Here is a 57,671-nt window from a genome sequence, read left to right as displayed (position 1 = left end):
CCCGTTGCGCAGCACCAGCGCGCAGCCGTGCGCGTCGCCGTCGGCGCGGAAGATCTCCAGCGCCGCCGCGAAGTGTTCCTCGGCGTCCGCGAGGCGGCGCTGCGAGAGCGACAGGGATCCCAGCGAGTACCGCATCGCGGCCTGGCCGCGCCGGTTGCCCGCCCGGGTGGTGGCCTCGAGCGCGACCTGCGCGGTCTCCCGCCAGTCGTCGAAGTGGCCCTTCACCTCGAACAACGTCACCGACGTCAGCGCGAGGTCCCAGCACAGCTCGTCCTCGCCCACCATGGCGGCGAGGTGCACGGCCGCCACCAGCGACCGGCGTTCGGCGTCCAGCCACTCCATCGGGTTGGCGAGCACGTCGGTGGTCTCGTGGTCCGCCTCGTCGCGCGGGTGCCAGCGCGGCCCGGCACCGTGCAGGACCGTGTAGTCACCGCCGTACTGCTTGCGGTGCGCGGTCTCCGCCTTCGCGAGCCACGCGCCGACCACCCGGACGATCGCCGCGTGCCGGTCGTCGTCGGAGTTCTCCTCGAGCAGCCGCTCGTGGGCGTACACCCGGATGAGGTCGTGGAAGCGGTAGCGCGGGTGCTCGCCGGGGTAGGCGACGGTGTCGAGCAGCTGGGCCTCGACGAGCTGCTGCAGGACCTCCTCGGCGTCGAAAGGGTTGCTGTCCAGCAGCGCGGCGGCCGTCCAACCGGGGAAGCTGGGGGTGGGGATGAGGGCGAACAGCCGGAACAGCGCCTTGGCGTCCTCGCGGAGCACCCGGTACGTCAGCCCGATGCTCGAGCGCAGCTCCAGCCCGTGGTAGGTCAGCTCGTCGAGCCTGCGGGCGGTGTTGCGCAGCCGCGCGACGAGGACGTCGAGCCGCCAGTGCGGGCGGGAGGCGAGCCGGGCGCCCGCGATCCGGATCGCGAGCGGCAGCCGGCCGCAGAAGTCGACCAGCTCGACCGCCGCCTCGTGCTCGGCGGACATCCGGTCCGTGCCGATGATCTTGGCGAGCATCTTCAGCGACAGGTCGACGTCGAACGGGTGGATGCCGATCAGCGCCGCGCCGGGCAGGCCCGACAGCGGCGACCGGCTCGTCACGATCACCGCGCAGCCGGGCCCCGCGGGCAGCAGCGGGACGATCTCGTCCTCCCACCGCGCCCCGTCCAGCACGACCAGCACCCGCAGGTTCGCGACCCTGCTGCGGTACATGTCGGCCTTCTCCTCGACGTCCGCGGGCACGGTGGAGCCGTCGACCCCGAGGGCGCGCAGGAAGCGGTCGAGCACGTCCTGCACCCGGCCGGTGCCCGACGGCGCCTCCAGGTCGGCGTAGAGGTGGCCGTCCGGGTAGACGTCGCGCAGCTCGTGGGCCGCGCGGATCGCGAGCGTGGACTTGCCGACGCCGCCCTTCCCGGAGATCGCCACGATGCGCATGCCGAACCGGGTGTCCGGGTCGCCGCCGGACAGCGCCCCGCGGATCGCGGCGAGCTGTTCCTCCCGGCCGGTGAAGTCGGCGATGCTGGCGGGCAGCCTGCGCGGCATCACCACCGGCGGCTCGGGCGCCGCGATGGTGCCCGCGGGCGCCGGGTCGGCGCCGGTCGACGCCAGGTCCAGTTCCGGCGTCCGCTTCAGTATCGAGGTCTCCAGCCGCTGCAGGGACGTGCCCGGCTCGATGCCGAGCTCGTCGACCAGGGTCCTGCGCGCCCGCCTGCCCACCTCCAGCGCCTCGGCCTGCCTGCCGGAGCGGTAGAGGGCGAGCATGAGGAACTCGTAGAGCCGTTCCCGCAACGGGTGCTCCTCGACCAGCGCGGTCAGCTCGCCGATCGTCGCCTCGTGCCTGCCGAGCGCGAGGTCGAGCTGGACGCGTTCCATCACGGCGGCCAGCCGGGCGTGCTCGAGCTGGTCGGCGCCGCGGCGCACCAGCTCGCTGTGCAGGTCGGCGAGGGCGGCGCCGCGCCACAGCCCGAGCGCGGTGCGCAGGGTGGCGACCGCCTCGGAGTCGCGGCCCGCGTCGGCGTGCGCCCGCGCAGCCTTGACGAGCTCGGCGAACTGTTCGGTGTCGAGCTGGTTGGGCGGCACCTCGAGCTGGTAGCCGGGGGAGCGGGTCCTGATGTGCAGCGGGACCCCGGCCTCGACGAAGATCTTGCGCAGTGCGGAGACGCAGATCTGCACCTGTGCGCGCGCGGTCGTCGGCGGTGTGGTGTCCCATACGGCGTCGATGAGCGACTCGAGCGGCACGATGCGATTGGCGTTGAGCGCCAGCATCGCGAGCACCACCCGCTGCCGCGGCCCACCGAGGTCGTATTCCTGACCGCCGCTGGACAGCTCCAACGGGCCCAGGAGCCGTAACACGAGCGCCACCCCCTGAAAAGCAGGCTCGGTCGTGGCGCGCACATCGAGTCATCGCCCGGAAGCGCGCCCGTGTCGATCTCACCTGCGGTCACCCAAATGGCTAACGACAGTTACCACTTTGGTCGAGAGTAGCTCACAATCGCACTGAACCGGTAGATATGCGCAATTTCGGATTTGCCTCACGCAACGTGACCATGCCTCCGGGGCGGCCAGGGCACGTCCGGAGATGCGGTTGGACGCCGCCGCCCAGGACGATGGGACAACAGGTATCGACCGTCGCCCACTGGCGCGAAACGAGGGCCCCTTCGGTTTCCGCGTGCGGTGAGTGGAAGAGATTGGACGCGGGGCCATGAGCGAATCGCCCTGGAAAGTGATCGTCGATGGCGATCATCTGACGATTTCCAGCGACGCCTTCACGTTTACGACAAGCGGGACCGACCCCATGCGGCTCGAGGGGGTGCTCGCCGACCTGCAGAGCGCGCTGCGCGGCACATACGGCCAGTTCTGCGGCGTGTCCATGGCCGCCGAAATGGTGGGGGAGCGGTGGGGGTTCCACATCATCCGGGATCTGATCCTGGGACCGAAGTCCGTCGCGGAGCTGACCGAGGGACTGCCCAGGATGTCGCCTGCGCTGTTGTCAAGGCGGCTCAAGGAACTGGCGTTCGTCGGGGTGGTCCGGCAGGTTGACGTCGACGCCACCGGCACGGATGATCCAGCACAGGAACGGTACGAGCTCACCGCCTACGGCCATGCGGTGGAGGACGCGGTGCTGGAACTGGGAAGGTGGGGCGCGCTCGCCCTGGCGTTGCCGCGCCACGACGACATCGTCACCGAGTCCTCGCTCCTGGTGGCGCTGAAGGCGACCTTCCTGCCCGAGATGGCGCGGGACACGCGGGTGAGCTTCGAACTGCACGTCGCGGGCTGCGTGGTCAACGCGCGGGTCGTCGACGGCGTGCTCGCGGTCGGCGCCGGGCCGTGGCCCGGCGCGGATGCCGTGCTGGACATGGGATCCGCACTCCTGGACCTGTGGAACGGCCAGGTGACCGCGGCCGAGGTGCTGGCCACCGGGCAGGTGCTCGTCGACGGCGATCCCGCGCTGCTGGGCCGTTTCGTGGAGATGTTCCAGCTCCCGAGGCTGCCCGCGCCAGAGCGCGCCACGCCCAGGGTGCTCACCTGATGCGACCACGAACGGAAAGGGGCCCGAGCATGGGACCTGGCGGTTTGCTGAACACGCGCTACCACAAGGCCACGTTGATGGTCTTCATGGTGGTCGTGCTCGCCCACTGGGCGGAGCACCTCGCGCAGGCGTTCCAGATCTACGTGCTCGGCTGGCCGCGTCCGCAGGCAGGCGGTGTCCTCGGGCTGTTCTACCCGTGGCTGGTCAAGTCGGAGTGGCTGCACTACGGGTTCGCCGTGGTCATGCTGGTCGGCTTCGTGACACTGCGGCACGGGTTCACCGGGCGGTCCAGGACATGGTGGAACGCGGCCATGTGGATCCAGGTGTGGCACCACTTCGAGCACTTCCTCTTGCTGGTGCAGGCGTTGACGGGCGCGTACCTGCTGGGTGCGAAGGTGCCGACGAGCATCGCCCAGCTCGCGTTCCCGAGGGTGGAGCTGCACCTGTTCTACAACGCCATCGTGTTCGTCCCCATGGTGGTGGCGATGCTCTACCACCGCAGGGAGGAACAGGTCGAGGCCGGGCCGCTGCGGTGCTCGTGCGTGCCGGCGGTCGCGAGCGCCTGACGTGCTCGCCGAACTGACGCCCGCCGTCCTGCTCGCGCAGGGCGGCGGGCACGGCCATGTGCTCACCGTGGGGGTGAGCATCGGCCCGACCGTGCTGCGGATGGCGCTGCTCGCGGCGATCCCCGTCGTCGCGGGTTTCGCGCTGCTGCGGGGTTTTCTCGCCGAACCCGACCAGCGGACGAGGACCGCGGTGATCGCGGCGGCCTGCGGCGCGGTGGTGCTCGAGCTGCTGCTCTCCGGTGGACTGGACCTGTCGGAGCGGCTGGTGCCGCTGGTGCTCGCGCTGCTCGTCCTGCCCCTCTACCTCGTGCGGTCCCGCGACCCGAGGTTCACGCCCGCCGTCGACCTGGCGCGCCGGTTCGCGCCGTGGATCTTCTGGCCCGCCGCCGTCGCGGCGGTCGGCCTGTTCGCACGGGCGTGGCTCGTCCGCGCCGAACCGGCGCGCACCGAGACGGCGTTGCACACGGGCGTGGTGGTCGCACTCGTCGCACTGGCGTGGTTCACCGTCGCCCGGTCCGGCTGGCGCGAGCGGTTGGGCGGTTGCGCACTGGCGATGGTGCTCATGGCGGGCGCGGCGCAGGCGATGGTCATGTCCGCCTGATGCCGCCGAAGGTTCCGCCCTTCGCGGGGCGCCGGCACCGCACCTCGGTCGCACGCGGTTCCGGCGAAGAGACCAACCTCCGCTACCCCACCCGCACACGACGACGGTCCCGCACCCCGGAACGGGATGCGGGACCGTGTCGTCGTGCGGTCGTCCGCTACGCGGCGTCACGCAGCCGGCGGGCTTCCTCGTCCGCGGCGATGTCGGCGAGGATGTCGGCCCAGACGATTCCCCGGGCGAGGTTGGCCTGTGGGTAGGGCAGCCGCTCCTCGACCAGGCTCACCGGGGGCAGGGGGTTGCGCGCGTCGTCGCGGTCGGCCGCCGCGCGGGACGTTCCGTCGAACCGGGGCACGGTCGTTCACCATCCTTCGGTAGTGGTGGCCCGCCGGCCCGCACCGGGCCGGCGGGCCACCGGGGATCAGCGCAGCTGGATGCCGGTGCCGTCGAGCGCGGACAGGAACGTGCCCGCGCCGATGGCGGCCGCCACCCGCTCGATGTCGTCGGCCATGTACCGGTCCTGCTCCAGGGTCGGCACCAGCGACCGGATCTTGTCGTAGGTCAGCTTCGACGCCGGGCTGAGCTGCGCGTACCGCCCGGACACGTCGACCGCCTGCGCGGCGGCGAGGAACTCGACCGCCAGGATGTAGGTGTTGTTCGACAGCACGCGGCGCGCGTTGCGGCCCGCGATCAGGCCCATGCTGACCACGTCCTGGTTGTCACCGTTGGACGGCACGCTCTGGGTGCTGGCCGGGCCGATGGTCCGGTTCTCCGCCACCAGCGCGGTCGCCGGGTACTGCGCACCGGCGAACCCGCAGTTGAGGCCGGGGTTGTCGGCGACGAGGAACTCGGGCAGGCCGGACAGGTACCGGTTGAGCAGCCGGTTGGTGCGCCGCTCGGAGAACACGCCGAGCTGGGTGAGCGCGATCGTGACGAAGTCCAGGACGAACGCGACCGGCTGGCCGTGGAAGTTCGCGCCGTGGAAGACTTCCTTGCCCTCGAAGAAAAGCGGGTTGTCGTTCGAGGAGTTGAGCTCGGTCTCGATCGTCTCCGCCGCGTGGTACAGGGTGTTCCGCACCGCGCCGACGACCTGCGGGATCGCGCGCAGCGTGTACGCCTTCTGCAGGTAGACGTCGGTGCGCGAGACGTCGCCGTCGGTCTGCTGCTCCTTGGCCTGGCGGCGGAGGTCGGCGTGCTCGACCGCGAGCGCGCTGCCCCGCATCAGTTCCCGCATGTTGGCCGCGTTGTCGATCTGGCCGCGGTGCGGGCGGGCGATGTCGTGGCCCTCGGCCTGGAACGGGCTGGTGGAACCCTGCATGGTCTCGACCACCAGCGCGGTGACCTGCTCCGCCTGCCGCACCTGGTCCAGCGCGCGGCCGACGACGAGCGCGCCGAGCCCGGTCATCGCGGAGGTGCCGTTGATCAGTGCCAGGCCCTCCTTGAACTTCAGGTCGAGCGGCGTGATGCCGTGCGCGGCCAGGACCGGGCCGGTGGGCGTGGTGCCGCCGTCGCTCAGCACGTAACCCTCGCCGATGACGGTGCTCGCGATGTGCGCGAGCGGGCCGAGGTCGCCGCTCGCGCCGAGCGAACCGATCTCCGGGATGGCGGGGACGATGCCGAGGTTGAGGTACAGCGCCAGCCGCTCGAGCAGTTCGGGCCGCACCGCGGAGTAACCCTTGGCCAGCGCGTTGAGCCGGGCGGCCACGATCGCCCGCGCCTCGTCCTCGGCGAACACCGGGCCGACGCCCGCGCTGTGGCTGCGGACCAGGTTCGTCTGCAGCTCGGTCTCCTTGGACAGGTCGACCAGCATGTAGATCATCTCGCCGTAGCCGGTCGTCACGCCGTACACGGGGACGCCGTCCCGCACGGTGTTCTCGAACATGCGCCTGCTGCTCGCGGCCCGGTCCAGGGCGGAGTGCGCCAGCTTCACCGGCGCCCCTTCTTCCGCGACCCGACGGACGCCTGCGATATCGAGCTTGTAGCCGTCGAACTCCAGCGACGGCGTCGTGTTGTCAACAAGGGCCACGGTTTTTCACCCAATCCTGGTTTCGGGAACTGCTTGTACTCCGTTCGGCAAGCCGGACCGGGCCGCGAGGCCCGCGATCGTGGGGTCGGCGAGGAACTCCCGCGGCGACACGGCGACGCCCGCCTGCTCGCGCACCCGGCTGAGCAGGACGGGCACGAGGAGCGAATGGCCGCCCGCGGCGAAGAAGTTCTCGTCCGCGCTCGCGGGCGCGGTGCCGAGCACGGCGGACCAGACGCCGGCGAGCACCTCGTCCACGTCGGACGCCGCGGTGCCGGCGGGCGCCGGGCGGGCGGTGGGCACCGGCAGCCTGCGCCGGTCGACCTTGCCGCCGAGGTTGCGGGGGAGTCCCAGCATGGTGTGGAACGACAGGGAGTACTTCGACCGGCCGAACCTGGCCTGCAGCACGGCGCGCCAGTCCTTGGCGGAACCACGTGCCGCGCCGGTCTCGTCCCGCACCGGCACGACGTGCGCGACGAGGCGGGTCACCAGCCCTTCGGCGTTGCTGACCGCGACGACCGCGCACTCCGCGATGGACTCGCACCCGGCGAGCGCGGACTCGATGTCGGTGAGCTCGACCCGCACACCCTGAAACTTCACCTGCAGGTCGCGCCTGCCGAGGAACTCGAGCGCACCGTCCCACCGGCGCCTGCCGAAGTCGCCGGTCCGGTAGCACCGGACGGGCGCGATGCCGTGCTCGGCGGGCGCGCGCGGTGGTGCGAACGCCGTGCGCTCGCCCGCCGCCGCGCCGGTGTACCCGGCGGTGACGTGCGGGCTCAGCACGACGATGTGCCCGGTGACCCCGGTGGGGCACGGCCGGTCCTGGTCGTCGAGGACGAGGACCTGCCTGCCCGGGATCGGCCCGCCGATCGGCACCGTGCCCTCGGCCTCGCCGGTGACCTCGTGCCAGGTGGCGAGGATCGTCTCGGTCGGCCCGTAGAGGTTGACCAGCCGCGCCGACGGCAGCGTCGCGCGTGCCGTGTTCGCGAGCTCGCCGGGCAGCGCCTCGCCCGCCAGCAGGAGGTGGTCGAGTGCGGGCAGCGGGCCCTGTTCGCCTGCCACGTCCCGGGCGGCGACGGCCTTGAGGACCTCCCTGGCGAAGGACGGCACGGTCTGGAACACCGTGATCGCCACGTCGGCCAGCCAGTCCGCGAGCCGCTCCGGGTGCACCCGGATCCGGTCGGGCACCGGGTACAGCGTCGCGCCCGCGGTGAGCGCGGCGAAGGTCTCGACCAGGCTCGCGTCGTAGCCCGCGGCGGCCCACTGCGCGAGCCGGGAGCCCGGGCCGATGCCGAACTCGGCGGCGAACCAGCCGACGAACTGGGCGAGGCTCGCGTGGGTGGTGGGGATGCCCTTGGGACGGCCGGTCGACCCGGAGGTGTACGCGACGTAGGCGGGTGCGTCCGGCCGGGCCTGTGCGGGCGCCACCGTGCCCGGCTCGCCGAGGTTGCCTGCGTCGAGCACCAGGCCACCCAGTTCGTCGCGGAACCAGCGGGCGAGGTCGTCGTCCAGGGTGTCGCCGTGCGCCAGCAGGCACGCGGGCCGCAGGTCGGTGAGGACGGCGCGGCCGCGCTCGCCCGTGTCGCCGGTGCCGAGGCACACCAGGTGGGCGCCGGCGTCGAGGACGCCGAGCAGCGCGGCGACCTGCCGCGGTCCCTGGGGCAGCCGTACCGCGACCGCGGCGCCGTCGACGAGACCGTGGCGCAGCAGCGCGCCGGTGACCGCGGCCGCGGCGCGGACCAGTTCGCCGTAGCTCACCGTCGTGCCGTCGAGGACGACCGCCGGTGCGTCCGGGTGCCGTCGCGCGAACGCGTGCACCCGCGCGGGCGCCGTGGTGCCGGGGTCCGCGGCCGGGGTCAGGTCCGCGGCGCGGGTCGTGGCGAGCAGTCGTTCCGGCGGCGTCAACGGCAGTTCGCCGACCGGCAGCGACGGCCGGTCGAGCGCCGCGGTGAGGAGGGTGTGGAGCTGGTCGAGCAGCTGGCGGGCCGAGTCCCGGTCGAACAGGCTCGTCCGGTAGGTCAGCGAACCGGTGATGGCGCCGTCGGCGCCCTCGTCCGGGTGGACGGTCAGCGCGAGGTCGGCGAGCGCCGTCGTGTGTTCCGCGACGACGGCGCGGACCTCGGTGCCCACCAGGCGAGGCGCGGTCCGGGTCGCGTACACCAGCACCGCGTCCGCGAGCGGTGTCCGCAGCGGGTCCCGTTCCGGTCGCACCGCCCGCACGACGCGGTCGAACGGGACCGCCGCGTTGGCGCGCGCGGTGCGCGCCGCGTCGGCGACCCGGCGCAGGTGCTCACCGAACCCCGGGTCGTCCGCGAAGCCCGCGCCGAGCACGACGAGGTTCTCGAACACGCCGACACGGCCCGTCTCGTCGGGTCGCCGGATGCTCACCGGCGTGCCGACCGCCACGCGCTCCGCGGCGCTGAGCCGGTGCAGCAGGACCTGGAACGCGGCGAGCAGCACGACGTCGTCCGTGGTGTGCTCGACAGCGGCCAGCACGGACACCGCGGCGCCCACACCGTCCCACGTGAACTCGAGGACACCGCCCGGGCTCACCGGGCCGTCCCGCCGGGGGCGGTCGGTCGCCAGGTGCAGCGGCGGGGGCGGCGGGGCGAGCTCGGCGGCCCACCAGTCCAGCGCGTCGCGCGCCCCCGGGCCCTCGCCGCGATCCCGTTGCCACTGCGCGAAGTCCGCGTGCCGGGTGGCGGGCAGCGCGGGCAGTGCGGGCCGCGCGCCGGCGATGGCCGCGGCGTAGCACGTGGACAGCTCGGTGAGCAGGATGGCCGCGGACTCGTGGTCGACGACGGCGCGGTGGGCGTCCAGCACCAGCAGGTGCTCGTCGTGGCCGAGCACGACGGCGGTCAGCCGGACGAGCGGTCCCTCGTCGGGGCGCACGGTGGGCATGGGCGGCTCGGCGCCGGTCAGGACCCGCGGATCGGTGGCCGCCTCGGCGCTGACCCAGCGCTGGGGGACACCGCCGGGCGCGGGCAGCGTCGTGCGCAGCGCGTCGTGCCGCGCCACGAGCACGCGCCACGCGTCGCGCAGGGCGGTGAGGTCGAGCGGGCCGGTGACCCGGTGGGCGAGCCTGCGCACCGGCGCCTGGTCGTCCACTTGCGACAGATACCACCAACCGTCCTGTGCCGGTGAGGTGGCGCTACGGGTACCGTTCGAGTCGAGTGCCATTTCCCCGCTCGGCCTCCGTCTCGTGTGCTGACCGCGGGAACCGTGGAGCGTGAGGTGCCACGCTCGTGCCGCGATTCAGCATCACACCCGCCGGTTCACCGCCGCATCTCCGGTCATGCGCGAGGTGGTGCCGCGTGTTCCGGGCACACGAGCACGGCCGCCGTCGTCCTCGGGGGACGCCGGCGGCCGCGGTGGTCCGGGCGTTCAGACCGCCCGTGGGTATGCGTGCTCCACAGTGGACGAACCGAGGAAGAGGTCGCCGTAGAGGTCGCCCCGGTCCGGGAAGAACGTCAGCACGTTGCGCGCCCTGGTGCTCGCCACGAGCTTGGCCGCGCCCTGGAAGGCGATGCCGGACGTCCCGCCGACGTGGATGCCCCGGGCGGCCAGCTCGCGGACGCCCTCGGCCGCCTCGTCGTCGGTGGCGTAGTAGACGTCCTCCACCATGTGCATGGCCGACCGCATCACCTCGGGCACCGAGTTCTGGTTGCCGATGCCGCGCAGCACGCTCGGGCCCGGCGTGCCGCCGAACGTGGCGGAGCCGACGCGATCGGCCACGTAGCAGGGGATTCCCCTGGCACGCAACGCGCCGGCGAGACCGGAGAAGTGCCCGCCGGTGCCGACCACGAAGATCGCGGCGTCGATCCAGTCCAGGTCGAGCTTCGGCAGCACCTTCGGCACCAGCCAGCGGCGGTACACCGCCGGGTTGAGGTCGGAGTCGTTCTGGTCGGTCCAGTGCATGCCGGGGTGGGCCGACAGCAGGTCGTGCAGCAGCTCGACGCGTGCCTGTTGCGTGCCACCGGTGGGGTGCGGCCCGCTCACGAAGTGCAGCCGGGCGCCGAGCAGCTCGATCTTGCGCCGGGTGACCGCCGGGATGTTGCGGTCGGTGACCAGCTCGACGGGGTTGCCGAGGACCTTGCCCGCCAGTGCGAGGCTCACGCCGAGCGACCCCGACGTGGACTCGATCACCGTCTGGCCCCGCTCGAGCAGGCCCCGTTCGTAGGCGAGCAACAGGATCCCGAACCCGAGGATGGACTTGAAGCTCGACTCCGTCGTGGTCATCCCGTAGATCGCCCGCAGCCGCCCGCCGGCGTCGCCGACCGGTCCGCAGTCGACGACCGGGAGATCGGTGAAGCCGTCGAGCATCGTCCGCGCGGTGCGCAGCGGGTCGGCGATCCGGTCCCAGTCCTCGATCATGCCCCGGCCCGCCCCTCGGACAGCGCGAACGCGGGCCGTTCCGGCGCGGGCGGGATGTGGAACAGCTCGACGAAGGTGCTGAGCAGGCGCGGATTGCCTTTGGTCTCCACGAGTTCGAGCCACAACGCGTCGGTGGGGCTCAGCTCGCCTGCCATCATGTGCTTGAGCACCGGTGAGTTGATCACCAGGTCGGCGCCGGGGAGCGTGCCCTCGCGGACGGTGAGCGCACCGTCGTCGACCAGCGCGTGCACGACCATCGGACCGAACCACAGCTCGAAGCCCGCGTGCACACCGGCCGCGCGTTCCGGCCGGAACGTGGCGCGCAGCGCCAGGATGGCCATGTCGAGGGTGAAGATGTCGCCGGGGCGCGGGTCACCCAGCGCCCGCGCGCCCCACCGGCCGAGCTGGAGCAGGATCGGCTCGAGGTCGCGGCCGTAGCCGGTCAGCTCGACGGTGGCCCGGTCGTCCCGGCCGCCGCGGTGGACGACGCCCGCGGTCTCGAGCTCGTCGAGCCGCGCGTCCAGGTCGGCGCTGGAGATGCCCGGGGTCGTCTCCCGGAGGTCGGCGACCCGCTTCGGGCCCAGGATGAGGTCTCGGATGATGGTCACCGACCACCGCGAGCCGATGATCTCGACTGCTTTCGCGAGGCCGCAGAACATCCCGTACGACTGGATGGTCATGCTTGGCTTCCCTTCAATGGGCACACGGCGACCACCGTCAGCTCACCAGCCGTCGTGCGTTCTCGACCGAATCGACCATTCGGTCCAGGATCTTCCGCAGCACCGGCGTGGCGGTGGCGAAGTTGAGGCGCACGAACCCGTCCCCGCCGGGGTTGTAGTTGCTGCCGGGGCTCAGCTCGACCCGCCCGTGGTCGCGGAAGAACGCGGCCGGGTCCTGGACACCGCCGAGGGTGCGGCAGTCCAGCCAGGACAGGTAGGTCGCCTCCGGCAGGTGGGTGCGCACCTCGGGCAGGTGGGTGGCGACGACCTCGCCGACGAGCCGCCGGTTGGCGTCGAGGTAGTCCACTGTGGCCGCGAGCCAGCTGTCGGACTCGGTCCACGCGGTGAGGGTCGCGCGCATGCCGAGCACGTTGACACTCGGCCCCGGCGGCAGTTCCGCCAGCCGCCGCCGCATCGCCTCGACCCCGACGTGGCCGACGGCGCAGCGCAGCCCCGCGAGGCTGAACGCCTTGCTGGCCCCGTACATGGTGACCGTCCTCGCCTCGACCTCCTGGTCGAGCGAGGAGAACGGCACGTGGTGGTGGGACGGGTAGGTGAGGTCGGCGTGCAGTTCGTCGGAGATCACGACGAGGCCGTAGCGGTCCGCCGTTTCCGCGATCGCCAGCAGCTCGTCCCGGGTGAACACCCGCCCGGTGGGGTTGTGCGGGTTGACGAGCAGCAGCACCCGGCAACCCGACTCCGCGACGCGCCGCGCGCAGTCGTCGGCGTCGAACACCCAGCCCTGGTCCGTGTCGATCAGCGGCAGCGAGACCGGGCGTCTGCCCAGCCGCTCGATCAGCTGGGTGAACGGCCCGAACACCGGCGTGTGCACCGCGACGCCGTCGCCGGGCTCCGAGCAGAGCTCCAGGGTCACCCGCACCGCGTTGGTGACGTCGGTGAACTCGCGGACGTGCGCGGGTTCCGCCCACCAGCCGTAGCGTTCCCGCATGCGATGGGCGAAGGCGGTCCGGAGTGGACTGCCGTCCGGCCAGCTGGGATAGCCGAAGTCGCCGATGTCGAGGTAGCGGCGCAGTGCCGCCATGACCGGCTCCGCCACCGGGAAGTCCATGTCCGCGATGGACGCGGGCAGCACGCCCGGCCCGGGGGTGCTCCACTTCGCTCCCGGGCGGAAGCGCAGCACGCGCTCGTCGAGCTGGTCGAAGACCACGAACCTCGGCCGGTCCTGGTCGGTCATGACGTCGTGTTCCGCCTGTGCGGTCATAAGTCTTCTGCTTCTGCCACCGTGCACATGACCCCAGCACACCGGATCCGCGGGCGTTCGTCTTCTCCCGCCGTGCTGTCCAGGTGAGTGGCAACGTCGAAGATGCTCACCACCCGCCCACCCACAAAGCTGGCTTGCGTGTCACACGGCTCGAGCTGGAAGGCGGACCCATGACGCAGAGCGGCCCCGAGCGCGACGGAGGACCCGATGACCACAACACATTCCCCCTGACCGAGATCCAGTACGCCTACTGGGTTGGCCGCGGTCCGAACTTCGTGCTGGGCAACGTCGCGCCGCACGCGTACTTCGAGCTCGAAGGCAGGCGGTTGGACGAGCGCGTGCTCACCGCGGCGTGGCAGCGCGTCATCGCCCGGCACGCCATGCTCCGCGCCGTCGTCGACGGGGAGGGCAACCAGCACGTGCTGCCGGACGTGCCGCCGTTCGAGATCGAGGTCGTCGACCTCGCCACGGCGTCGCAGGAGGAGGCCGACGAGCGGCTGACCGCGATCCGGGACGAGATGTCGCACCGGGTGTACGACGCGTCCGAGTGGCCGCTGTTCGACATCCGCATCACCCGCCTCGAGCGGTGGGACCGGTTGCACATCAGCCTCGACCTGCTGATGGTGGACCTGGCCAGCGTGGCGGTGCTGTTCAGCGAGTGGCAGACGCTCTGCCAGAACCCGGCGCACGAGCTGCCGCCGATCGACGTGACCTTCCGGGACTACGTGCTCGCGCTGGAACGCAATGCCGGCGCCCCGCGCGCGCAACGCGCCCGCGAGTACTGGACGTCCCGCGCCCGGACCCTGCCGCCGCCACCGGACCTGCCGCTGGACCGCTCGCCGGTCGCCGTGCACCGGCCGCGGTTCACCCACCGGGAGTTCCACCTGGACGCGGAGGACTGGAAGCGGCTGCGCGACCGCGCGGAGGAACGCGGGCTGACCCCGACCGCCGTGCTCGCGACCGCCTTCTCCGAGGTGCTCGCCGCGTGGAGCGGCTCGCTGCGGTTCACGCTGAACCTGACGCTGTTCAACCGGCTCCCGCTGCTGCTGAACCCCGACGGCGACGGCCACCGGGGACTGCACCCGCACCTGCGCCGGGTCGTCGGCGACTTCACCTCGATCTGCCTGCTCGAGGTCGACACCGCCGAGGGCACGTTCGACGAGCGGGTCCGGCGCACCCAGGGCCAGCTCGGCCAGGACCTCCGGCACCGCCACGTCAGCGCGCTGCACGCGCTGCGGGAACGGCGCAGGCTCGGGCTCGACAGCACGTTCGGCACCATGCCGGTGGTGTTCACCAGCGGGCTGGGCACCGTCGCCGACGTCACCGGGCCGCGCGACTACTTCGGCGACATCACCTACCGGATCAGCCAGACCCCCCAGGTCTGGCTCGACCACCAGGTGCTGGACATCACCGGCTCGCTCGACCTGACCTGGGACGTCGTCGAGGAGCTGTTCCCGGAGAACCTGCTCGACGACATGTTCGCGACCTACACCGGGCTGGTCGAGCGGCTGGCGGCCGAGGACGCGGACTGGGACGCCGACCAGCGCGTCCTGCCGCCGCGCTACCAGCTCACCGGGCGCGACGAGGTCAACCGGACCGCCGGCCCGCTGCCGGACGGTCTGTTACACGAGCCGTTCCTCTTATGCGCCGGGCAACACCCCGACCGTCCCGCCGTCGTCACGACGGCCGAGACACTCACCTACGGACAGCTGCTCGGCCGTGCCAACGCGGTGGCCGACGCGATCCTGAAGGACGGCGACGACCTCCCGCGGCGCGACCGGCTGGTGGGCATCACGCTGGACAAGAGCGCGGACCAGGTCGCCGCCGCGTACGGCGTCCTGCTCGCGGGCGGCGCCTACCTGCCCGCCGGGGCCGGACTGCCCGCCCACCGCAGGCAGGCGATCCTCGCGGACGGCGAGGCGACGACGGTGATCACCACCGCCCGGCTGGCCGAGGAGTACGACTGGGCCGACGGCACCACCATCGTGCCGGTGGACCGCCTCGACGAGCGGGCCGCGCCGCCCTCCGCGAGCACCGCCGAGCCGTCCGACCTCGCCTACGTGCTGTTCACGTCCGGCTCGACCGGCAGGCCCAAGGGCGTGATGATCGAGCACCGGTCGGCGCTGAACACGGTGGACGACATCAGCACGCGGTTCGGGGTGACCGAGGGCGACCGGGTCTTCGGCCTCGCCGAGCTGAGCTTCGACCTGTCGGTGTACGACCTGTTCGGGGCGCTCGGGGTCGGCGCCACGCTCGTGCTGCCCGACCCGGACCAGGCCGGCGAGCCCGCGCACTGGGCGGAGATGATGCGCCGTCACGGCGTGACCGTGTGGAACTCGGTGCCCGCGCAGATGCAGATGCTGGCCGACCACCTGGAGACGGTCGGTGACGTCCCCGACGGGCTGCGGCTGGTCCTGCTCAGCGGCGACTGGGTGCCGGTCGACCTGCCCGGCCGGATCCACGCGCTGTGGCCGGACGCCGTCGTGATCAGCATGGGCGGCGCCACCGAGGCGGCGATCTGGTCCAACTACCACCGGGTCGACGAGGTGCCGGAGGGCACGGCGAGCATCCCCTACGGCGTGCCGCTGCGCAACCAGCGGTTCCACGTGCTCGACGCGAGCATGAAGCCGTGCCCGGACTGGGTGCCGGGGGAGCTGTACATCGAGGGCGCCGGGCTGGCCCGCGGCTACTGGCGGGATCCGGTGAAGACCGCGGCGAGCTTCGTCCGGCACCCGGTGAGCGGCGTGCGGCTGTACCGCACCGGTGACTTCGGGCGCTACCTGCCCGGGAGCGTCATCCAGTTCCTCGGCCGCCGCGACGGGCAGGTCAAGATCCGCGGGCACCGGGTCGAGCTCGGGGAGATCGAGTTCGCGCTGGCGCAGCACCCCGGTGTGGACCGCGCGGTCGCCGTCAAGTCCGACGACGACGGTGGGACCAGGCTGCTCGGCTTCGTCGTGCCCGCGCGTGCGTCCGAAGAGGACACGGGGGACGCGGATTCCCTGTACAGCACGGACGTCGCGGACCCCGAGGAGTCCGCCCGCCGGTGGCGCGCGCTCGCCGACGGGCCGCTCCCGGCGTTCGGCCCGTCCGCCGCCACGCTCGAAGCGGCCTGGCGCCAGCTGGACGACGTGTACGCCGCCGCCGCGACCTCGGCGCTGCGCCGGTTCGGCGTGCCCGGCGTGCCGACGGCGTCGGACGTCCCGGTCATCCTGCGGACCGCGGGCGTCGCGGGCCGGTACGAACGGTGGCTGCACCGGATGGTCGAGGCGCTGCGCCGCCGCGGCACCGAGGGCCGGACCGTGCCGGAACTGGCCGCGGACACGCACCGGATCCTGCACGACACCCTCGACGTGCCCGCCGACCTCACCGACTGGCTGATGACGATCGCGGCGAACCTCACGGGCATCCTCACGCAGGACATGCACTCGGCGGAGCTGTACGCCAACGACCGCACCCCGGCGGTGTACGACCACCTGTTCGGGTCGGTGCACCAGGCCGCGGCCGAGGCGGTGCGGCGGGTCGTGGCGTCGTGGCCGGAGGACCAACCACTGCGCGTCCTGGAGGTCGGCGCCGGCTACGGCATGCTCACCAAGCACGTCCTGCCGGTGCTGCCGGACCGGACCGAGTACACCTTCACCGACATCTCGACCTACTTCACCGAGCGGGCCCGCGAGCAGTTCGCCGACTACCCGTTCGTCAGCTACAGCATCCTCGACGTCGACCGGTCCGCCGACCTCCAGGGCTTCGACGGCAGGGCGTTCGACCTCGTCGTCGCGGGCAGCATGCTGCACGACGCGAAGCAGATCCGGCGCGCCGTGCGCAACCTGCGCTCGGTGCTCGCGCCGGGCGGGCTGCTGCTGTTGGTCGAGCAGACGGCGTTCCACGACTGGTTCGACCTCACCATGGGGCTGCAGCAGGGGTTCGACGGCTACGAGGACCTCGACCTGCGTACCGCGCACCCGCTGCTGGACTCCGCCGCCTGGCGCGCCGAGCTCGAGCGGGCGGGCTTCACGGGCACTGCCGTGCTGACCCCGCCGGACAGCGGGATGGCCGCGATCGGGTTCGACGTGATCGTCGCGCACGCGCCGGACGAGAGCCGCCGCTTCGACGGCGAGCGGTTGCGCGCGTTCCTCGGCGACCGGCTGCCGAAGCACATGGTGCCGAGCAGCGTCCACGCCATCGAGGAGCTCCCGCTCACCGCCACCGGGAAGGTCGACCGCGCCACCCTCGCCAAGGCGCGCGGCCGGGCCGACAACCGGGGCAGGCCGGCGAAACCACCGCGCACGGACCGGCAGCGCAAGCTCGTCGACATCTGGTGCTCGGTGCTCGGTCTGGCCCACGCCGACCTCGCCGACGACTTCCTCGAGGCCGGTGGTGACTCGCTGCTCGCGGCCAGGCTGGTCGCCAACATCTCCTCGGCGTTCGGGATCACCGTCGCGGTCGCGACCGTGCTCGAGCACCCGACCGTCGAACTGCTCGACAGCCACCTGGAGCGGGTCCTCGGCCCGTCGGAGCTGCTCCCCGACACGGAGGAGATGACGAGGTGAGCACCGAAGACACCCCGGAACTGCGGGACTGGCTCGTCGACTTCGTCGCGGACGTGCTCGACATCGACCGGACGGAGGTCGATCCGGACACCCCGTGGGAGGGGCTCGGCATCGACTCGGCGAACACGCTGGTGCTGGCCGCGGATCTCTCGGCCCTGCTCGGCCGCGAGGTCCGGCCGGTCGAGATCCTGTCCAACCCCACGATCGACGCCGTGGTGGCCCACCTCGGCGCGGTCGAGCCGGTCGGGGGCCCGCGGTGACGCGGGCGGCGGGCCGGTGGTTCGTCCACGGCCCGGCGCGACCCGGGCGGCCGCGCCTGCTCTGCTTCCCGCACGGCGGCGGGTCCGCCGCCGAGTACGTGCGGTGGGCGCGGCACCTCCCGGCGGTCGAGCTCCACGCCCTGCAGCTGCCGGGGCGCGGCACCCGCCTGTCCGAGACCCCGCTGACCGGCATGGACGAGCTGGTCGAGGCGATCGTCGACGCGGTGCCGGCAGGTGGGCCGTACTCGGTGTTCGGCCACAGCCTCGGCGCGCTCGTCGCGTACGAGGTGACCAGGGCGCTGACGCGGGCAGGCAGGCGCCTGCCGGACCAGCTCGTCGTCTCCGGTTTCCCGGCGCCGTCGACGCGGCGCACCGAGCCGCCGCTGCACGAGCTGCCCGACGACGAGCTGGTCGCCGAGGTCGGCAGGCGGCACGGCGGCCTCCCGCCGGAGGTCGCGGGCGACCCGGAGCTGAAGGCGATCGCCGCCCGGTGCCTGCGCGCGGACTACCGGGTCCTGGAGACCTACGAATGGCGCCCGGGCGAGCCGGTGGACGTGCCGCTGACGGTGTTCGGCGGCCAGGACGACGCGATCGCGCCGGACGCCATGCTCGCCTGGCAGCGCCACGCCGAGAAGGAGATCACGGTGCGCATGTTCCCGGGTGACCACTTCTACTTCCGGGAACACCAGGCGCTGGTGCTGCGCGCACTCTCCGGCGCGCTCACGATGAAGCGCACGGACACGGCGGCCTGACCATGTTGATGTTCATCGCCGCCGCCGCCGTGATCATCATCATGCCGGGCCCGGACCAGGCGCTGATGACCCGGCAGGCGCTCGTCCGCGGCAAGATGTCCGGCTTCGCGTCCACCATCGGCGGCGCGCTGGGCCTCACCATCCACGCCTCCGCGGCCGCGCTGGGACTGTCCGCGCTGCTGGTGGCGTCGCCGGTGGCGTTCAACGTGCTGAAGGTGGTGGGCGCCGTCTACCTGGTGTGGATGGGGGTCCAGACCATCCGCATGGCCCGGCGCGCGGCGGCGGACCTGCCCACCGGGGAGCCGAGCGAGCGCAGACCGCTGCGGTGCATCCGCAAGGGGTTCCTGACCAACGCCCTCAACCCGAAGCTCGCCGTGTTCTTCGTGACGTTCCTGCCGCAGTTCCTCCCGTCGTCGGGCCCGGTGCTGGGCGAGGCGCTGACGTACTGCGGTGTCTTCGCGGTGCTGTACGTCATCTGGTTCAGCACGTACGTCTTCACCATCGAGAAGCTCGGTTCGGTGCTGCGCCGTCCGCGCGTTCGCGCGGGGATCGAGTACGTCACCGGCATGCTGCTGCTCGGGTTCGGCGCTGGGCTCGCGCTTCAGGGCGTGCCGTGACGTAGATCGGGTCCTGCTCCACGTTCTGTGTGGGGCGGGACCCGTTCTACTTTGGATTGCCTTCTCTGGTTCGCCTCGGGGTGGGCAAGGCCCGCGTGCGGTTGTGCCGCGGCGCGTTCGCGGCATGGCGCGTGCTGTGAACGCGCCTTTCGCGGCGGTTCTGGCCCGCTTCGCGGGGTCGGGCGCTGCGTGCCGCATGCTCGGGTCGGCTCCTGTCAGGAGTAACCCGACTTTGACGGGAGCCTTCACGTTCGGTGTGGGGCAGGGCCCGTTCTACGCTGGATGAGGTCTTTCCCGTGCTGGTGGTTGGCCTTGTTGTGGGTTTTTCCCTCCGGGGGTCCTCGCCGGACGGGCTGGTCTCCGGGATGGCGGGGGTCCGGCACGGGGCTGGGATGGCAGGCAGGCAGGTCCTTGGTGAGCTGCGCTCGGCTTGGCTCGCCAAGCCCGCGTAACGGGAAGCCGGGCGCTTCGCGCCCGGCTTCCCGTGTGGCGGTTGTGCCGCTTGGGGGCGGCTCCTGCCAGGAGTGACCGACCTTGGCGGAGCCTCCGCATCCGCGGTGAGGCCGTTCACGGGCGTCACTCGGTGGGGCGCACCGAGCCCATCGGGGCCGCGCTCACCAGGCCGCCGTCGACGCCGAGGTCCTGGCCCGTGATGTAGGCCGCGCTCGGTGACAGGAGGAAGGCCACCACGCCCGCGACGTCGTCCGGCTGGCCGATCCGGCCGAGCGGGATCTGGGAGCGGATCATCTCGCGTGCCTCGTCGTTCGGGACGACGCCGTCGAGCAGGTCCGTCCGGATGAACCCGGGGCTGATCGCGTTGACCCGGATGCCCAGGTCGGCGAAGTCGGCGGCGAGCGAACGGGAGAGGCTCGTGACGGCCGCCTTCGTCGCCGCGTACAGCGACGACAGTGCGTTGCCGCGGTGTGCGAGGCAGGTGCCGTTGATGACCACGGCGCCGCCCGCGTCGAACAGTTGCACGGCCTTCTGGATCGTGAAGAACGCGCCCTTCCAGTTGATGCCGATGACCCGGTCGAAGTCGGCCTCCTGGACCAGTGCGCTGGGGGAGGAGAACGCCACCCCTGCGTTGACGAAAACCCCGTCCAGCCGGCCGTAGACCTCCCGGATCCTGGTCACGAGCTCGTCCAGCTCGTCCAGCCGCGACACGTCGGTGCTCACCGCGAGCACGCGTTCGCCGTCGGGGTCCAGTTCCTTGGCCGCGATGTCGAGCTTCTCGATCCGGCGCCCGGCGAGCACCACGTTCGCGCCCGCGTCGACCAGCAGCCGCGCGGTGGCAAAACCGATGCCGCTCCCACCGCCGGTAATGAGTACGGTCTTGCCGTCGAATTCAGTCATGGAGCCAGGTTCACGGCCGCGACGTGGCAGGGGCATCTCCCGTGTTGCGAAGTCCGCGCACGCGCGGCGGGCGCGGATTTCCGCACCCTGGAAGAACTTCCGGCGCCGCAACCGCATCCGGGAAGAACGACCGCCGGTGGTTCCGCTGGCACGATTGGCCGCACGGGCGAGATCTCACCGAGAGGAAGTCCGATGGCTGAACCGGAGCACGGTGGTACCGGGACGCGTCCGTTCACCGGCGCCGAATACCTGGAGAGCCTGCGCGACGATCGCGAGATATTCCTGTACGGGGAACGCGTCAAGGACGTCACCGCGCACCCGGCTTTCCACAACCCCGCCAGGATGGTGGCGCGGCTCTACGACGCGTTGCACGACCCGGAGACCAAGGACGTGCTGACGTGCCCGACCGACACGGGGAGCGGCGGGTACACCCACCGGTTCTTCACCACACCGCGCAGCGCGGAGGACCTCGTCGCCGACCAGCGCGCCATCGCGGCGTGGTCGCGGATGAGCTACGGCTGGATGGGCCGCACGCCCGACTACAAGGCCGCGTTCCTCGGCACACTCGGTGCTAACGCGGACTTCTACGCGCCGTACCAGGACAACGCGCGGCGCTGGTACCGCGAGTCGCAGGAGAAGGTCCTCTACTGGAACCACGCGATCGTGCACCCGCCGGTGGACCGCAACCGCCCGCCGGACGAGGTCGCCGACGTCTTCGTGCACGTGGAGAAGGAGACCGACAGCGGGCTCGTGGTCAGCGGCGCCAAGGTCGTCGCCACCGGTTCCGCGCTCACCCACTACAACTTCATCGCGCACTACGGCGTGCCGATCAAGGACCGCAAGTTCGCGCTCGTGGCGACGGTGCCGATGGGCGCCGCCGGGATGAAGCTGATCTGCCGGCCCTCCTACACGGCCACCGCCGCGGTGATGGGCAGCCCGTTCGACTACCCGCTCTCGTCCCGTCTGGACGAGAACGACACGATCCTGGTGCTGGACAAGGTCCTCATCCCGTGGGAGAACGTGTTCATCTACGGGCACCTCGGCAAGGTCCAGCTGTTCACCGGCCGGTCGGGCTTCCCGGAGCGGTTCACCTTCCACGGCTGCACCCGCCTCGCCGTCAAGCTCGAGTTCATCGCCGGGCTGCTGGCGAAGGCGGTGGAGGTCACCGGCGTCAAGGACTTCCGCGGCGTGCAGTCGCGGCTGGGTGAGGTGCTGGCCTGGCGCAACCTGTTCTGGGCGCTGTCCGACGCGGCGGCACGCAACCCCGTGCCGTGGATCGACGGGGCCGTGCTGCCCAACCCCGCGTACGGGCTGGCCTACCGGTGGTTCATGCAGATCGGCTACCCGCGGGTCAAGGAGATCATCCAGCAGGACATCGCGAGTGGACTGATCTACCTCAACTCCAGCGCGGAGGACTTCAAGAACCCGGAGATCCGGCCGTACCTCGACAAGTACGTGCGCGGCTCGGGCGGCGTGGAGGCGGTCGACCGGGTGAAGCTGATGAAGCTGTTGTGGGACGCGGTCGGCACCGAGTTCGGCGGGCGGCACGAGCTGTACGAGCGCAACTACGCCGGCAGCCACGAGGCCACCCGCGTCGAGCTGCTCAACGCGCAGCTCGCCAGCGGCGAGGTGGACGGGTACAAGGCGTTCGTCGACCAGTGCCTCGCCGAGTACGACCTGGACGGCTGGACCGTGCCGGACCTGTCCTCGTTCCCGGAGATGCGCGTGATCCGCGACGGCCTGATCAACGGCTGACGCGGGCACCACGGACAGCCGGACGTTGCTCACGAGGGAAGGGATCGCCCAGCGATGACAGTGATCGCCATCAACCCGGCCAACGGTTTTCCGTTGCCACCCGAACCGGACCTCACGCCGGCGGACGTGCTCGCGCGCGCCGAGGCGATCGCCGCGACCCTGGTCGAGCGGCAGGCGGAGGTCGAGGAACGCACCTACTACGCCGAGGACGTCCACGAGGCCTTCTCGAAGGCCGGGTTCTACCGGATCCTCGTGCCGAGGCGCTACGGCGGCTACGAGTTCGGTGTGGACACCTTCATGCGGGTCGTGCGGACACTGGCCCGCGCCTGCCCGTCCACGGGGTGGATGTACTGCCTCGGCGCGGTGCACGCCGTGTTCGCCGGGACCGTGTTCCCCGAGCGGGCGCAGGAGGAGATCTTCGCCTCCGGCGAGTTCATCGCGCCCGCGACCGTGATGCCCGCGGGCACCGCGGAACGCCACCCGGACGGCGGCTGGGTCGTCGACGGCACCTGGGGCTACTGCTCGGGGGCGCCGTACGCCACCCACTTCATCGGCCACGCGCTGTACACCCGCGAGGAAGGCCAGGAACCCGAGCCGATCCTGTTCATCGCCCCGCGCGCGCAGTGGCGGCGGCTGGACGACTGGGGGCAGCAGCTCGGGCTCAAGGGCAGCGGTTCGCACAGCATCCGGGTCGAGAAGGCACACCTCCCGGACCACCACGTGCTGCCGACCCACATGAGCTTCTACGAGGTCAGCGAGGAAACCCCCGGCAGGCTCCTGCACATCAACCCGCAGTACGGCGGCGGGCCGCTCAGCTTCATGATCCTCGAGTCGGCGTGCCTCGCGGTCGGCATCGCCTACGGCGCGCTGGACGAGTACGAGGACCTGATGCGCTCGCGCACCACGATGTTCCCGCCCATCCAGTCGCGTGCGGAGAACACCGACTACCAGCGCTGGTACGGCGAGGCGAGCGGCAAGCTCGCGACCGCGGAGGCCGCGTTCGACGGCATCGTCGCGCAGTGGCAGGACCTGTGCGCGCAGGGGCCGGCGGCGTTCACCAAGGAGCGGGAGTACCGGCTGGCCGCGATGTGCCGCGAGGTGGTCCGCCTGGCGTGGACCGCGGTCGAGCAGTACATCTACCCCACGGCCGGTTCCAGCTCGGTCGGCCGCGGTCAGCGGCTCGAACGGGTGTGGCGGGACCTGTCGATGATGCAGAGCCACGCGGGGATCGCCGTCGCGCTGACCACGATGGTGAACCGCGAGCTGACGCTGGCGCGATTCGGCATCGCCAGCGACCAGCACTGAGTCCACAAGAGAAACCTGGGCCGTTGTCCGTGGGAACGGGCAACGGCCCTCGTCGTGTACGGGAGGTTCCGATGTTGGTGAGCGTCACCGGCGGTACCGGCTTCGTCGGCGCCCATTCGGTCGCCGCCATCCTGCGGGCAGGCCACCGGGTCCGGCTGCTGGTCCGCGACGAGTCCGCTGTGGAGCGGGCGCTGGCGCCGCTCGGCGCCGGGCTCGGCGCCGTCGACGTGGTCGAGGGGGACGTGCTCGACCGCGCGCGCGTCGCTGCGCTGGTGCGCGGCGCGGACGCGGTGCTGCACGCCGCCTCGGTCTACTCGTTCGACAGCAGGCGGCACGCGGAGATGGCCAGGACCAACGTGGCGGGCACCGAACTGGTGCTGGCCACGGCGCGCGCGGCGGGCGCGGCGCGGATCGGGTACGTGTCGAGCTTCGGCGCGCTGCTGCCCGCGCGCGGCCGCGTCCTCGGCCCCGACTCGCCGGTCGGCAGGCCGCGGGAGGCCTACCTGGCGGGCAAGGCCGAGGCCGAGTCGGTGGCCAGGGCGCACCAGGCGGCCGGCGTGCCGGTGACGATCACCTACCCGCCGGGCCTGCTCGGCCCGCACGACCCGAAGGCAGGGGACCAGGTCACCCGGCTGCGCAACACCCTGCGCGGCCGGATGCCGGTCTGGCCGCTCGGCGGGCTGCCGATCGGCGACGTGCGGGACACCGCGGCACTGCACGCCTCGCTGTTCGCGGCGGGCGCACCGGCGGCGAACCGCGTCTTCGGCCCCGGCCACTACCTGACCACCAGGCAGTACGTGCGGACGCTGCGCGCGGTCACCGGCAGGGCGCTGCCCGCGGTCTACCTGCCCGCCCGCGCCATGCTGCCGGTCGGCGCGCTCGTCGGCGCGGTGCAGCGGGTGTGGCCGTGGCACCTCCCGGCCGAGTACGGCGCGATCTACACGTGTGCCTGCGCGGCACGGGTGGGGGAGGACGCGGGCACCGGCGGGATCGCGGCCCGGCCGGTCGAGGAGACCTTCGCCGACACGGTCCGCTGGCTCCACCGCGACGGCCTGCTGTCGGCGCGGGCGGCGGGAGCGGCCCGCACCCAGCCCGCGATGGCGTGATATCGGCGCTACTGCCGTCTTATCCGATCACTATCGGCCGGCGAGAGGAATCCTTAAAACAACCGAACATCAACAGAAGGCAAGCCGCTGTTGACTCGTTCTCGAGCGGGGTTCCCGCCGAAAACGAAATCAAACAAAGTCTTTGGAGGCATTGCCATGTCTGCCATTCGCAGGATCTCGCTGTCCGCCGCCGCCCTGTTCCTCGGCCTGTCCGCGCTGTTCATGGTCACCGGCACCGCCACCGCGGCGACGACCGGGTCGACCGCCATGGAGTGCGGCGAGGACTGGAACTCCCCCTGCCCGTGAGCGTGCTGTGACCTCGCGGGGTGGCAGGCGGCTGTTCGGGGAAGTCGTCCTGCCGCCGCTCGCGGGTCAGCGCGTCATCGCGTTGCCCCGGTGGTGTTCCAGCTCCTGGCGCAACCGGATCGCCTCGGTCGACTCCACCGTGCCGAGCAGCTCGATGGCCTCGGCGAGATCGCGGTCGGCGATGTCGTCCTCGCCCCGGCCCTGATGGATGTCCGCCCGGAGAACCAGCGCCTTGGCCTGCCAGATCGTGGCCCCGAGGTCGGCGAACAGCTTGAGCGCCGCCTCGACGTGGTCCACACCCGCGACCTCCTGCCCGCGGGCCAGCGCTATCTCGCCGAGCGCGTGGTGGGCGCAGCCCGCGACCATGCGCTGGCCGACCTGGTGGGCGAGGGACAGAGCGTGCTGGAGGGTGGTCTCCGCGTTGTCCAGCCGCCCGGAGCGTTGGCGGACCACCCCCAGCCGGTACAACGCGTGGGCCTCACCGATGCGGTCCCCGATGTCCCGCACGATCAGCAGCACCCGGTTCAGCGTCTGGTGCGCCTGCTCCACCTGGTTGACGAACAGGAGCAGCTCCGCGTACCGGTTCAGGATCTGCGCCTCGCACCGCAGGTAGTTCACGCGGCGGGCGCACTCGAGCGCCGTCTCCAGCAACCCCTGCGCGCGCTCGGCGTTCCCCTCGTCGATGCACACCTTGGCCATGTGCTGCAGGATGTGGGCCTGGGCGACGAGGTCGCCGACCGCACGCGTCTTCGCCAGCGCCACCTCGTACTTCGCCATCGTCGCCGCGGTCCCGTGGCGCATCCGGTCGAGCGTCGCCGAGTCCCGCAGGGCGAGCGCGTAGCCGTGCTCGTCGCCGAGGCTCTCGAAGATCTCCAGCGCCGCCGTGCAGCAGCGTTCCGCCTCCTCGAGCCGGGTCTGCTGGGCGTGCATCGAGCCGAGCGAGTAGAGCATCGCGGCGCGCCCGCGCTGGTTGCCCGCGGCCTCCGCCGCGGCGAGCGCGCGTTCCCCGGTCTCGCGCCAGTCGTCGAAGTGCCCCTTCACCTGGAACAGCGTCACCGAGGTGAGCACCAGGTCCCAGCAGGCCTCGGACATCCCGTGGTCGGCGGCCAGGTGGACGGCCGACACGAGTGACCGGCGCTCGGCCTCCAGCCACGCCATCTGGTCGCCCATCTCGTCGGCCTCCTCCAGCTCGAGGCCGCCGGGCCAGCGGGGTGCGGTGCCGTGGAGGATCGCGTAGTCCCCGCCGTACTCCTTGCGGTGGGCGTGGTCGGCGCGGGCGAGCCACGCGCCCAGCAGCCGCTCGACCGTCCTGGTGCGCTCCTCCTCGGACTCCGTGGCCGCCAGCTGCTCGGCCGCGTAGGCCCGGATCAGGTCGTGGAAGCGGTACCGCAGCCGCTCGCCCGGGTACTGCACCGTGTCCAGCAGCTGCGCGTCGACCAGCGTCTCCACGACCTCGAAGGCGTCGTAGGGGTCCGCGTCGAGCAGCGCGGCCGCGGTCCACCACGGGAAGTCCGGCGTGGTGATCAGCGCGAACCGGCGGAACAGGCGCTGCCCGTCCTCCGACAGCGCACGGTAGCTCTGGCTGATGTTGGAACGCAGCACCAGGCCGCGGAAGGACAGCTCGTCCAGCACGTGCACCGAGTCGCGCAGCCGGGACACCAGCATGTCGACGCGCCAGTGCGCGCGGGACGCCAGCCGGGCCCCCGCGATCCGGATCGCCAGCGGGAGGCCGCCGCACAGGCTGACCAGCTCGCGTGCCGCCTCCGGCTCGGCGAGCACCCGGTCCCGGCCGATGATCGTGCCGAGCATCTCCAGCGCGTGCTCGACGTCGAACACCTCGATGTCGACCTGGAGCGCGCCGGGCAGACCGGACAGCCGCGCCCTGCTGGTCACGATCACCGCGCACCCCGGCCCGGCCGGCAGCAGGGGGATGACCTGCTGCTCGTCCGTGGCGCCGTCGAGCACCACCAGCACCTTCTTGTTGGCGACGCGGCTGCGGTAGAGCTCGCCGCGTTCCTCGTCGTCGTCGGGGATGGCGTTGCCGTCGATGCCCAGCGCGCGCAGGAACCGCGCGAGCACGCCGCGCACCCGGTCCTCGCCGGTCGCGGACTCGAGGTCGCCGTAGAGGTGGCCGTCGGGGTAGGCGTCGCGCAGCTCGTGGGCGGCACGCACGGCCAGGGTGGACTTGCCGACGCCGCCCTTGCCGGAGATCGAGACGATGCGGGTGCCGTAGTTGACCGCCTGCTCGTCGTCGTTGTCGGCGAGCGCGCGCTTGATCTCCGCCAGCTGCGCGGCGCGGCCGGTGAAGTCGGCGATGGTCGCGGGCAGCCTGCGCGGCACCACCGACTGGGGCGCGACCGTGACCGGGGCGCTCCTGGGGTCGACCCCGGCGACGGCGACGTCGAGCTTGGGGTCGCGGTTGAGGATCGCGGTCTCGAGCCTGCGCGCGCTCTCGCCGAGCTCGATGCCGAGCTCCTCCATCAACGTGGCCCGCGCCCGCCTGCACACCTCCAGCGCCTCGGCCTGCCGGCCCGCGCGGTACAGCGCGAGCATCAGGTACTCGTAGAGCCGCTCCCGCAGCGGGTGCTCCTTCACCAGCCCGAACAGCTCGCCGATGATCTCCTCGTGCCGCCCGAGCATGAGGTCGAGGCGGATCCGTTCCATGACCGCGGCGACCTTGGCGTCCTCCAGCTGGGCCGCGTTGCGGCGCAGGAGCTCGGAGTTCATGCCGGCGAGCGCCGGCCCGCGCCACAACGACAGCGCGCTGCGCAGCGTGGCGACCGCCTCCGAGACGCGGTTGGCGTCCACGTGCGCCCGCGCGGCGGCCACGAGGCTGGTGAACCGGGCGACGTCCAGGTCGTCCTCGGCGATGTCGAGCAGGTAGCCGGGCGGCCGGGTGCGGATCTGGGCCGCGTTGTCCGCGCCGGCGAGCACCCTGCGCAGGCCGGACACGCAGATCTGGATCTGCGCGCGGGCCGTGTTCGGCGGCGCGGAGTCCCACACGGCGTCGATGAGCGCGTCGACCGGGACCACCCGGTTGGCGTTGAGGGCCAGCAGCGCGAGGACCACCCGTTGCCGGGCTCCACCGAGATCGTGCTCGACGTCGGCAACGGACAGCGTCAGGGGCCCCAGTAATCGAAGCGCCAGCACGTCTCGCTCCCCAGCCTTGGCCACCGGTCACTGGTCAGGTCGTATTTTCGTGATCGGATGTGAGGCCCGGACCAGGTCTGACGGTACGAGTCTCTCACATCGCTGGACCGTTCCCGGCGAACCCGGTCGAATGGCGGTGTCCGCGCACTGGAATTCGACATGAAACTGTTCGGCCGCATTCCTGGTGATCGTCATTGGTGATCGTCGCGAAAAGCGCGGGCACGAACACGTCGACCAGGCCGGGTGCGGCCTGGTCGACGTGCCGGTGTTCGGTTGTGCGCCGTGGCGCCCGCGGTCAGTTCGCGCTCACCGCGGTGGTGGTGTAGGGAACGAGTGCCTCACGCAGTTCGGCGGGCACCCGGGTCGGGACCGTGTTGTTGTTGGGGCCGCGCATGCACGCGATCCGCTGCTTGCCCCGCGCCACGAGCGCCTCCTGGTCGTCCTTCACCTGCACGTAGTCGAAGGCGAACTCGATCTGCGTCTGCGTCAGCTCCTCCAACCGCAGCCGTACGCTCAGCTCGTCGAAGGCGGCGATCTCGGCGAAGAACTCGCAGCTGGCCTGGAGCGTGAACAGCTTCAGGTCGTCCTGCATGATCTCGGTCATCACCGACGGCGCCTTGTCCCTCAGGAACTTCTCCCGGCAGTGCCCCTGCCACCTCAGGTAGTGGACGTAGTACACGTTGCCGACGAAGTTCGTCTCCTCGAACCCCACCCGGTGCCGGATCTCGAAGTAGCCGGCCATCGCTCACTCACCCTTCTCCCGACAGGACGGCGAACACGACCGGGTCGGACAGGTCGTTGAGGGTGGTCACCCACGTGGCGATCCTGGCGTCGCCGGACGACAGCACGATCCAGCCGTCCGCCGAGACCCGGTCGACCGTGAGGTCCCGCGTCGTCGTACCCGTCTTGCGCAGGCACTCCAGCGCGGACCAGACCCGCGTCCCCGCCGTGTCCGCAGCCTCGCCGGACTCCGCGGCCACCAGGTCGCGGACCCGGCCCAGGTCGGCGCCGAGCAGGCCGGCCCAGTCCTCCTCGGTGCGGTGCACCACCGTCTCCACGTCACAGCCGAGGCGGCCGGCACCGGTCACGACCAGGCTCACGCCCGCGCCGTGCGACGCCGACACCGCGGCGCCGTCGATCTCGGGCTTGCCGTCCGGCCGGTACCGCACGGTCACCTCGCGGCCGAGCGCACGGCTCGCGGCCAGCTGCGTCTGCGCCCGCCGGTCCGACGGCGTGCCCGGGTCCGGGTCCGGCTCGACGACCACCGACCGGCTGCCGCCGAGCTCCCGCTCGAGCGCCCGCTCCAGGTAGCCGGACAGCATCGCCGACACCCACGGGCCCGAGCTGTCCTTCTGCCGCACGGCACGCAGCGTGAGCCCCTCCCACCGTTCGACCACCCGGCCGTCCGGTTCGAGCACGTCGATGTCGTAGACGTAGCTGTCGCCGTCCTGCGCGCGCTCGCGGGCGTCCAGCACCACGTACTCGACGTGCTGGTCGGCGGGCTCGGCCAGGTACAGCCGCGCCACCCCCTGCGGCAGCAGCGTCGCGTCCGGCACGCAGCACTGGAGCGCGTGCATCACCGCGTCGCGGGTGCCGGGGTCGGCCAGCACCTGCTCCTGCGGCAGGTAGGCGGCGAACCACGGCGCCGGGGTGGTGGTGCCCAGCTCGGCGACCGCGTGCCGGGCGTTCGCCCGCCGGTAGCCGAGCACCCGCTGGAACCGCTTGCCCTGGAACATCACGCCGCCGTACAGCTCGGTGACCGGGTCGACCGGCACCAGCGGCAGCGCGACCGCGGGCCGCGGCGTGCCGGGGTCGGGCACGCCCGGCCGGGGCAGCCGCAGCGTGGCGCGGAAGTGGTCGGCGCTGAACCCGGTGTCCTCGGCGCGGATGGCCACCGCCACCGTCTCGGTGTCGCGGACCAGCGCCGCGAGCCGCATGGTGGTCGTCGTGCCCGGCCGGACCACGATCGGCCGCAGGAACTCGACGTCCTCCAGCAGCGGGGCCGCGGTGCGGCCGAGCACGGCGGTCGCGACCTGGGCCATGGCCTCCATGCCGACGACGGCGGGGAACAGCAGGTCGCCGTCCAGCAGGTGGTCGGACAGGTACGGGTCGCTGCCCGCGGACAGCTCGACCTCGGTGACCAGCTCGACGTCCGGGTAGTTCACGAGCACCCGGTCGACGAACCTGGTCAGCGGCAGCTCCCGGCTCGTGTCCAGCGGCAGGGTCGGCAGGCCGCCCATCCGGCCGGTGATCGTCACCACCGGGCCTGCCGACTCGTCCGCGAGCACCTGGCGCAGCACCTTCAGGCCCTCCTCGACGGAGATCGGCGTGATGCCGTCCCGCACGAGTGCCTCGACCACGCCGAGCCGCTCGCCCATGCCCGCGCCGGACCAGACCGACCACTCCATCGCCAGCGCCCGCGCGTTCGGGTGCCTGCGCTGGAAGTCGACGGTCAGCTCGGACATCCAGTCGTTCGCGGTCGAGTAGTGCGCCTCGCCGCGCAGCCCGGCCCGGCCGATGATGCTGCCGAACGTGACGAGCAGCTTGATCCGGTCCTCGGCCACCGCGTCGAGCACCGCCCGGAGCCCGGCGATCTTGACGGCGAGCGTCTGGTGGAACCGCTCCTCGGAGAGGTTGCCGAGCGCGGACGGCTCGTTGCGGCCCGCGCCGTGCATGACGGCCGTGATCGGGCCGAGCCCCGCCTCGAAACTGGCGACGGCCGCGGCCACCTGCTCCGGGCTCGTCACGTCGGCGCGCTCGTACTGGCAGGTCACGCCCGCCGCGGTCATCCTGGCCAGGTTGGCCGCGATCTCCTCGTCGTCGGCGGGCGCGTCCCGGCCGACGAGCGCGAGCTTCGCGCCCGAGTCCAGCGCCATGACCAGCGCGCACTCCGCGGTGATGCCCTTGGCGCCACCGGTGACCAGCAGGACGTCGGAGCTGTCCAGCGGGGTGCCCGCGACCTCATCGGCGGGCGGCTGCAGCACGGTCAGCACCGGCGTCGTCCGCTGCCCCTCCTCGGTGTAGCGGACCTCGCTGAACGTCGTCGTCGCCGCGGCCTCGGTGATCACCCGCCGCACCGCGTCGTCGACCTCGGCGGCCGTCGACGGGGCGAGGTCGGGCAGCGACACGATCGTCGTCGGCACCTCGGCCGCCTCCAGGAACGCGGTCCTGACCAGGCCGGACGCGCCGTAGCGGTGCTGCACGGCGACGAACCGGGTGCCGGGCGCCGCGGCGACGGCCGCCTTGCCCGCCGCCAGGATCAGGCCGACGTGCTCCTCACCGCTGTCCGGCAGGCACAGCAGCACACCGTCGCCGATGCCGGCCTCCTCGAGCGCGACCCGCAGCCGCTCCGCGAGCGGGTGACCGGCAGGCGCGTACACCTCCCAGCTGCCCGCCGGGCCGGTGCCGACGTCCACCCTCGGCGTCCTGGCCGGCACGTAGTCGACGGAGAACGGCCGCACCCACTGCCCGACGCCCGCGACCTCGTTGCTGCCCGTGTCCGCGCCGTCCGAGGACTCGGCCAGCTCGTCGATCAGCTTGGCGAGCTCGCCGAGCGTCACGGTCGCGAAGTTGGTCGTCGCCTCCAGCGTCGGCAGGCCGAGCTGGCGGGTGGCGTCGTTGACGAGCTGACCGACCGTGATCGAGCTCAGGTGCAGGTCGTCCAGCGGGTGGGTGGCCGCGGTGACGGTGTCCAGCGGCAGCTCGACGCGCTCGGCGGCGAGCTTGCGCAGCAGGTCCAGCGTGGACGGCCCGTCGCCGTCGGCCGCCTCGGCGGCCTGTTCGGCCGCCGCGGGGGCGGCCGGCTCGAGCGCGCCGAACTCGGTCAGCCCGACCGACAGGTCCGGCGCCGCCTCGCACGGGCTCGCCAGGAACGTGAACGCGCCGTCCAGCGGCAGCGGGCGCACCACCCGGTCGGTGAACAGCGCGGCGGTGTCCACCTTGGCGCCCAGCGCGAACGCGGCGCCGACCACCGACAGCAGCGGGGTGAGCGAGGCGTTGTCGGTGTCGACCGACAGCACCGGGGTGTCCGGCGCGATGTCGCGCAGCAGGCCGGCGAGCACGCGGCCCGGCCCGACCTCCACCGCCAGGTCGGCGCCCTCGGCGGCCCTGGCGGCCGCCTCGTGGAACCGGACCGGGAACAGGACCTGGTCGCGCAGCAGCACGCGCAGGTCGGTGCCGGGGTCGAGCAGGTCGCCGGTCACCGTGGACGCCACCGCGCGGGAGGGCGCGGTGAAGTCGAACTCCGCCAGCCGGTCGGTCATCGCGATCGACGCCGGCTCCACCAGCGGCGAGTGGAAGGCGTGCGAGACGTTGAGCCGGTTCGCGGTGATGCCCGCGGCCCGCGCCCGCTCGCACACGCGGTCCACCGCACCGGCGTCACCCGCGATCACCGTCTGCTTCGGCCCGTTGTACCCGGCGATCACCACCGGGTCGCCCCCGAACAGCTCCTCGGCCTTCGCGGGCGTGGTGGCGAGACCCGCCATCGCGCCGCCGCCCTGGCTCGCGTTCGCCATGACCTCGCCGCGCGCCTTCGCCAGCCGCAGCACCTCCTCGTCGGAGAGCGCGCCCGCCCACGACAGGGCGGTCAGCTCGCCGAGGCTGTGGCCGACGGCCACGTCCGCGTCCACGCCGAGCGAGCGCAGCACCCGCAGCGCGGCGACGGACCCGGCGACGATGCGCGGCTGCGCCACCTGGGTGGCCACCTGGTCGCCGCCGATGGGCACGCCCGCCGTGGCGAACACGTCCTCCGCGGCGGCGAAGCGGCGGCGGATCGCGCCGACGGCGCCCCGCCCGGAACCCTGGCCGGGGAACAGGTAGGCGATCTTCGGCGCGGTGGTGCCCTGGTCGAGGTACACCCCGTCCGCGGTCGCCAGCCGCTCCTCGCCCGCGTCGATCGCCGCGACCAGCCGCTCGAGCTTCGCGACGGCGTCCTCGGGGCTCGTGGTGACGACCGCGGCGCGGACCGGGCCGCCGGACAGCTGCGCGGACAGCTCCGCCGCCAGGTCGGCGACCTCGGCGAACGACACCTTGGCCACCACGTCGGCGAGACCGGCGACGTGCTCGCGCAGCGCCGCGTGGTCGACGGCGTCGAACAGCAGCAGCTCGGCGTCCTGGCGGCCGCTGTTGAGCGTGCCGACCTCGGCGGGCAGCGCGGTCCGCCGGTTCGTGCCGGGCGCCTGCTCCAGCGCGATGTGCGTGTTGATGCCACCGAAGCCCATCGCGGACACACCGGCGCGGACGGGCCGGTCGGCGGGCCACAGCTCCGGCGCGCTCGGCACGTACAGCGCCGGGTCGTCGCCGGTGAGCTTCGGGTGCGGGTCGTAGTGCCCGGTCGCGGGCGGGATGACCTGGTGGTGCACCGCCAGCGCCGCCTTGATCAGACCGCCGACGCCCGCCGCGGCCTTCGTGTGGCCGATGTTGCCCTTCAGCGAGCTGATCGCGGCCGCGGGGGCCTCCGGGTCGGAGTTGCGGCGGGCCGAGCCGATCGCCTCCAGTTCGGTGGCGTCGCCCAGCGCGGTGCCGGTGCCGTGGCCCTCGAAGTAGCCGACGGTCTCCACGCCGTAGCCGGCGCGCGTGTAGGCGCGGCTGATCGCGAGCCGGTGGCCCGCGGCCTCCGGGCGGGTGATGCCACCCTTGCCGTCCGACGACATGCCCCAGCCGGTGATCGACGCGTAGATGCGCAGACCGCGCGCGATCGCGTCCTCCTCGCGCATCAGCACGACGACGCCGGAGCCCTCACCCGGCCAGAAACCGTTGGAGTCGGCGTCGTAGATCTTCATCTCGCCGGACGCCAGCGCCCCGGTCTTGGCGAAGCCGATCACCTCGAACGGGTCGATCGACAGGTCGACGCCGCCCGCCAGGCAGACGTCGAGGTCGCCGTCGGCGAGCGCCTTCGCGGCGGTCGCGACGGAGATCAGCGACGACGAGCACGCGCCGTCCACTGTGTACCCGCCGCCGCCGAGGTCGAAGTAGTTGCAGATGCGGCCCGCGATGGTGTTGGCGAGCCCGCCCGCGAGGGTGTCCTCGTCGATCGCCGGGAACGGCGCCTTGTACACCGGTTCCAGGTCGCGCAGGAACGCGGCCGTCTCGTCGTCGTCCCACCCCTTCGCGGCCAGCGCCGCGGCGAGCGTGCGCCGGACGTACGGCCAGCGCAGCCGCATCAGGTTCGCTCTGGAGAACTCGCCCGTGAGGCTGTTGCCGAAGACCACACCCGTGGACTGGCGCGGCAGCCCGGCCGCGTCGGGGAAGCCCGCGTCGGCCAGTGCCGTCGCGGCCACGTCCAGTGCCAGCCAGTGCGTGAGGTCGGTCGACCGGTAGGTGCTGCCCGCCACCTTGTACTTGAGCCGGTCGAACTCGAAGTCCCGCAGCACCGCCGCTTTCCTGGAATAGAAGCGGTCCGGCGCGTCCTGGTCCGGTGAGTAGTAGTCCGCCTGGTTCATCCGCTGGTCGGGCAGCCTGCGGAAGGCGCGGCGCCCGGCCAGGACGTTCTCCCAGAGATCTTCGGTGCTGGAGGCGTCGGGGTAACGAAGTCCGATGCCAACGATCGCGATCCGCTCGGTGCTCAACCTGTACCGCCTATTCTCGACGACCACTCGACCTGAAGCGGCGCTGGAATTGTGCGCCGCGCCGCACACGCGGCAATGAAGCCGAGTTCGGCGACAGTCCTCGACACGCGTTCATCTGCCTCGTCAAGGTTGCCAAAGCGGTGCGGGGCCTGCCATCTCCTCGTGTGCCGTCCACCTGCGCCGGAGAAAGCGTGACAGCGCATCGGCGGAGATGCGCGGTGCCGAGCACGCGCCTGACTCTGGTTCAAGAGAAATCACGGCATCGTTTTGCTGATGGTTAGGGGATGGCACTTGAGCAGTTCATGGCGGGCGCTGCGGCGGCGCCTTCTCACACCGAACGTCGTCGAGACCACTCTCGACAAGCGCGGCTTCCACAAGAAATCTCCGGCCGCGCAGGAACGACTGGAGACCGTCGGCAAGACATTTCTCACCGGATACGCCCACGCCGTGGAGGCACGCACGCCCGCCGACGCGGAGGCGCGGATCGAGGAGCTGCCCGGCTGGCTGCGCGGGTTCGCCTACGAGGGCGCCGGCATGGGCCTCGCGATGCTCGACGGGCTGCCGTTCGGCCGGTCGGACCACGCACGCCGGTTCTTCGCGACCGAGAAGGGCGAGACGTACAAGTACCTCGCGTACGTCGGGATCGGCTGGGCCATGGCGCGGCTGCCGAGGTTCCGCTGGCCCAAGCCGTCCACTCTGGACCCGGTGCTGGTGCCGCTCGTGCTCGACGGCTACGGCTTCCACCAGGCCTACTTCCACACCGCGAAGTACCTCGACGGCAAGTACCAGGACCCGAGGTTCCCGTGGCCGGGCGGCGCGCACGGGCACTACGCGAACCGCGCCATCGACCAGGGCATCGGCCGCGCGTCGTGGTTCGTCCGCGGCACCGACCCGGTCCTGGTCGCCGACCTGCTCGACACGTTCCCCGAGGAGCGCCGCCCCGACCTGTGGGCCGGTGTGGGGCTCGCGGCCACCTACGCGGGCGGCGGGGACGACCGCGCCACGGCCGAGCAGGAGCTGCGGACGCTGCGGGCCCGCGCGGGCGAGTACCGCGGCAACCTCGCGCAGGGCAGTGCGTTCGCCGCGAACGCACGCGTGCGCGCGGGCATCGTCCCGGCCCACTCGGAGCTGGCCACCGAGGTGCTCTGCGGCACCACCCCGCAGGAGGCGGCCCGGCTCGCCGACGAGCTCCGCCCCGAACAGCCGGCCGGCGACAAGCCGGCCTACGAGGTCTGGCGGCAGCGGATCGCCGACGCATTCGTTTCCCTTGGAGGTGTGAACACATGACCCGGGTACTTGGCATGCTGCGCAGGCAGCTGACCGGTGTCATCGCGCTCGTGGTCGTCGTCGCTCTCTACTTCGTGGTCACGCTGCCGCAGAGCTCGGCGGACACCAGGAACGCGATGGCGGACGACTACGCGTTCACCGAGCACAGCGTCGCGCTGCCCGCGTCGGACAAGCAGCAGTCGATCCGCCAGGTCAACCAGGCGTACAAGCACATCGACGCGTGGATGTCCTCGGTGGGCGCCGCGGTCGCGATGAACGACCTGGACGGCGACGGCCTGCCGAACGACCTGTGCGTGGTGGACCCGCGCACCGACCAGGTGATCGTGACGCCCGTGCCGGACGCGCGCGGTGACCGGTACCAGCCGTTCGAGCTGACCCCGGACCCGTTGCCGGTCAACGACGTGATGGCGCCGATGGGCTGCGTGCCCGCCGACCTCAACGAGGACGGCAGGCTGGACCTGCTGATCTACATGTGGGGCCGCACCCCGGTGATCCACCTGCAGACCGCGGACCACGACGGGTTCTCGGCGGCCGCGTTCGTCGCGACCGAGGCCGTGCCGGGCGACAACGCCGACGGCGACGGGGAGTACGACGGTCCGCAGTGGAACTCCAACGCGGCGACCGTCGCGGACTTCGACGGTGACGGCCACGACGACGTCTTCGTCGGCAACTACTTCCCCGACAGCCCGATCCTCGACGCGAGCAAGGACGGGGGCGTGGAGATGAACCACTCCCTGTCGCACGCGCAGAACGGCGGCGGCAAGCACATCCTGCTGAACAAGGGCGCGACGGCCGGTGCGAACCCGACCGTCGACCTCACCGCGGCACCGGAGGACGCGCTGCCCGAGGAGGCCCGCCACGGCTGGACGCTCGCGGTCAGCGCCAACGACCTCGACGGCGACCTGCTGCCGGAGCTGTACATCGCCAACGACTTCGGCCAGGACCGGTTGCTGTACAACCAGTCCACGCCGGGCAAGGTGAGCTTCAGCAACGTCGAGACCACCCGCACCCCGGGCACGCCGAAGTCCAAGCGGATCGGCGAGGACTCGTTCAAGGGCATGGGCGTCGACTTCGGCGACACCAACCACGACGGCCTGTACGACGCGTTCGTGTCCAACCTGACCGTCACGTGGGGCATCGTCGAGAGCAACTTCCACTACATCAACAAGGCCAAGGACAAGGCGGACCTGCGTGCGCAGCTGCGGGACGGCGAGGCGCCGTTCGCCGACGTCAGCGGCGGCGACGGCACCGCGTGGTCCGGCTGGTCGTGGGACAACAAGCTCGCCGACTTCGCCAACCGGGGTGAGCTGGACATCGCCGTGACGAACGGGTTCATCCGCGGGTCGACGAACCGCTGGCCGCAGCTGCAGGAGCTGGCGATGGCCAACGACTCGCTCGTGTCCAACCCGTTCTTCTGGCCCAACGCCAACGCGGGCGACGACATCGCGGGCAGCGAGACCCTGCGCTTCTTCGTCAAGGGCGAGGACGGCCGCTACACCGACCTGGCGCCGGAGCTGGGGCTCGCCGTGCCGATCCCGACCCGCGGCATCGCCACCGGCGACGCGGACGGCGACGGGCGGCTCGACTTCGCGGTGGCCCGCCAGTACGGCGAGCCGGTGTACTACCACAACGAGGCGCCGGACCCGGGTGGCTACCTGAACCTGGAGCTGGTCCACGAGCAGGCGGACGTCGTCGGGGACGCCCCGGCCGCGGGCTCGCCCGCCACCGGCGCGCAGGTCACGGTCACCACGGCGGACGGCACGAAGTACGTCCAGCGCGTCGACGGCGGCAGCGGCCACGGCGGCAAGCGCAGCACCGAGGTCCACATCGGACTCGGGGCGGCGCAGGGCCCCGTGCAGGTGTGCCTGGAGTGGCGTGACCGCCAGGGCAAGACGCACAAGCAGGAGTTCCAGCTGAGCCAGGGCAAGCACCAGTTCGTGCTCGGCGACACGGCCGAGGAGGAGTGACGGAAATGGTCGTCCAGGAAGCGAAGCCGGGCGGCGGGAACCCGCCCGCAGGCGAGCCGCCGAAGCTGCGCGAACCCAAGCACATCACCGCGCTGCGCAGGTTCGCCATCTCGATCACGCTCTTCAACATCGCCGGGTACATCTTCCTCGGGTTCGAGCAGCCGTGGATCTGGCCGTTCGTCGCCATCGCCACCGGCTACACCGTCGAACTCGTGCTGGAGAAGATCGGCGCCCGGGTCGAGGGCCGCGCGCCCCGGTACGCGGGCAACGGGTTCAAGGGCCTCATGGAGTTCCTGTTCCCCGCGCACATCACCAGCATCGCGCTGAACATGCTGATCTACGTCAACGACCGCATCTGGGTGATGATGTTCGCGGTCACCCTCGCGGTGGCGGCGAAGTGGATCCTGCGCGCCCCGGTGCGCGGCAAGCTGAAGCACTACATGAACCCGTCCAACTTCGGGATCCTCATGGTGCTCGTGCTGTTCCCGTGGGGCAGCATCGCGCCGCCGTACCACTTCACCGAGGGCCTGAACGACATCGGCAGCTGGATCCTGCCGGGGATCATCATCATCACGGGCACGATGCTGAACGCGAAGCTGACCGAGCGCATGTGGCTGATCGCCGGGTGGCTGAGCTTCTTCGCCCTCCAGGCGATCGTGCGCGGCATCCTGTTCGACACGGCGATCCCGGGCGCGCTCGCGGTCATGACCGGTGTCGCGTTCATCCTCTACACCAACTACATGGTGACCGACCCCGGCACCACGCCGTCCAGGCCGGGCGCGCAGTTCGCGTTCGGCGCGGGCGTCGCCGTCTTCTACGGCCTGTTCATGGTCATGCACATCGCCTACGGCCTGTTCCTCGCCACGGCGATCGTGTGCCTGATCCGCGGCATGTTCCTGTGGAGCCTGCACTTCGTGCACAAGGCGGCCGCGCAAAAGGCGGAGGCCGAGAAGCAGAAGGCGGCTCCGCCGCTCGCGGCGGTCACCGACGTCGCCGACGACGGCGGGCCCGCGGCCCGCCCGGCGGCGGCGTGACCGCGAGCGGTGGCCGCGTACCCCCAGGGCCGCCCCGGCGGGCGGCCCTGGGGATCCTCCGCAAACTCCGTGCGGACCGCCTCGGCCTGATGGGCGAGGCGGTCCGGGAGTACGGCGACGCGGTGCGGGTGGCGATCGGACCGAAGACGCTCTACATCTTCAACCACCCGGACCACGCGAAGCACGTGCTCGCGGACAACGCGGCCAACTACCACAAGGGCATCGGCTACACGGAGGCCAAGCGCGCGCTCGGCGACGGGCTGCTGACCAGCGAGGGCGCGCTGTGGAAGGAACAGCGGCGCACCATCCAGCCGGTGTTCCAGCACAAGCGGATCGCCGGGCAGGCGGACGTGATCATCGACGAGGCGCTCGGCCTGGTCGACCGGTTGCGCGCCCGCGCGGGCGCGCCCGCACCCGCGGACGTGCTCGCCGAGGTCACCGCGCTCACCCTGGGCGTGCTCGGCGCCACCCTGCTCGACATCGACCTCGGCGCGTACGACGGGGTCGAGCACTCCTTCGAGGCCGTGCAGGACCAGGCCATGTTCGAGATGGAGACGCTCGGGCTGGTGCCGAGGTGGCTGCCGCTGAAGGGACAGCGGGCGTTCCGTTCGGCGCGGTCCCACCTGCAGGAGGTCGTCGGCGTCCTCGTGGCGCACCGGAAAGCCAACCCGTCCGCGGCGGGCGACGACGTGCTGACCCGCCTCATCGCCTCCACCGCCAAGGAGGACGACCGGCGGGTCGCCGACCGCCGCATGCGCGACGAGCTGGTCACGCTGCTGCTGGCCGGGCACGAGACGACGGCGAGCACCGTCGGCTGGACGCTCGACCTCGTCAGCAAGCACCCGGAGGTGCGCGCCAGGCTGCACGAGGAGGCGGTGGCCGTGTACGGCGACCGCAGGCCCGCCTACGCGGACCTCACCAAGCTGCGGTACACGCACATGGTGCTGCAGGAGGCGATGCGGCTGCACCCTCCCGTGTGGATCCTGCCGCGCCGCGCGGTCGCCGAGGACGAGGTCGGCGGCTACCACGTGCCCGCCGGCGCCGAGGTGCTGATCTGCCCGTACACGCTGCACCGGCACCCGAGGTACTGGCCGGACCCGGACAGCTTCGACCCGGAGCGGTTCGACCCGGACACCCCGGTGACCCGGCCGCGCTACGCGCACATCCCGTTCGGCGCCGGACCCCGGTTCTGCGTCGGCAACCACCTCGGGATGATGGAGGCCACCTTCATCATCTCCACGCTGATGCGTGACCTGAAGCTCGCGCGGGTGCCCGGTTTCTCGGTCACCCCGGAGCCGATGATGTCGCTGCGCCTCGGCGGCGGCCTCCCCATGTTCGTCCACGACTGGAGCACGGGCGCTGGTCGCGCCGCGGCCTGACCCGCGCACGGAAAGCCGGTGAACACCATGAGCAACCCCGTGGCAAACCCCTACGGCCCGCCGGAGGAGCACCCGAAGGTGGCGGAGTTCGCGCAGCTGCGCGCGGCGATCCCCGACGAGCGGGTCCGGGACCTGTTCCCGTACCGGTTCCTGGCGGTCAACGAGACGTTCGCGCGGCTCGTCGACGCGACCGCGCACGGGATCCTCGACGCGATCGGCGCACTGCCGTCGAACGCGGGCATCTCGGTCCAGCAGGCCAAACGGGACCTGCAGATACCGTGGCGCCGCACGATCCCGCTGACGTTCCTGTACGAACGGCTCACCGACTCCGGGATCCTGGAGGCGGAGGGCGGGAAGTACTACCCGGGACCGGCGCGGCCGCAGGAGTTCGCGGCCGTCGCGGAGGAGCTCGCGGTCCGCGAGCCGGGCGCCGCGGTGGCCGTGGACATCCTGCGCACGCTGGTCGACGAGGCGAAGCTCTTCTTCTCCGGCGAGGCGACCGGCGACGAGATCCTCTTCGCGCCGGCCAAGCTGCCGCTGTGGCTGAAGTACTTCCACAACGACAACCCGCTGTACGCCATCAACAACACCGTCGGCGCGGAGGCGCTCGCCCGCCTGGTGCCCGAAGGTGGCGGCCCGTTCGAGATCCTCGAGATCGGCGGCGGGTGCGGCAGCGCGGCCGAGTTCGCGCTGCGCAAGCTCGGTCCCGCCGTGACCAGGTACCGGTTCACGGAGGTCGCCGAGACCTTCGCCCGCCACGGCGACAAGGCCGCGCGGGCCGCCGCGTCGCCGTCGACGGTCGTGGAGACGGCACGGCTGGACATGACCCAGCCGTGGGCGGCGCAGGGCGTCGAGCCGGGCACCTTCGACGCGGTCTACTCGGTCAACTGCTTCCACGTGGCGCCCGACCTCGACTTCGTGATCGGCGAGGCGGTCAAGGCGCTCAAGCCGGGCGGCACGGTCGTGGTGTCGGAGTGCGTGCGGCCGACGAAGCTCGCCCGGCCCATCCACGCCGAGATCATCTTCGACTTCCTCGACAGCTTCACCGACGTCGCCACCGACCCGGTGAAGCGCCCGACGCACGGCTTCCTCACGCCGGCGGCGTGGCGCGCCACGTTCGAGGCGGCCGGTCTCGGCGATGTGAAGGTCCTCCCGGACGTGGACGCGATCGCCGAGAAGTACCCGGACTTCGTGGTGGGCGCCGTGCTGGCGCGCGCCGTCCCGTCGACCTGAGGAGCACGGATGGTTGCGAAGCTCGTCCGGTTCGCGGTGCGCCGGTCGCTGAACGACACCCGGCACGTGCGGGTCGTCAAGCGCAGGCACGCCGAGGGCGTGGTGGCCGAGGTGTACCGGCAGGTGGAGCGCGACTTCAGGATGCTCGCCCCGCCGGTCGCCCTGCACTCGGCGGCACCGGACACGCTGGCCGCGGCGTGGATGGTCCTGCGGGAAACCCTGCTGGCGCGGGGGGCCGCCGACCGGGCGGGCAAGGAGGCGGTGGCCACCGGCGTGTCACTGGCGAACGCGTGCCCGTACTGCGCCGACGTCCACGGGATGACGCTGGACGCCATCCCGGACACCGCGCACCGCGACGCCTACGAGGAGTGGGCGCGCTCGTCGGCGACGGGACCGGCCGAGGCGCCGTTCCCGGCCGCGCAGGCCGCGGAGCTGATCGGGGTCGCGGTCGCGTTCCACCACTACAACCGCATGGTGAACGTGTTCCTGAGCGACTCGCCGTTCCCGTCGCACGTCCCGGAGTCGGCGAAGCCCAAGGCGCGAAAGGTCCTGGGCGGAGTGCTGCGGCCGGGCCCGGACGGTGCCGAGCCAGGCACGTCGGTGGACCTGCTGCCCGCCGTCCCGGTGCCGGACGATCTGGCGTGGGCACGGGGAAACCCGGTCGTGGCCGACGCGTTCGCCCGCGCGTACGCCGCGATCGAGACGGCGGGCACCCGCTCGGTACCCGTCGCGGTGCGCGACGTCGTCCGGACCCGGCTGTCCACGTGGGACGGCCGGGCACCGGGGATCAGCCGGTCGTGGGTCGCGGACGAGGTGGCCGGCCTGGCGCCGGAGGACCGCCCCGCAGGCCGGCTCGCACTGGTGATCGCGTTCGCCTCGTACCAGGTGGACGACGAACTGGTGACGGACTTCCAGCGCACCGCCCCCGGCGACGGCACGCTCGTCGAGCTGGCGGCGTGGTCGAGCATGTCCGCCGCCCGGCGCGTCAGCACGTGGCTCGCCGCCCCGGGTTCGTCGTCGGCCGCCGCCTGACGCGGGTGAGCCGTGTCCGGTGAGGCGGGTTTGCCGTGGCTGGTGGTGTCCTGAACGCGCCTTACCGGACGCGCGAAGCCCGCCCGCCGCGCACCGGTCACACCGTCCGGACCGTCGCCATCATCGCCATGTCCTCGTGTTCGAGGTTGTGGCAGTGCATGACGAACCGCCCGGTGTAGTCGGTGAACCGGACCGCGATGTCGACCACCTCCGCGGGGCGGATGTCCACGGTGTCCTTCCACCCGGCGTCGAGGTCGCCCGGGGGCCTGCCGTCGCGGCGCAGCACCTGGAACGGGTCGAGGTGGACGTGCACGGGGTGGTGCACGTCGGTGACCAGCCGCCAGATCTCCACCTCGCCCAGCCGGGTGTCCGCGTGCGAGTCGCCCGGGGCGAACGACCTGCCGTTGATCGTCCAGCCGCGGTGGTCGCCGGTGACGCCGCGGCTGAACCGGAACGTGCGCATGCGTGCCCCGGCCGGCGGCGCGACCGGCTCGACCTCCGCGAGCCGGTCGGGAACACGGCTGTCGTCACGCGCGCGGCGGACGACGTGGAACCGCATGACGTCCGCCGTGGTGCCGGTGCCGAGGCCGTTCGCCAGGGTGACCTTCGTGCCCACCGGCACCCGCGAGAAGTCCACGACCACGTCGAACCGTTCGCCGGGTGCGATCTCGATCGCCTGGTGCGTCACGGGTTTCGCCAGCAGGCCGCCGTCGGAGCCGATCTGCGTCCACGGCAGGTCCGGTCCGTTCTCGACGGTCAGCGCCAGCCGGTACCTGCGAGCGTTGGACGCGTTGAGCAGGCGCAACCGGTACCGCGCCGCGTCCACCTCGTGCTCCGGCCACGGCGCGCCGTTGACCAGGACCACGTCGCCCAGCACGCCCTCCATCCACTCGTCCCGCACGCCCGCCACCGACCGCATCTCCTGGTCCAGGCCGGGATACGCGAACGAGCCGTCCTCGTCGAACGACCGGTCGCAGATCATCAGCGGCAGCTCGCGCTCGCCGCGCGGCAGGGGGAGCGCGTCCTCCTCGTCGTCGCGGACCAGGTGGAAGCCCGCCAGGCCGCGGTACACGGCCGGGCCGGTGAAGTCCATGCGGTGGTCGTGGTACCAGAGCGTCGCCGCGCGCTGTGCCATCGGGTAGCGGTAGTCCCGCTCGCCGTCGCTGGTGTCGCCGGTGCCGTGGTGGCCCCGCCAGTCGCGCTTGTTGCCGACGGGCAGCACCAGGTCCAGCGGCCACCCGTCGTGCTCGTGCGGGGTGTGGCCGCCGTGCAGGTGCACGACCGTGGGGACGGCCAGCTCGTTGCGGTGCCGGACGACGACCGGCGTGCCGCGCCGGGACTCGATCGTGGGGCCGGGGAAGATGCCGTCGTAACCCAGGACGGGCGTGCGCAGGCCGGGCAGGATCTCCACCTGCGCCATGCGCTGGGTGATCAGGTACCGGTCGGGACCCACGGGCCGGGCCACCGGCGGCACCGGCAGCGGCACGCGGAACGGCTTCGGCAACCGGGCCGTGCTGACGAGCTGTTCACCGGTCTGCCCGGTGCCCGCGAGCCCGCACCCGGCCAGCGCGGCGCCCGCGGCGGCGCCGGACAGGAGCCCGAGGAACGACCGCCGGTTCACCGCGCACCCCCACGCGGGCGGGCCGCGGACGGGGACCACACCCAGACGGCGAGCAGCGCGGACGCCACCGCGATCGCGACGCCGAGCGGCACGTGCGCGCCGAGCACGCGGGTGGCGCCCAGCGCGACCTGCCCCCCGACGGCCAGGAACAGCACCACCATCACCGGGAGCACCCACAGCCTGCCGCGGCGCACCACGTAGGCGACCGCCGCGGCGATCAGGACCAGCGACGCCGTCGCCACCAGGCCGCCGACGGCGCTGTGCACCTCGATGGCGTCGACGTTCCCGGTGAGGAACAGACCCGCGAGCACGGGCTGCGCCAGCACCAGGACCAGGTGGACGGTCACGGCCACCCGCAGGACCCACAGGGACAGACGGGGCCGGCGGTCTGTCCCCGCCGGCCGGACAAGAGTGTTCACGTCCCGGGACGGTATGTGTAGGCAGACTACTGGTGCATCGGGGATGTCCCTGATTGTGACCCGGGCCCCGTTGCGTAGAATCCCTACCTGTGCGACCCGCAGCCGTACGCGGCCACCTCGACGCCCTGATCCTCGCCGTGCTCGAGGACGGCCCGAGGCACGGCTACGCGATCATCGAGGCGCTGCAGGCCCGCAGCGGCGGTGCGCTGGACCTGCCGACGGGCACCGTGTACCCGGCGCTGCGGCGGCTGGAGCGGGCCGCGATGCTGTCCGGTTCGTGGAGCAGCGTGGGTGGCCGCGACCGGCGCACCTACACGCTCACCCGCGCGGGCAGGCACGCGCTCGCGCGCCAGCGCGCGGAGTGGACGGAGTTCACGACGGTGGTCGACGCGGTGCTGCGGCCGGCGGGTGGTGTGTCGTGACCACGGCCGACCCGATCGCCGAGTACGTCGTCGCGCTCGCCCGCGCACTGCACGGCCCGCGCCGCACCCGCCGCAGCATGGTCGCGGAGGCGCGGGAGGGCCTGATCGACGCGGCGGAGGCCTACCGCGCGGGCGGCGCGCCCCCCGAGCGCGCCGCCGCCCTCGCGGTGCGGGACTTCGGCACGGTGCCCGAGGTCGCACCGTCCTACCAGGACGAACTGACCGCGCGCCAGGGCCGGTGGGCGGCCGTGCTGTTCGCGCTGGTGTTCCCGGGGATGCTGCTCGGCTGGGACCTGCTGTGGTCCTCCGGCGCGGTGCGCAGGGACGCGGGCGGCACCCCGGAGCTGGTCAGGGTGCTGGCGGCCGTGCAGGACGTGCTGACCGTGGTGGTCGCCGCGGCCGCGCTCGCGCTGCTCGTGACGACGTTCCGGCGCACGGTGTCACCCCGCCGCCTGACGAACGCCATCGGCCTGACGGGCGCGGTGGGCGCGGGGCTGTGCGGCGGCACCTCGCTGGCGATGAACGTGGCGGGCGGCCGGTCCACCGTGGACCTGCTCACCGCCAACCCGGCCGCGGTGGCGGCCTTCGCGTGCAGTGCCGTGGTGATGGTCCTGCTCGTCTGGCTGGGGCTCCGCACGCTGACCGTCGCCAAGGCGGCGGACTGACCGCCGCCGTCGTGCCCGCGCGGCCATAATGGCGCCGTGCACACGCCGATCGAGCCCGGCCAGGTGACGGTCGTCCCCGCCAACGAGGCCTCGTGGGACGACCTCACCGCGATCTTCGGCAAGGCCGGTTACGCGGCGCGCTGCCGCTGCCAGCGGCTCAAGGTGGAGGGCTGGATCTGGCGCGACAGCACCCAGGAGGAGCGGTTCGCGCTGCAGCGGGAGCAGACCGCGTGCGGCGACCCGGCCGCGGCGGCCACCAGCGGCCTGGTGGCCTATGTGGACGGCGCACCGGCGGGCTGGGTCGCGGTCGAACCGAGGACGGCGTACCCCAAGCTGCGCACCACCCGCATCCCGTGGACCGGCCGCGCCGAGGACAAGGACGACGACGGCGTCTGGGCGGTGACGTGCTTCGTGGTCCGCACGTCCCACCGCGGCCGCGGCCTCATGTACCACCTCGCCAAGGCCGCGGTCGACCACGCGCGCCGGCGCGGGGCCCGCGCCCTGGAGGGTTACCCGATGATCACCCAGCCGGGCAAGGAGGTGACGTGGGGCGAGCTGAACGTCGGCGCCCGCCAGGTCTTCGAGGAGGCCGGGTTCACCGAGGTCAGCCACCCCACGCTGCGCCGCGTGGTGATGCGCGTCGACTTCTGACCGCCCGGCGCCTGCCGGCGAGGAACACACCGCCCGCCACGAGCACGACCAGGGCGACGACGAACGGCAGTGGCCCGATCGCGTCCACCCACTCGACGAGCGTCGACTGGACCGCGCGCGCCCCGTCGACCACCGGGTCGGCCGCGGTGCCGTCGCCGTGGAAGAGGCGCAGCTCGTAGTAGCCGTAGTAGCCCACGTACGCGCCGGTCACCAGCAGCAGCACACCGCCGATCCTCGGCACGTGCTCCAGCACGCGGCGCACGCCCGCCGCCACCGCCGTGCTCGCCAGCGCGGCCGCGACCGCCAGCACCGCGACCACGAGCCCCATGCCCAGCGCGTACGCCACGAACGTGGTGAGCCCGCTGGTGAGGTCGCCGCCGCGCAGCGCGATGCCGGTCGCGGCGAGGAACGGGCCGATCGTGCACGACAGCGACGCGACCGCGAACGCGACGCCGTACCCGGCCATCGACACGAGCCGCGTCGACGGTGCGCCGCGCGCCGGTTTGGGCAGCAGCAGCGTGAGCTGCCTGCCCGCGAGCAGCAGCACCCCGACGACGACCATGACGACGCCGATCACCACCGTCACGACCGGCAGGTACCGCTGCAGCGCGCCGCGCAGCGGCAGGCTCAGCAACCCGAAGATCCCGAACACGGCGACGAAGCCGGCGGTCATCAGCGCCCCGGCCGCCAGCGCCCGGCCGACGCGCGCGACCCTGGTCGCGTCGTCGCCGCCCGCGACCACCATCGTCAGGTACCCGGGCAGCATCGCGAAGCCGCACGGGTTGACCGTGGCGAGCATCCCCGCCGTGAGCGCGAACAGCAGCTCGTCCATCAGCCCAGCTCGCCGACGCGGGCGAGCAGCTCGTCCGCCTCGAGCTGGCTGGTCTCCGTCTCGACCGTGCCGTCGGCGCTGATGAACGCGTACGCGGGCTGGTAGGTGACGCCGAACCGCCGCCACACGGCCGCGTCCGTGTCGGCGATGTGCGGGAACGAGCCCAGGTCGTACTTCCGCACGAAGTCCCGCATCGCCGCCACCTCGTCCTGCGCGGCGACACCCACGAACGCGACGTCGCCCGCGGACCGCGCCGCCGCCGCGATCGTCGGCGCCTCGGCCTGGCAGTTCGGGCACCACGGCGCCCAGAACCACAGCACGGCGGGCTTCCCGGCGAGCGACTCACCGGAGAAGTCCTTGCCGTCGACCGTCTTCGCGGTGAACCGCAGCTGCTCCGGCACGACCGCCTCGGGCGCCGGGGCCGCGGCGGTCGCCGAGGAGGCGGTCGCCGTCGTCGTGGTGGTGGCCGGGGCCGAGGCCGGGGTGCCGCCACCCGCCGCGGGCCGGTCGTCACCGCAACCGGCCAGTACGAGACCGGCGCTGATCGCCAGCACCGAGATCGAGCGCAGCCGTGCCATCGAGGTCCTCCCTGTCCGTTTCGTCCACCGCATCATGCCGTGTGCACGGCCGGTGAACTCTTACGAACCGGTGACGTGCGCACCCCGCCCCGACTCGACGACCGCCGCGGGCTTGCCCGCCAGCGACCGGCCGACGAGCCGGTCCACGCCGGGCAGCCCGGACAGCGCGAGGACCGCCCGCCGGACCCGCAGCTGCGCGGGCGAGCGGGGGAGGAACCAGCGGGCCCCCTTGCGCGCGGTCAGCTGCTTCTCCGCGACCACGGGCCGCCACCGCCGCTCGTAGGCGTCGAGACCGGCGAGCCCGGACCGGTGCAGCTCCTCGGCGAGCAGGTAGGCGCCGGCGATGCCCAGCGACGCGCCCTGCCCGGCGAGCAGGGAGACGGCCGCGCAGGCGTCACCGGCCAGCACCACCCGGCCGCGGTGCCAGCGCGGCATCTCGACCTGGGCGACGTGGTCGTAGTACACGTCGTGACCCGGTGGGCACTGCGCCAGCGCGTCGGGCACCACCCAGCCGAGCGAGCCGTACTCGGCGCGCAGCGCGGCCCGGGGGTCGCCGGGCAGCGTGCCGTCGGTGGTGCGGTGGACGGCGAACGCGGCGACCCGGCCGTCGCGCAGTCCGTACAGGCCGACCTGCCGGTCGACCGAGTCGGTGAGGCAGAACCGGTCACCGACCCGCGCGCGGATGGCGGGGTCGCGGAACGTCCACGCGGCGGTGTGGAAACCGAGGTGCCGCAGGAACTCCCGCTCCGCGCCGAACACCATGCCGCGCACCGCGGAGTGGACGCCGTCCGCGCCGACGAGCAGGTCGGCGGTGAGCACCTCGCCGTCGGACAGGGTGACCCGCACCCCGTCGGCGAGGTTGTCGACGTGCGCCGGGCTGGTCGCGTACCGCACGTCGACGTCGGCGGGCAGGCTCTCCCGCAGGGCCGTCTCCAGGTCGGGACGCATGATGCTGAGCAGGCGCCCGCGCACCGTCCGCGCGAACCGCGCGAACCCCAGCCGGGCCCGCGGCCTGCCGTCCGCGTCGACGAACTGTGCTTCTTCCAGGACGTACCCCAGTTCCCGCAGCCGCGGCAGGAGCCCCATCGCCTCGGCCGCGTCGTAGCCCGGCCCGAAGAAGTCGATCATGTAGCCCTGGGCGCGGGGACCGGGCGCCTTCTCCAGCACCACGACCGACCACCCCAGGGCGGAGAGCCGATGCGCCAGCGCCAGCCCGGTGATCCCGGCGCCGCAGATCACGACGGTCATGGTCGTCCTCCCACGAGACGGGTGAGCACGGGGGTGATCGCCTCGGCGGTCAGCGCGGGGTCGAGCGCACGCTGCAGGACGAGCCCGTCGATGGCCGCACCGACCACCGCGGCCGTCGCCGCGGGCGCCGCGACGCCGTGGTCCCCGAGCCACGCGGCGAGCCGGGCCCGGAAGTCCGCGATCACCTCGGCCACCGCGGCCCGCAGGCCGGGATCACGCGTGGCGGCGAGGTAGGTCTCGGTGAACAGGACCGAGGTGGGGTCGTCGCCGGTGTACGGGTCGAGCGCCGACGCCAGGGCGGCCATCGCCCCGGCCGGGGTGGTCGCGCGGGCGAGCGCGGGTTCGAGCATGGCGCCGACGTCACGCATCGCGGTCAGCGCGGCCTCGGACAGGAGGGCCTGGACGGAGGAGAAGTGGTAGTGCACCAGCCCGGGCGCGACCCCGGCGCGGTCGGCCACCACGCGGGTGCTGACCGCGGTCCAGCCCCGCTCGGTGATCAACTCCACCGCCGCGGTGAGCAGTTTGCGGCGCACCTCTCTGCCTCGTTCCGCCGCTGTCGGCGCCATGCCCCACCCCGTGTTGGTCGATTGCCTTGGACGATCGCCCAACACTAGCACGGGGCCACGGTGGACAGCCTGGGAAGGTCGCCTCCGGGTGCGCCGCTGCTTTCGGAACCGGCCTTCGCGACAGGTGTCCCGCCTTCCGGGTGGTGCGAGATCGCCTCCGGGAGCGCCTCCGCGAGGTGGGCGCTGTGCGAACGGGACCCTCGGGAAGGGCATTCCGCGAGGGCGCGCCTTTGCTGCGAGGCCACCCGCCTCGGCGTGGGGTCGCGAGGTTGTTGGGGACCGACCCCCGGGAGGTAACCGACACGACGAGGGCTTCACAGGGCGGTGCGGTTCTCGTCTCGCGGAGTGCCTGGGGAGTGGCGCCTCCCCGCGGACGTCAGCCGATCGCGAAGCTCGGGTGCGGGGGCTGGTTGTAGCCGCTGTTCTGCCACGCGATCGCGAGCCGGTACTGGCGGTCCTGCATGAGCGACGGCCTGCTGATGCTCGTCGGGTCGGTGGTCGAGTAGATCCGCAGCGCCCGGTTGTCGCTCGTGCGCCAGATGACCTCCTCGCGCCAGTCGCCGAGGATGTCGGCCTGCAGTGCCGGGGTGGCCTTCGTGCCGTTGTTCGACGCGACGCCCGACCCGGTGAGCAGGCGGGTGTCGCCGCCGGTGCCGTACTTGTCGATGTGCGTGCCGTCGAGCAGCTCGCGCTGGGCGTCGCCGTCCCACCAGATCACGAAGTTCGCCGAGCCCGGTTTGCGGGACGCGACCTGGCTGCCGTTGGCGCCGTTGCGCAGTCCGGCGACCGCCGAGGACCACGCCTCCGCACCGGGGCTGCCGGACCAGATGTCCGCCGCCACGCCGCGGCCGTTGTCGCAGCCGCACGACGGGGCGCTCCAGATGATCTGACCGGTCCGCGCGTCACCCATCCAGTGCGCGGGGTCGCTGCCCGACTCCGACGGTTTGAACACCTCGAGACCCGCGCGCGACGGGATGAGGTCACCGACGTGGTAGGCGTCGCCGTGGTGGGTGTTGTTCTGCCACAGGCCGTAGCCGTTGTCGTCGATCGCCATCGAGCCGTACATGATCTCGTCGCGGCCGTCGCCGTCCACGTCCGCCACCGACAGCTGGTGGTTGCCCTTGCCGGTCCACGCCGGCCCGTTCGTCGACGAGCTGGAGTCGAACGTCCACCGGCGGGTGAGCGCGCCGCCCCGGAAGTCCCACGCGGACACGACCGACCGCGTGTAGTAGCCGCGGGCCATGACGATGCTCGGGCGTGCACCGTCCACATAGGCCGTGCCGGCGAGGAAGCGGTCCACGCGGTTGCCGTAGCTGTCCCCCCACGACGCGACGTTGCCGCGCGGTGGCACGAAGTTCTCGGTGTCGAGCACGGCGCCGTCGGTGCCGCGGAACACCGAGAGGAACTCCGGGCCCGCGAGCACGTACCCGGACGAGTTGCGGTGGTCGGCACTTCCGTCGCCGATGACCTGGCCGGTGCCGGACCTCGTGCCGTCCGCGGTCTTCACGGCCACCTCGGCGCGCCCGTCACCGTCGTAGTCGAACACCTGGAACTGCGTGTAGTGCGCGCCGGAACGGATGTTGCGGCCCATGTCGATCCGCCACAGCCGCGTGCCGTTCAGCCGGTACGCGTCCAGGTAGGTGTTGCCGGTGTAGCCGGACTGCGAGTTGTCCTTGGCGTTGGACGGTTCCCACTTCAGCACGATCTCGTACTGCCCGTCGCCGTCCAGGTCGCCGACGCTCGCGTCGCCCGCGTTGTACGTGTAGCTCTCGCCGGACGGGGTCGTCCCGCCCGGCGGGATCTGCAGCGGCACGTCGGTCGAGGTCGCGAGGAACGACACCGACCCGCCCGACGGCTGACCCTCCACGCCGCCGCGCACCGGCCGCACCGTGTACGTCGCGCCCGCGGGCGCGTCCGCGTCGACGAAGTTCGTGCCCACCGGGGCCGCGTTGACCTTCCGGCCGTCGCGGTAGACGTTGAACCGCAAGCCGTCCCCGTCGCCGGCGAGCTGCCGCCAGCTGACGAAGTTCCCGTCCCCGGACCGGACGCTCACCACTCCCCGGTGCAGCGCGTCCGCGTGGGCGGCCGGCCGGTCGGCGTGTGCCGGTGTGCCGACGACGACGGCGCCGAGCAGGGCGAGGGACGTGCCGAGCACGACCGTCCTGACCGTTCTGGGCATGGCTCAACTCCGAGGCAGGGGATTTTGGGAGCGCTCACAGCGCGCTTGGTGAAAAGTGGTAGCACCCGGTTCGAGCGGGTGTCAACGCAGGTCGGGGGCATCGGAAGAGTTCCGAGCACCCCGTGCGCGCGGTTGCCGGCGGCAAAGCCGCTGCTGGGAGCGCTCCCGAAGTACGTCAGGACGATCTCCACGATGATCACCGCCGGTGACGTCCAGTTGACGAGGTGCGTCCGCCGTTCTACGGTGCGCAAGGCAAGCGCTTTCCCTGTATCTCGAACCCCAGAGGGTGGCAACGATGCCCCGTACCCCGCTCCGCACCGCTGTCATCGCGGTGGCGGTGCTGGTCACCGCGCTCGTCCGGGCGCCGCTCGCGGCCGCCGAGTACCCGTACCCCGGCGCGGTGACCGGGGACGTCGCGGTGCACGACCCGGCCGTGATCAAGGTGGGCGGCGCGTACTTCCTGTTCTCGACCGGCAACGGGATCGAGATCCGCACCTCGACCGACCGGATCGCGTTCCGCCGCGCTGGCTCGGCGTTCCCGGGCGGCGCGCCGTGGGCGCACCCGTTCACCGGTGGCAGCGACACCCTGTGGGCACCCGACGTGTCGTTCCACAATGGACGGTACTACCTGTACTACTCGGCCTCCACGTTCGGCTCCCGCAACTCCGCGATCTTCCTGGCGACGAGCACGACCGCGCAACCGGGCAGCTGGACCGACCACGGCGTCGTCGTGCAGACGAACGACTCGAGCGACCACAACGCGATCGACCCCAACCTGGTGGTGGACCAGTCGGGTGCGTGGTGGCTGACGTACGGCTCGTTCTGGACCGGCGTCAAGATGGTCCGGATCGACCCGGGCACCGGCAAACCGGCGGACGGCACGCGGTACAGCCTCGCCCAGCGCCCGTCGAGTGCGGGCGGCGCGGTCGAGGCGCCGTTCATCGTGTACCGGAGCGGCTATTACTACCTGTTCGTGTCGTTCGACTACTGCTGCCGGGGGACGAGCAGCACGTACCGCGTGATGGTCGGCCGCTCGACGTCGATCACGGGCCCGTACGTCGACCGTGGCGGCGTGCGGCTGACGAGCGGCGGCGGCACGGAGGTCCTCGCCACGCACGGGACCGTGCACGGCCCGGGCCACCAGGCACTGTGGCCGGACGCCGACGGCTGGGTGATGGCCTACCACTACTACACGTCGTCGGGCAGCAGGCTGGGCATCAACCTCGTCGGCTGGAGCAACGGCTGGCCGGCCCTGTACTAGGGGTGCGGATCGTGGCGTTGCGGTGGTGGCAGCGGCCGGGCCTGCCCGCCTCGACGGCGCACGCGGGGCCGGCCCGCGGCCGGATCGACCTCCCTGGCCATCACAACTGGTCACGCCGGGGTGAGGACGCAGAACCGGTTGCCCTCCGAGTCGGCCAGGTCCCTCGCGCCCGTGGGCGTGGCACCCGGTTCCCGCAGGCGCTCGACCAGCCCCGGCCGGTGGGCGAGATCGAGGCGCACCCGGTCGTGCACGGTCCCAGGGTCCGGGACGGCGATGACGTCGAGCGGCACCGCCGCGGGGTCCGGCCAGCCGAACCCGGCGGGCTGGACCGGGGTCGCGCCGGGGCGCTCGCCGGTCACCGCCCAGCCGAGCGCGGCGGCCCGGAACCGGCCGAGTGCCGGGGCGGTCCTGGCCTTGAGGTCACCTGGACCGGCCGCAGCGCCACGCCCGTCAGCCCTCCGCCGCGGCCGCCTGGATCTGGTCGAAGCGCGCGGCCATCCGGCGGGCCAGCGCCTCGGCGGCACGCAGGGGCCGCACCATCACCATCAGCTCGGCGATCTTGCCGTCGCGGTCGTAGCGGAGGAAGTCGGCGCCGGTGACGTCGAGGCCGTCGACCTTCGCCTCGAAGACGAGCACGTGGTCGGCGCCGTCGCGGAGTTCGCGCACGTACCGGAAGTCGGCGAACACCTCGATCACCGCGCGCAGGATCGCCGCGGTGATCGCCTTGCCGGGGTAGGGCCGGTGCGCGACCGGGCTGCGGAACACCACGTCGTCGGCCAGCATCGCCTCGACGGCGGCCAGGTCGCGCGCGTCGACGGCCGCGCGGAAGGTGGTCACGAGCCGGCCTCCGGTCGCATGATGAGGCACGTCGTGGTGCCGTGGGCGATCAGTTTCCCGTGCTCGTCGAGGACCTTGCCCTCCGCGGTCGCGGTGCGGCGGCCCGCGTGGACGACGGTGCCCTCGGCGGTCAGCGTGCGCCCGTCGGTCCGCGCGGTGCGGATGTAGTTCACCTTCAGCTCCAGCGTGGTGTAGCCGACGCCCGGCGGGAGCGTCGTGTGCACGGCGCAGCCCATCACCGAGTCGAGCATCGTCGCGGCGATGCCGCCGTGGACGGTGCCCATCGGGTTGGCGAAGTCCGCGCGGGTCCGCAGCGACACGACGACGCGGCCGTGCTCGACCTCGTCGAACCGCATGCCCAGGAGCCTGCCGATGGTGGGGAAGTCGGCGGGCAGTTCGGTCTGCACCCAGCGGATCTGTTCCAGCCCCGACATGGCGGCGAATTCGACGGTCGACACGGTGTCCTCACTTCCGCAGCGTGTGTGCGAGCAACTCGTTGATCTCCTCGGCCGCGGCGTCCAGCGGGGCGAGGCTTTCCTCCGCGCGGCACATGACCACCGCGCCCTCGACGGCGGCGATCACGAACGTGGCCAGCCTGCGTGCCCGCGCCGCCGGCACGCCGTGCGCGGCGAACGACGTGGCCAGCCCGTCGGTCCAGCGGCCGAACACGCCCGCCGCGAGCCGCGGGGTCTCGCCCGTCACGGTGACCGACACGATGGGGCAGCCGGCCTGGAAGCCGCTGTCGACGAGCCACCGCCGCCACATCGAGAAGAACTTGCCGACCACCGCGCGTGGTTCGTCCGCGGCGATCAGGCCGGCGATGAAGTCCCCGGACAGCGCGACGGCCTCCTCGATCAGCTGGGCCCGCCCGCCGGGGAAGTGGTGGTAGACCGACCCGCGCGGGGCGCCGCTGTGCGCGAGCACGCGGTCGATGCTCGTCGCGGCCGCGCCCTGCTCGCGCAGCAGCTCGGCGGCGCTGCGCACCATCCGCTCGCGGGTGTCGCTCTTGCGTGGCATCGTCCTACCCGTCAGTAACTATGTACTAGGGCATAGTACATAGCTCAGGCGGTCTCGACCACGCCGTTCTCCCACGCCCACGCCGCGATCTCGACGCGGTTGCGCACCCCGAGCTTCGCCTGGATCGCAGCGACGTGGGTCTTGACGGTGCTCAGCGAGATGAACAGCTCGGCGCCGACCTCCTGGTTGGTCCGGCCCCGCGCGATGGCGCGGACGACCTCGGTCTCCCGTTCGGACAGCGGTCGTGCGGACGAAGTCTTCCCGCGCGGGCTCGCGATCAGGTCGCGCAGGAGTCGCAGCGTGATCGACGGCGACACGAGCGCCTCACCGCTGTGCGCGGCCCGCACCGCCTCGACGAGCAGGGCGGGGCCCGCGTCCTTCAGCACGAACCCGACCGCGCCGCCGCGCAGCGCCCCGTACACGTACTCGTCGAGGTCGAACGTCGTCACCACGACCACCCGCAGCGGGTCGCGGACGCCCGGCCCGGCCAGCGCACGGGTGACCTCGACCCCGTCGAGGCGGGGCATGCGGATGTCGACCAGGCACACGTCGGGCCGCAGCCGCCGCGCGAGGTCGACCGCCTCGACGCCGTCCACGGCCTCCGCGACCACCGCCAGGTCGGGCTGGTCCTCCAGGATGAACCGCAGGCCCCTGCGCACCATCGCCTGGTCGTCGGCGAGCAGCACCCGGATGGTCATGCCGGGATCCGCGCCCGCACCGACCAGCCGCCGCCGGGGCGCGGTCCCGCCGACAGGGTGCCGTCGAGCGCCTCGACGCGTTCCCGCAGCCCCGCCAGCCCGTAGCCGGCGCGGTGGTGGCGGGCCGGGGGAGCGGTCGCGTCGTCGGCGACCTCGACGGTCACCGACCGCCCGTCCTGGACGACGTCGACGGTGACCGCCGTCGCGTGCGCGGCGTGGCGCGCGATGTTGGTCAGCGACTCCTGCACCACCCGGTGCACGGTGCTGGTGACCTCCGGGCGCCAGCCGCCGCTCGCGGCCGGCCCGGGCACGCTGAGCCGCACGGGCGGGCCGTGGCGCGTGAACCGGTCGACCAGCTCGCCGAGCGCCTCCGGGCCGGCCGTGGCGGGTGCCGCGTCCTCGGTGTCCCGCAACAAGCCCACCACCCTGCGCATCGCGGCGAGCGCGTCCGTGCTCGCGGTCTCGATGCCCGCGAGCGACTCGTCGAGCGTCTCCGGCCGGCTGCGCAGCGCGATCCGCGCGGCCTGGGTCTCGAGCACGACACCGGTGATGTGGTGGGCGACCACGTCGTGCAGTTCCCGCGCCAGCTCGAGGCGTTCGTCCCTGCGCACCCGGGCGATCGCCGCGTCGCGCAGGTCGTGGCGCACCCGCAGCGCCAGCCCCGCGCCCGCCCCGGCCGCGAGTGCGAGACCGGTCAGCACGGTCACGGGCGGCACCCCGTCGGCGAGGGGGTGGCTGGTGGTCACCAGGCTCGCCGCGGTCACCGCCACGCACGCGGCGCCGACGGTGGCCGCCTGCCGGGGCGGCGCCGTGCGGACCGCCGAGCACACCAGCACCGACAGGCCCAGCGCCGTCGCGGGCCCCGGTTCGCTCGGCAGCCCGGCGACGCGGGCGACCAGCACCGCGACCGCCGCGACCGCGAGCCCCGCGGCCGCCGTCCCGGCCCGGTGCGTGCGGCGGGTCAGCGCGAGCACGCACACCGCCGCTCCGGTGGCCGTGGCGAACGGCCAGTAGCCCGCGCCCCAGCTGTCCGCGATGCGCGCGGCCCAGAACACGAGCACGACGGCCGCCAGGACGGCCAGCCCCACGTCCGCCACGACTCGTCCCCGGTTCCGCACGCCGGTCAGGCTAGGTGATCACCGCCGCGCGGCCGTATCGGTCAAAAGTACGGTCCTGCCACCGGGAACCGTGCTCAGGACCGATGGCGGCGGCGCGGCCGCCGCTCACGATGAGCCGCATGACCTTCTCCGAACGGCGGCGCATCGCCGCCCTCGACGTCGTCCGCGGTGTCGCCCTGTGCGGGATCCTCGTGGCGAACGTCGCGCCGATCGCGAGCGCGGGCGGCCCGGTGGTGGCGGCCGCGCCCGAGGACCCCCGGCCGTGGCTGGGCCTGTTCGTCCACCACCGCTTCTTCCCGATCTTCGCGCTGCTGTTCGGCATCGGGTTCGCGTTGCTGGTGGCGTCCGCGGCCGCCCGCACCGCCCGGCCGCGGCTCGTGCTGCTCCGCAGGCTGGCGGTGCTGCTCGCCGTCGGGCTGGCGCACTTCTTCCTGTTGTGGCAGGGCGACATCCTGTCGACGTACGCGGTGGTCGGCATCGTGGTGCTGCTGCCGTCGACGTGGTTGCCGCGCCAGGCCGTCGCGGCGCTCGCCGCGGCGTTCCTCGCCGTCGCGCTGGCCGTCGGCGACCAGCGGTTCCTGCTGGTCGCCGGCTTGTTCCTGCTGGGCGCGGCCCTGGTCCGGTACGGCGTGGTGGCCAGGATCGAGGAGTCGGCGCTGGTGCCCGCCGTACTGGCGCTGCTGTGCGTGGCGGGTGCGGTGCCGCTGCTGTGGTGGCAGACGGGCCGCGACGCGCAGGTTCCGGTGGTGGCGGCCGGGCTGCTGCTCGCGTGCGCGTACGTCTGCGTGGTGCTGCTGGTGCTGCGCTCGCCTGCGCGGCCCGTGCTGGTGGCGCTGTTCGCGCCGCTGGGCCGGATGGCGCTCACCAACTACCTGACCGCCACGGTCCTCGTGCTCG

General features: G+C 72.5%; 46 protein-coding genes (2 of these 46 running past the window's edge). 22 read left to right on the top strand and 24 right to left on the bottom strand.

Features of this window, described 5'->3' with window-relative positions; translation table 11 throughout:
* Positions 1 to 2,334, bottom strand: partial view of an AfsR/SARP family transcriptional regulator gene (locus ACYQ77_RS17580; protein WP_459712548.1) — the 5' portion only. The gene continues 780 nt to the left of window position 1, outside the view; the window shows 2,334 of its 3,114 coding nt (coding positions 1-2,334); the start codon lies at positions 2,332 to 2,334; its stop codon lies off the left edge, out of view.
* A gap of 442 nt (positions 2,335 to 2,776) precedes the next feature.
* Between ACYQ77_RS17580 and ACYQ77_RS17575 the strand changes: the two genes are divergently transcribed.
* From ACYQ77_RS17575 to ACYQ77_RS17565, 3 genes are read left to right on the top strand one after another with little or no spacing between them, the layout of a single operon-like run.
* A complete protein-coding gene (locus tag ACYQ77_RS17575; protein WP_459712546.1) occupies positions 2,777 to 3,511 on the top strand; it encodes a winged helix-turn-helix transcriptional regulator in 735 nt (244 codons plus the stop codon).
* Between the two features lie 29 nt (positions 3,512 to 3,540).
* Positions 3,541 to 4,077, top strand: a complete 537-nt coding sequence (locus ACYQ77_RS17570; RefSeq protein WP_459712544.1) for a hypothetical protein — start codon at positions 3,541 to 3,543, stop codon at positions 4,075 to 4,077.
* Position 4,078: 1 nt separating this feature from the next.
* Complete coding sequence (locus tag ACYQ77_RS17565) at positions 4,079 to 4,678, top strand: DUF6239 family natural product biosynthesis protein (RefSeq protein WP_459712542.1); 600 nt, start codon at positions 4,079 to 4,081, stop codon at positions 4,676 to 4,678.
* A gap of 157 nt (positions 4,679 to 4,835) precedes the next feature.
* Here ACYQ77_RS17565 and ACYQ77_RS17560 read toward each other — a convergent pair whose 3' ends face one another.
* The 6 genes from ACYQ77_RS17560 to ACYQ77_RS17535 all read right to left on the bottom strand — a co-directional run bounded on the left by ACYQ77_RS17560 (position 4,836) and on the right by ACYQ77_RS17535 (position 13,013).
* Positions 4,836 to 5,030: a hypothetical protein gene (locus ACYQ77_RS17560; RefSeq protein ID WP_459712540.1), complete on the bottom strand. Its 195-nt coding sequence runs from the start codon at positions 5,028 to 5,030 to the stop codon at positions 4,836 to 4,838.
* A gap of 66 nt (positions 5,031 to 5,096) precedes the next feature.
* Positions 5,097 to 6,701: a tyrosine 2,3-aminomutase gene (gene cmdF, locus ACYQ77_RS17555; protein WP_459712538.1), complete on the bottom strand. Its 1,605-nt coding sequence runs from the start codon at positions 6,699 to 6,701 to the stop codon at positions 5,097 to 5,099.
* 6 nt (positions 6,702 to 6,707) lie between these two features.
* Positions 6,708 to 9,878 (bottom strand): non-ribosomal peptide synthetase, encoded by a 3,171-nt coding sequence (locus tag ACYQ77_RS17550; protein ID WP_459712536.1) that lies wholly within the window; start codon positions 9,876 to 9,878, stop codon positions 6,708 to 6,710.
* Positions 9,879 to 10,082: 204 nt separating this feature from the next.
* Positions 10,083 to 11,072 (bottom strand): PLP-dependent cysteine synthase family protein, encoded by a 990-nt coding sequence (locus ACYQ77_RS17545; RefSeq protein ID WP_459712533.1) that lies wholly within the window; start codon positions 11,070 to 11,072, stop codon positions 10,083 to 10,085.
* Positions 11,069 to 11,752: a winged helix-turn-helix transcriptional regulator gene (locus ACYQ77_RS17540; protein ID WP_459712531.1), complete on the bottom strand. Its 684-nt coding sequence runs from the start codon at positions 11,750 to 11,752 to the stop codon at positions 11,069 to 11,071. The genes ACYQ77_RS17545 and ACYQ77_RS17540 overlap by 4 nt, the downstream gene beginning before the upstream one ends.
* A 37-nt stretch (positions 11,753 to 11,789) precedes the next feature.
* Positions 11,790 to 13,013 (bottom strand): MalY/PatB family protein, encoded by a 1,224-nt coding sequence (locus ACYQ77_RS17535; protein WP_459712529.1) that lies wholly within the window; start codon positions 13,011 to 13,013, stop codon positions 11,790 to 11,792.
* A 170-nt stretch (positions 13,014 to 13,183) separates the two neighbouring features.
* Here ACYQ77_RS17535 and ACYQ77_RS17530 point away from each other — a divergent pair, with 170 nt between their 5' ends.
* From ACYQ77_RS17530 to ACYQ77_RS17515, 4 genes are read left to right on the top strand one after another with little or no spacing between them, the layout of a single operon-like run.
* The gene (locus ACYQ77_RS17530) at positions 13,184 to 17,560 is read left to right on the top strand and encodes a non-ribosomal peptide synthetase (protein ID WP_459712528.1); all 4,377 of its coding nucleotides are present in this window, start codon (positions 13,184 to 13,186) and stop codon (positions 17,558 to 17,560) included.
* Positions 17,557 to 17,820, top strand: coding sequence for an acyl carrier protein (locus ACYQ77_RS17525; protein WP_459712527.1), 264 nt, complete (start codon positions 17,557 to 17,559; stop codon positions 17,818 to 17,820). The genes ACYQ77_RS17530 and ACYQ77_RS17525 overlap by 4 nt, the downstream gene beginning before the upstream one ends.
* A complete protein-coding gene (locus tag ACYQ77_RS17520; protein ID WP_459712525.1) occupies positions 17,817 to 18,572 on the top strand; it encodes a thioesterase II family protein in 756 nt (251 codons plus the stop codon). Before ACYQ77_RS17525 ends, ACYQ77_RS17520 begins: the two co-directional genes overlap by 4 nt.
* 2 nt (positions 18,573 to 18,574) lie before the next feature.
* On the top strand, positions 18,575 to 19,189 hold the full coding sequence (locus tag ACYQ77_RS17515; protein WP_459712523.1) for a LysE family translocator: 615 nt from the start codon (positions 18,575 to 18,577) through the stop codon (positions 19,187 to 19,189).
* 576 nt (positions 19,190 to 19,765) lie between these two features.
* Here the strand turns inward: ACYQ77_RS17515 and ACYQ77_RS17510 are convergent.
* Positions 19,766 to 20,542 carry an SDR family NAD(P)-dependent oxidoreductase gene (locus tag ACYQ77_RS17510; protein WP_459712521.1) on the bottom strand — a complete coding sequence of 259 codons (777 nt, stop codon included), beginning with the start codon at positions 20,540 to 20,542 and terminating at the stop codon, positions 19,766 to 19,768.
* Positions 20,543 to 20,734: 192 nt separating this feature from the next.
* On the opposite strand from ACYQ77_RS17510, the gene ACYQ77_RS17505 reads away from it, so the two are divergent.
* The 4 genes from ACYQ77_RS17505 to ACYQ77_RS17490 all read left to right on the top strand — a co-directional run bounded on the left by ACYQ77_RS17505 (position 20,735) and on the right by ACYQ77_RS17490 (position 25,014).
* A complete protein-coding gene (locus ACYQ77_RS17505) occupies positions 20,735 to 22,297 on the top strand; it encodes a 4-hydroxyphenylacetate 3-hydroxylase N-terminal domain-containing protein (RefSeq protein WP_459712519.1) in 1,563 nt (520 codons plus the stop codon).
* 54 nt (positions 22,298 to 22,351) lie between these two features.
* The gene (locus ACYQ77_RS17500; protein ID WP_459712517.1) at positions 22,352 to 23,602 is read left to right on the top strand and encodes an acyl-CoA dehydrogenase family protein; all 1,251 of its coding nucleotides are present in this window, start codon (positions 22,352 to 22,354) and stop codon (positions 23,600 to 23,602) included.
* A 71-nt stretch (positions 23,603 to 23,673) separates the two neighbouring features.
* Positions 23,674 to 24,708: an NAD-dependent epimerase/dehydratase family protein gene (locus ACYQ77_RS17495; RefSeq protein WP_459712516.1), complete on the top strand. Its 1,035-nt coding sequence runs from the start codon at positions 23,674 to 23,676 to the stop codon at positions 24,706 to 24,708.
* 156 nt (positions 24,709 to 24,864) lie between these two features.
* Complete coding sequence (locus tag ACYQ77_RS17490) at positions 24,865 to 25,014, top strand: hypothetical protein (protein WP_459712514.1); 150 nt, start codon at positions 24,865 to 24,867, stop codon at positions 25,012 to 25,014.
* A 66-nt stretch (positions 25,015 to 25,080) separates the two neighbouring features.
* Here the strand turns inward: ACYQ77_RS17490 and ACYQ77_RS17485 are convergent, their stop codons facing one another.
* The 3 genes from ACYQ77_RS17485 to ACYQ77_RS17475 form a co-directional block, all read right to left on the bottom strand.
* Entirely contained in the window at positions 25,081 to 28,164 is a 3,084-nt protein-coding gene (locus ACYQ77_RS17485; protein WP_459712512.1) for an AfsR/SARP family transcriptional regulator, read from the bottom strand.
* A 295-nt stretch (positions 28,165 to 28,459) separates the two neighbouring features.
* Positions 28,460 to 28,906, bottom strand: coding sequence for an acyl-CoA thioesterase (locus ACYQ77_RS17480; RefSeq protein ID WP_459712510.1), 447 nt, complete (start codon positions 28,904 to 28,906; stop codon positions 28,460 to 28,462).
* A 7-nt stretch (positions 28,907 to 28,913) separates the two neighbouring features.
* Positions 28,914 to 34,730 carry a type I polyketide synthase gene (locus tag ACYQ77_RS17475; RefSeq protein WP_459712508.1) on the bottom strand — a complete coding sequence of 1,939 codons (5,817 nt, stop codon included), beginning with the start codon at positions 34,728 to 34,730 and terminating at the stop codon, positions 28,914 to 28,916.
* Between the two features lie 291 nt (positions 34,731 to 35,021).
* Between ACYQ77_RS17475 and ACYQ77_RS17470 the strand changes: the two genes are divergently transcribed.
* The 6 genes from ACYQ77_RS17470 to ACYQ77_RS17445 are packed head-to-tail and all read left to right on the top strand — an operon-like array spanning position 35,022 to position 42,662.
* Positions 35,022 to 36,017 carry a DUF1702 family protein gene (locus ACYQ77_RS17470; RefSeq protein WP_459712506.1) on the top strand — a complete coding sequence of 332 codons (996 nt, stop codon included), beginning with the start codon at positions 35,022 to 35,024 and terminating at the stop codon, positions 36,015 to 36,017.
* Entirely contained in the window at positions 36,014 to 37,984 is a 1,971-nt protein-coding gene (locus ACYQ77_RS17465; RefSeq protein WP_459712503.1) for a CRTAC1 family protein, read from the top strand. Before ACYQ77_RS17470 ends, ACYQ77_RS17465 begins: the two co-directional genes overlap by 4 nt.
* Positions 37,985 to 37,989: 5 nt before the next feature.
* Positions 37,990 to 39,018, top strand: a complete 1,029-nt coding sequence (locus tag ACYQ77_RS17460; RefSeq protein ID WP_459712501.1) for an enediyne biosynthesis protein — start codon at positions 37,990 to 37,992, stop codon at positions 39,016 to 39,018.
* Positions 39,015 to 40,397, top strand: a complete 1,383-nt coding sequence (locus ACYQ77_RS17455; protein ID WP_459712499.1) for a cytochrome P450 — start codon at positions 39,015 to 39,017, stop codon at positions 40,395 to 40,397. The genes ACYQ77_RS17460 and ACYQ77_RS17455 overlap by 4 nt, the downstream gene beginning before the upstream one ends.
* A 27-nt stretch (positions 40,398 to 40,424) precedes the next feature.
* The gene (locus ACYQ77_RS17450) at positions 40,425 to 41,630 is read left to right on the top strand and encodes a class I SAM-dependent methyltransferase (RefSeq protein ID WP_459712497.1); all 1,206 of its coding nucleotides are present in this window, start codon (positions 40,425 to 40,427) and stop codon (positions 41,628 to 41,630) included.
* A gap of 9 nt (positions 41,631 to 41,639) precedes the next feature.
* Positions 41,640 to 42,662 (top strand): carboxymuconolactone decarboxylase family protein, encoded by a 1,023-nt coding sequence (locus tag ACYQ77_RS17445; RefSeq protein ID WP_459712495.1) that lies wholly within the window; start codon positions 41,640 to 41,642, stop codon positions 42,660 to 42,662.
* Positions 42,663 to 42,759: 97 nt separating this feature from the next.
* On the opposite strand, the gene ACYQ77_RS17440 is transcribed toward ACYQ77_RS17445, so the two are convergent.
* Positions 42,760 to 44,283: a multicopper oxidase family protein gene (locus ACYQ77_RS17440; protein ID WP_459712492.1), complete on the bottom strand. Its 1,524-nt coding sequence runs from the start codon at positions 44,281 to 44,283 to the stop codon at positions 42,760 to 42,762.
* The gene (locus ACYQ77_RS17435; RefSeq protein WP_459712489.1) at positions 44,280 to 44,702 is read right to left on the bottom strand and encodes a hypothetical protein; all 423 of its coding nucleotides are present in this window, start codon (positions 44,700 to 44,702) and stop codon (positions 44,280 to 44,282) included. The genes ACYQ77_RS17440 and ACYQ77_RS17435 overlap by 4 nt, the downstream gene beginning before the upstream one ends.
* An 89-nt stretch (positions 44,703 to 44,791) precedes the next feature.
* Here ACYQ77_RS17435 and ACYQ77_RS17430 point away from each other — a divergent pair, with 89 nt between their 5' ends.
* The 3 genes from ACYQ77_RS17430 to ACYQ77_RS17420 are packed head-to-tail and all read left to right on the top strand — an operon-like array spanning position 44,792 to position 46,440.
* On the top strand, positions 44,792 to 45,124 hold the full coding sequence (locus ACYQ77_RS17430; RefSeq protein WP_459712487.1) for a PadR family transcriptional regulator: 333 nt from the start codon (positions 44,792 to 44,794) through the stop codon (positions 45,122 to 45,124).
* On the top strand, positions 45,121 to 45,789 hold the full coding sequence (locus tag ACYQ77_RS17425) for a permease prefix domain 1-containing protein (protein WP_459712484.1): 669 nt from the start codon (positions 45,121 to 45,123) through the stop codon (positions 45,787 to 45,789). Before ACYQ77_RS17430 ends, ACYQ77_RS17425 begins: the two co-directional genes overlap by 4 nt.
* A gap of 36 nt (positions 45,790 to 45,825) precedes the next feature.
* Positions 45,826 to 46,440, top strand: a complete 615-nt coding sequence (locus tag ACYQ77_RS17420; protein ID WP_459712483.1) for a GNAT family N-acetyltransferase — start codon at positions 45,826 to 45,828, stop codon at positions 46,438 to 46,440.
* On the opposite strand, the gene ACYQ77_RS17415 is transcribed toward ACYQ77_RS17420, so the two are convergent.
* From ACYQ77_RS17415 to ACYQ77_RS17395, 5 genes are all read right to left on the bottom strand, one after another.
* Entirely contained in the window at positions 46,394 to 47,272 is an 879-nt protein-coding gene (locus ACYQ77_RS17415) for a cytochrome c biogenesis CcdA family protein (RefSeq protein WP_459712481.1), read from the bottom strand. The two genes, ACYQ77_RS17420 and ACYQ77_RS17415, sit on opposite strands and share 47 nt — an antisense overlap.
* The gene (locus tag ACYQ77_RS17410; RefSeq protein ID WP_459712479.1) at positions 47,272 to 47,850 is read right to left on the bottom strand and encodes a redoxin domain-containing protein; all 579 of its coding nucleotides are present in this window, start codon (positions 47,848 to 47,850) and stop codon (positions 47,272 to 47,274) included. Before ACYQ77_RS17410 ends, ACYQ77_RS17415 begins: the two co-directional genes overlap by 1 nt.
* Positions 47,851 to 47,910: 60 nt before the next feature.
* Positions 47,911 to 49,098, bottom strand: coding sequence for an FAD-dependent oxidoreductase (locus ACYQ77_RS17405; protein ID WP_459712477.1), 1,188 nt, complete (start codon positions 49,096 to 49,098; stop codon positions 47,911 to 47,913).
* Positions 49,095 to 49,664, bottom strand: coding sequence for a TetR/AcrR family transcriptional regulator (locus tag ACYQ77_RS17400; RefSeq protein WP_459712476.1), 570 nt, complete (start codon positions 49,662 to 49,664; stop codon positions 49,095 to 49,097). The genes ACYQ77_RS17405 and ACYQ77_RS17400 overlap by 4 nt, the downstream gene beginning before the upstream one ends.
* 376 nt (positions 49,665 to 50,040) lie before the next feature.
* Positions 50,041 to 51,843 carry a rhamnogalacturonan lyase gene (locus ACYQ77_RS17395; RefSeq protein ID WP_459712474.1) on the bottom strand — a complete coding sequence of 601 codons (1,803 nt, stop codon included), beginning with the start codon at positions 51,841 to 51,843 and terminating at the stop codon, positions 50,041 to 50,043.
* A 295-nt stretch (positions 51,844 to 52,138) separates the two neighbouring features.
* Here ACYQ77_RS17395 and ACYQ77_RS17390 point away from each other — a divergent pair, with 295 nt between their 5' ends.
* On the top strand, positions 52,139 to 53,104 hold the full coding sequence (locus ACYQ77_RS17390; RefSeq protein WP_459712472.1) for an arabinan endo-1,5-alpha-L-arabinosidase: 966 nt from the start codon (positions 52,139 to 52,141) through the stop codon (positions 53,102 to 53,104).
* 110 nt (positions 53,105 to 53,214) lie between these two features.
* Here the strand turns inward: ACYQ77_RS17390 and ACYQ77_RS17385 are convergent, their stop codons facing one another.
* Genes ACYQ77_RS17385 through ACYQ77_RS17360 form a run of 6 tightly spaced genes read right to left on the bottom strand, consistent with a single transcriptional unit; the run spans position 53,215 to position 56,774 of the window.
* Positions 53,215 to 53,628: a VOC family protein gene (locus ACYQ77_RS17385; protein WP_459712470.1), complete on the bottom strand. Its 414-nt coding sequence runs from the start codon at positions 53,626 to 53,628 to the stop codon at positions 53,215 to 53,217.
* The gene (locus ACYQ77_RS17380) at positions 53,555 to 53,941 is read right to left on the bottom strand and encodes a nuclear transport factor 2 family protein (RefSeq protein WP_459712469.1); all 387 of its coding nucleotides are present in this window, start codon (positions 53,939 to 53,941) and stop codon (positions 53,555 to 53,557) included. Before ACYQ77_RS17380 ends, ACYQ77_RS17385 begins: the two co-directional genes overlap by 74 nt.
* Positions 53,938 to 54,399, bottom strand: a complete 462-nt coding sequence (locus ACYQ77_RS17375; protein ID WP_459712467.1) for a PaaI family thioesterase — start codon at positions 54,397 to 54,399, stop codon at positions 53,938 to 53,940. The genes ACYQ77_RS17380 and ACYQ77_RS17375 overlap by 4 nt, the downstream gene beginning before the upstream one ends.
* Positions 54,400 to 54,406: 7 nt before the next feature.
* Positions 54,407 to 54,958 carry a TetR/AcrR family transcriptional regulator gene (locus ACYQ77_RS17370; protein WP_459712466.1) on the bottom strand — a complete coding sequence of 184 codons (552 nt, stop codon included), beginning with the start codon at positions 54,956 to 54,958 and terminating at the stop codon, positions 54,407 to 54,409.
* A gap of 44 nt (positions 54,959 to 55,002) precedes the next feature.
* Positions 55,003 to 55,656 (bottom strand): response regulator, encoded by a 654-nt coding sequence (locus ACYQ77_RS17365; protein WP_459712464.1) that lies wholly within the window; start codon positions 55,654 to 55,656, stop codon positions 55,003 to 55,005.
* Positions 55,653 to 56,774, bottom strand: a complete 1,122-nt coding sequence (locus ACYQ77_RS17360; RefSeq protein ID WP_459712462.1) for a sensor histidine kinase — start codon at positions 56,772 to 56,774, stop codon at positions 55,653 to 55,655. Before ACYQ77_RS17360 ends, ACYQ77_RS17365 begins: the two co-directional genes overlap by 4 nt.
* Before the next feature lie 119 nt (positions 56,775 to 56,893).
* On the opposite strand from ACYQ77_RS17360, the gene ACYQ77_RS17355 reads away from it, so the two are divergent.
* Positions 56,894 to 57,671, top strand: partial view of a DUF418 domain-containing protein gene (locus ACYQ77_RS17355; RefSeq protein ID WP_459712460.1) — the 5' portion only. The gene runs 206 nt beyond the window's last position; the window shows 778 of its 984 coding nt (coding positions 1-778); it begins with the start codon at positions 56,894 to 56,896; its stop codon lies off the right edge, out of view.

It is taken from the genome of Actinophytocola sp. KF-1, from assembly GCF_054661535.1.
Note: the sequence above shows the minus strand (reverse complement) of the source record. Positions and strands in the feature narration are given on the sequence as shown.

What these genes read in the sequence shown, in the direction of transcription:
- ACYQ77_RS17575 (WP_459712546.1), top strand. Translation starts at nt 2,777, where the DNA reads ATGCGGCTCGAGGGGGTGCTCGCCGACCTGCAGAGCGCGCTGCGCGGC.
- ACYQ77_RS17570 (WP_459712544.1), top strand. Translation starts at nt 3,541, where the DNA reads ATGGGACCTGGCGGTTTGCTGAACACGCGCTACCACAAGGCCACGTTG.
- ACYQ77_RS17550 (WP_459712536.1), bottom strand. Translation starts at nt 9,878, where the DNA reads ATGGCACTCGACTCGAACGGTACCCGTAGCGCCACCTCACCGGCACAG.
- ACYQ77_RS17545 (WP_459712533.1), bottom strand. Translation starts at nt 11,072, where the DNA reads ATGATCGAGGACTGGGACCGGATCGCCGACCCGCTGCGCACCGCGCGG.
- ACYQ77_RS17540 (WP_459712531.1), bottom strand. Translation starts at nt 11,752, where the DNA reads ATGACCATCCAGTCGTACGGGATGTTCTGCGGCCTCGCGAAAGCAGTC.
- ACYQ77_RS17535 (WP_459712529.1), bottom strand. Translation starts at nt 13,013, where the DNA reads ATGACCGCACAGGCGGAACACGACGTCATGACCGACCAGGACCGGCCG.
- ACYQ77_RS17530 (WP_459712528.1), top strand. Translation starts at nt 13,184, where the DNA reads ATGACGCAGAGCGGCCCCGAGCGCGACGGAGGACCCGATGACCACAAC.
- ACYQ77_RS17515 (WP_459712523.1), top strand. Translation starts at nt 18,575, where the DNA reads ATGTTGATGTTCATCGCCGCCGCCGCCGTGATCATCATCATGCCGGGC.
- ACYQ77_RS17510 (WP_459712521.1), bottom strand. Translation starts at nt 20,542, where the DNA reads ATGACTGAATTCGACGGCAAGACCGTACTCATTACCGGCGGTGGGAGC.
- ACYQ77_RS17505 (WP_459712519.1), top strand. Translation starts at nt 20,735, where the DNA reads ATGGCTGAACCGGAGCACGGTGGTACCGGGACGCGTCCGTTCACCGGC.
- ACYQ77_RS17500 (WP_459712517.1), top strand. Translation starts at nt 22,352, where the DNA reads ATGACAGTGATCGCCATCAACCCGGCCAACGGTTTTCCGTTGCCACCC.
- ACYQ77_RS17495 (WP_459712516.1), top strand. Translation starts at nt 23,674, where the DNA reads ATGTTGGTGAGCGTCACCGGCGGTACCGGCTTCGTCGGCGCCCATTCG.
- ACYQ77_RS17490 (WP_459712514.1), top strand. Translation starts at nt 24,865, where the DNA reads ATGTCTGCCATTCGCAGGATCTCGCTGTCCGCCGCCGCCCTGTTCCTC.
- ACYQ77_RS17480 (WP_459712510.1), bottom strand. Translation starts at nt 28,906, where the DNA reads ATGGCCGGCTACTTCGAGATCCGGCACCGGGTGGGGTTCGAGGAGACG.
- ACYQ77_RS17465 (WP_459712503.1), top strand. Translation starts at nt 36,014, where the DNA reads ATGACCCGGGTACTTGGCATGCTGCGCAGGCAGCTGACCGGTGTCATC.
- ACYQ77_RS17460 (WP_459712501.1), top strand. Translation starts at nt 37,990, where the DNA reads ATGGTCGTCCAGGAAGCGAAGCCGGGCGGCGGGAACCCGCCCGCAGGC.
- ACYQ77_RS17450 (WP_459712497.1), top strand. Translation starts at nt 40,425, where the DNA reads ATGAGCAACCCCGTGGCAAACCCCTACGGCCCGCCGGAGGAGCACCCG.
- ACYQ77_RS17445 (WP_459712495.1), top strand. Translation starts at nt 41,640, where the DNA reads ATGGTTGCGAAGCTCGTCCGGTTCGCGGTGCGCCGGTCGCTGAACGAC.
- ACYQ77_RS17415 (WP_459712481.1), bottom strand. Translation starts at nt 47,272, where the DNA reads ATGGACGAGCTGCTGTTCGCGCTCACGGCGGGGATGCTCGCCACGGTC.
- ACYQ77_RS17410 (WP_459712479.1), bottom strand. Translation starts at nt 47,850, where the DNA reads ATGGCACGGCTGCGCTCGATCTCGGTGCTGGCGATCAGCGCCGGTCTC.
- ACYQ77_RS17405 (WP_459712477.1), bottom strand. Translation starts at nt 49,098, where the DNA reads ATGACCGTCGTGATCTGCGGCGCCGGGATCACCGGGCTGGCGCTGGCG.
- ACYQ77_RS17400 (WP_459712476.1), bottom strand. Translation starts at nt 49,664, where the DNA reads ATGGCGCCGACAGCGGCGGAACGAGGCAGAGAGGTGCGCCGCAAACTG.
- ACYQ77_RS17395 (WP_459712474.1), bottom strand. Translation starts at nt 51,843, where the DNA reads ATGCCCAGAACGGTCAGGACGGTCGTGCTCGGCACGTCCCTCGCCCTG.
- ACYQ77_RS17390 (WP_459712472.1), top strand. Translation starts at nt 52,139, where the DNA reads ATGCCCCGTACCCCGCTCCGCACCGCTGTCATCGCGGTGGCGGTGCTG.
- ACYQ77_RS17370 (WP_459712466.1), bottom strand. Translation starts at nt 54,958, where the DNA reads ATGCCACGCAAGAGCGACACCCGCGAGCGGATGGTGCGCAGCGCCGCC.
- ACYQ77_RS17365 (WP_459712464.1), bottom strand. Translation starts at nt 55,656, where the DNA reads ATGACCATCCGGGTGCTGCTCGCCGACGACCAGGCGATGGTGCGCAGG.